The 54,833-nt window shown below is 61.4% G+C and carries 55 protein-coding genes and 4 pseudogenes (1 of these 59 cut by a window edge); 14 read left to right on the top strand and 45 right to left on the bottom strand.

What is annotated here, in order from left to right; all coding sequences use genetic code 11:
• Positions 1 to 74 precede the first annotated feature (74 nt).
• Positions 75 to 302 carry a hypothetical protein gene (locus CK224_RS30690; protein WP_141245789.1) on the top strand — a complete coding sequence of 76 codons (228 nt, stop codon included), beginning with the start codon at positions 75 to 77 and terminating at the stop codon, positions 300 to 302.
• A 339-nt stretch (positions 303 to 641) separates the two neighbouring features.
• On the opposite strand, the gene CK224_RS08440 is transcribed toward CK224_RS30690, so the two are convergent.
• The 6 genes from CK224_RS08440 to CK224_RS08415 form a co-directional block, all read right to left on the bottom strand.
• The gene (locus tag CK224_RS08440; RefSeq protein WP_095781421.1) at positions 642 to 2,297 is read right to left on the bottom strand and encodes an ABC transporter ATP-binding protein; all 1,656 of its coding nucleotides are present in this window, start codon (positions 2,295 to 2,297) and stop codon (positions 642 to 644) included.
• On the bottom strand, positions 2,287 to 3,180 hold the full coding sequence (locus CK224_RS08435; RefSeq protein ID WP_095781420.1) for an ABC transporter permease: 894 nt from the start codon (positions 3,178 to 3,180) through the stop codon (positions 2,287 to 2,289). The genes CK224_RS08440 and CK224_RS08435 overlap by 11 nt, the downstream gene beginning before the upstream one ends.
• On the bottom strand, positions 3,177 to 4,223 hold the full coding sequence (locus CK224_RS08430) for an ABC transporter permease (RefSeq protein ID WP_095781475.1): 1,047 nt from the start codon (positions 4,221 to 4,223) through the stop codon (positions 3,177 to 3,179). Before CK224_RS08430 ends, CK224_RS08435 begins: the two co-directional genes overlap by 4 nt.
• Before the next feature lie 63 nt (positions 4,224 to 4,286).
• Entirely contained in the window at positions 4,287 to 5,894 is a 1,608-nt protein-coding gene (locus tag CK224_RS08425; RefSeq protein ID WP_095781419.1) for an ABC transporter substrate-binding protein, read from the bottom strand.
• Between the two features lie 117 nt (positions 5,895 to 6,011).
• Positions 6,012 to 6,365, bottom strand: a complete 354-nt coding sequence (locus CK224_RS08420) for a Rieske (2Fe-2S) protein (RefSeq protein ID WP_095781418.1) — start codon at positions 6,363 to 6,365, stop codon at positions 6,012 to 6,014.
• 11 nt (positions 6,366 to 6,376) lie between these two features.
• On the bottom strand, positions 6,377 to 7,459 hold the full coding sequence (locus CK224_RS08415) for an amidohydrolase family protein (RefSeq protein ID WP_095781417.1): 1,083 nt from the start codon (positions 7,457 to 7,459) through the stop codon (positions 6,377 to 6,379).
• Between the two features lie 131 nt (positions 7,460 to 7,590).
• Here CK224_RS08415 and CK224_RS08410 point away from each other — a divergent pair, with 131 nt between their 5' ends.
• Both CK224_RS08410 and CK224_RS08405 read left to right on the top strand, forming a co-directional pair.
• Positions 7,591 to 8,448, top strand: a complete 858-nt coding sequence (locus tag CK224_RS08410) for a LysR family transcriptional regulator (protein ID WP_095781416.1) — start codon at positions 7,591 to 7,593, stop codon at positions 8,446 to 8,448.
• 87 nt (positions 8,449 to 8,535) lie between these two features.
• Positions 8,536 to 9,615 (top strand): hybrid-cluster NAD(P)-dependent oxidoreductase, encoded by a 1,080-nt coding sequence (locus tag CK224_RS08405; RefSeq protein WP_095781415.1) that lies wholly within the window; start codon positions 8,536 to 8,538, stop codon positions 9,613 to 9,615.
• Positions 9,616 to 10,231: 616 nt separating this feature from the next.
• On the opposite strand, the gene CK224_RS08400 is transcribed toward CK224_RS08405, so the two are convergent.
• Entirely contained in the window at positions 10,232 to 10,513 is a 282-nt protein-coding gene (locus tag CK224_RS08400) for a hypothetical protein (protein WP_245425779.1), read from the bottom strand.
• 264 nt (positions 10,514 to 10,777) lie between these two features.
• On the opposite strand from CK224_RS08400, the gene CK224_RS08390 reads away from it, so the two are divergent.
• Positions 10,778 to 10,996 (top strand): hypothetical protein, encoded by a 219-nt coding sequence (locus CK224_RS08390; RefSeq protein WP_348628377.1) that lies wholly within the window; start codon positions 10,778 to 10,780, stop codon positions 10,994 to 10,996.
• 160 nt (positions 10,997 to 11,156) lie between these two features.
• Here the strand turns inward: CK224_RS08390 and CK224_RS31900 are convergent, their stop codons facing one another.
• Positions 11,157 to 11,450, bottom strand: a complete 294-nt coding sequence (locus tag CK224_RS31900; RefSeq protein ID WP_095781412.1) for a PilZ domain-containing protein — start codon at positions 11,448 to 11,450, stop codon at positions 11,157 to 11,159.
• A 176-nt stretch (positions 11,451 to 11,626) separates the two neighbouring features.
• Positions 11,627 to 11,986: a hypothetical protein gene (locus CK224_RS08380; protein WP_141245788.1), complete on the bottom strand. Its 360-nt coding sequence runs from the start codon at positions 11,984 to 11,986 to the stop codon at positions 11,627 to 11,629.
• Between the two features lie 140 nt (positions 11,987 to 12,126).
• Here CK224_RS08380 and CK224_RS08375 point away from each other — a divergent pair, with 140 nt between their 5' ends.
• A complete protein-coding gene (locus tag CK224_RS08375; protein ID WP_095781410.1) occupies positions 12,127 to 12,393 on the top strand; it encodes a hypothetical protein in 267 nt (88 codons plus the stop codon).
• Between the two features lie 147 nt (positions 12,394 to 12,540).
• Here CK224_RS08375 and CK224_RS08370 read toward each other — a convergent pair whose 3' ends face one another.
• From CK224_RS08370 to CK224_RS30680, 5 genes are all read right to left on the bottom strand, one after another.
• On the bottom strand, positions 12,541 to 12,732 hold the full coding sequence (locus CK224_RS08370; RefSeq protein ID WP_095781409.1) for a hypothetical protein: 192 nt from the start codon (positions 12,730 to 12,732) through the stop codon (positions 12,541 to 12,543).
• Positions 12,733 to 12,918: 186 nt separating this feature from the next.
• Positions 12,919 to 13,173, bottom strand: a complete 255-nt coding sequence (locus CK224_RS08365) for a hypothetical protein (protein WP_095781408.1) — start codon at positions 13,171 to 13,173, stop codon at positions 12,919 to 12,921.
• A gap of 1,418 nt (positions 13,174 to 14,591) precedes the next feature.
• Positions 14,592 to 14,996 carry an Hsp20/alpha crystallin family protein gene (locus CK224_RS08355; protein WP_095781407.1) on the bottom strand — a complete coding sequence of 135 codons (405 nt, stop codon included), beginning with the start codon at positions 14,994 to 14,996 and terminating at the stop codon, positions 14,592 to 14,594.
• Between the two features lie 12 nt (positions 14,997 to 15,008).
• The gene (locus CK224_RS31215; protein ID WP_176477876.1) at positions 15,009 to 15,443 is read right to left on the bottom strand and encodes an Hsp20/alpha crystallin family protein; all 435 of its coding nucleotides are present in this window, start codon (positions 15,441 to 15,443) and stop codon (positions 15,009 to 15,011) included.
• A 630-nt stretch (positions 15,444 to 16,073) separates the two neighbouring features.
• Positions 16,074 to 16,292 carry a hypothetical protein gene (locus CK224_RS30680; protein WP_141245787.1) on the bottom strand — a complete coding sequence of 73 codons (219 nt, stop codon included), beginning with the start codon at positions 16,290 to 16,292 and terminating at the stop codon, positions 16,074 to 16,076.
• Between the two features lie 456 nt (positions 16,293 to 16,748).
• Between CK224_RS30680 and CK224_RS08340 the strand changes: the two genes are divergently transcribed.
• From CK224_RS08340 to CK224_RS08330, 3 genes are all read left to right on the top strand, one after another.
• Entirely contained in the window at positions 16,749 to 18,080 is a 1,332-nt protein-coding gene (locus CK224_RS08340; RefSeq protein WP_095781404.1) for a sorbosone dehydrogenase family protein, read from the top strand.
• A 260-nt stretch (positions 18,081 to 18,340) separates the two neighbouring features.
• Positions 18,341 to 19,183, top strand: a complete 843-nt coding sequence (locus tag CK224_RS08335; RefSeq protein WP_348628376.1) for an alpha/beta hydrolase — start codon at positions 18,341 to 18,343, stop codon at positions 19,181 to 19,183.
• Positions 19,184 to 19,333: 150 nt separating this feature from the next.
• The gene (locus CK224_RS08330; protein WP_095809392.1) at positions 19,334 to 19,546 is read left to right on the top strand and encodes a hypothetical protein; all 213 of its coding nucleotides are present in this window, start codon (positions 19,334 to 19,336) and stop codon (positions 19,544 to 19,546) included.
• A 240-nt stretch (positions 19,547 to 19,786) separates the two neighbouring features.
• Here the strand turns inward: CK224_RS08330 and CK224_RS32330 are convergent, their stop codons facing one another.
• Together CK224_RS32330 and CK224_RS08325 are read right to left on the bottom strand one after the other, a co-directional pair.
• A complete protein-coding gene (locus CK224_RS32330; RefSeq protein WP_280952250.1) occupies positions 19,787 to 19,909 on the bottom strand; it encodes a hypothetical protein in 123 nt (40 codons plus the stop codon).
• Between the two features lie 125 nt (positions 19,910 to 20,034).
• Positions 20,035 to 20,220, bottom strand: coding sequence for a hypothetical protein (locus CK224_RS08325; protein ID WP_245425777.1), 186 nt, complete (start codon positions 20,218 to 20,220; stop codon positions 20,035 to 20,037).
• Positions 20,221 to 20,500: 280 nt separating this feature from the next.
• Between CK224_RS08325 and CK224_RS08320 the strand changes: the two are divergent.
• A pseudogene (locus CK224_RS08320) lies at positions 20,501 to 20,686 on the top strand (MucR family transcriptional regulator); the annotation flags it as partial.
• 935 nt (positions 20,687 to 21,621) lie between these two features.
• On the opposite strand, the gene proX reads toward CK224_RS08320, so the two are convergent.
• From proX to CK224_RS08270, 9 genes are all read right to left on the bottom strand, one after another.
• The gene (gene proX / locus CK224_RS08310) at positions 21,622 to 22,869 is read right to left on the bottom strand and encodes a glycine betaine/L-proline ABC transporter substrate-binding protein ProX (protein ID WP_245425770.1); all 1,248 of its coding nucleotides are present in this window, start codon (positions 22,867 to 22,869) and stop codon (positions 21,622 to 21,624) included.
• Positions 22,817 to 23,755, bottom strand: a complete 939-nt coding sequence (locus tag CK224_RS08305) for a proline/glycine betaine ABC transporter permease (RefSeq protein WP_095781398.1) — start codon at positions 23,753 to 23,755, stop codon at positions 22,817 to 22,819. Before CK224_RS08305 ends, proX begins: the two co-directional genes overlap by 53 nt.
• Complete coding sequence (locus CK224_RS08300) at positions 23,748 to 24,890, bottom strand: betaine/proline/choline family ABC transporter ATP-binding protein (protein WP_095781397.1); 1,143 nt, start codon at positions 24,888 to 24,890, stop codon at positions 23,748 to 23,750. Before CK224_RS08300 ends, CK224_RS08305 begins: the two co-directional genes overlap by 8 nt.
• 272 nt (positions 24,891 to 25,162) lie before the next feature.
• Positions 25,163 to 25,477, bottom strand: a complete 315-nt coding sequence (locus CK224_RS08295; RefSeq protein ID WP_095781396.1) for an NIPSNAP family protein — start codon at positions 25,475 to 25,477, stop codon at positions 25,163 to 25,165.
• A complete protein-coding gene (locus tag CK224_RS08290) occupies positions 25,474 to 26,283 on the bottom strand; it encodes an alpha/beta fold hydrolase (RefSeq protein ID WP_095781395.1) in 810 nt (269 codons plus the stop codon). Before CK224_RS08290 ends, CK224_RS08295 begins: the two co-directional genes overlap by 4 nt.
• Before the next feature lies 1 nt (position 26,284).
• Positions 26,285 to 27,364 (bottom strand): LLM class flavin-dependent oxidoreductase, encoded by a 1,080-nt coding sequence (locus CK224_RS08285; RefSeq protein WP_095781394.1) that lies wholly within the window; start codon positions 27,362 to 27,364, stop codon positions 26,285 to 26,287.
• Positions 27,365 to 27,405: 41 nt separating this feature from the next.
• A complete protein-coding gene (locus CK224_RS08280; protein WP_095781393.1) occupies positions 27,406 to 28,917 on the bottom strand; it encodes an aldehyde dehydrogenase in 1,512 nt (503 codons plus the stop codon).
• Positions 28,918 to 28,937: 20 nt separating this feature from the next.
• A complete protein-coding gene (locus tag CK224_RS08275; protein ID WP_095781392.1) occupies positions 28,938 to 29,924 on the bottom strand; it encodes a flavin reductase in 987 nt (328 codons plus the stop codon).
• Between the two features lie 137 nt (positions 29,925 to 30,061).
• Positions 30,062 to 31,876: a helix-turn-helix domain-containing protein gene (locus tag CK224_RS08270; RefSeq protein ID WP_095781391.1), complete on the bottom strand. Its 1,815-nt coding sequence runs from the start codon at positions 31,874 to 31,876 to the stop codon at positions 30,062 to 30,064.
• 165 nt (positions 31,877 to 32,041) lie between these two features.
• Between CK224_RS08270 and CK224_RS08265 the strand changes: the two genes are divergently transcribed.
• Together CK224_RS08265 and CK224_RS08260 are read left to right on the top strand one after the other, a co-directional pair.
• On the top strand, positions 32,042 to 32,632 hold the full coding sequence (locus tag CK224_RS08265) for an amino acid synthesis family protein (protein ID WP_095781390.1): 591 nt from the start codon (positions 32,042 to 32,044) through the stop codon (positions 32,630 to 32,632).
• Positions 32,633 to 32,664: 32 nt separating this feature from the next.
• Positions 32,665 to 33,580 (top strand): annotated as a pseudogene (locus CK224_RS08260) (glyoxylate/hydroxypyruvate reductase A); the annotation flags it as partial.
• 554 nt (positions 33,581 to 34,134) lie between these two features.
• Here CK224_RS08260 and CK224_RS08255 read toward each other — a convergent pair.
• The 15 genes from CK224_RS08255 to CK224_RS08185 all read right to left on the bottom strand — a co-directional run bounded on the left by CK224_RS08255 (position 34,135) and on the right by CK224_RS08185 (position 48,785).
• Positions 34,135 to 34,383 carry a VOC family protein gene (locus CK224_RS08255; RefSeq protein ID WP_095781389.1) on the bottom strand — a complete coding sequence of 83 codons (249 nt, stop codon included), beginning with the start codon at positions 34,381 to 34,383 and terminating at the stop codon, positions 34,135 to 34,137.
• A 143-nt stretch (positions 34,384 to 34,526) separates the two neighbouring features.
• Positions 34,527 to 35,294 carry an SDR family NAD(P)-dependent oxidoreductase gene (locus CK224_RS08250; RefSeq protein ID WP_095781388.1) on the bottom strand — a complete coding sequence of 256 codons (768 nt, stop codon included), beginning with the start codon at positions 35,292 to 35,294 and terminating at the stop codon, positions 34,527 to 34,529.
• Positions 35,291 to 36,256, bottom strand: a complete 966-nt coding sequence (locus tag CK224_RS08245; RefSeq protein ID WP_095781387.1) for a sugar kinase — start codon at positions 36,254 to 36,256, stop codon at positions 35,291 to 35,293. Before CK224_RS08245 ends, CK224_RS08250 begins: the two co-directional genes overlap by 4 nt.
• A 21-nt stretch (positions 36,257 to 36,277) precedes the next feature.
• Positions 36,278 to 37,264: an ABC transporter permease gene (locus CK224_RS08240; protein ID WP_095781386.1), complete on the bottom strand. Its 987-nt coding sequence runs from the start codon at positions 37,262 to 37,264 to the stop codon at positions 36,278 to 36,280.
• Positions 37,261 to 38,292, bottom strand: a complete 1,032-nt coding sequence (locus tag CK224_RS08235) for an ABC transporter permease (protein WP_095781385.1) — start codon at positions 38,290 to 38,292, stop codon at positions 37,261 to 37,263. The genes CK224_RS08240 and CK224_RS08235 overlap by 4 nt, the downstream gene beginning before the upstream one ends.
• Positions 38,289 to 39,815, bottom strand: coding sequence for a sugar ABC transporter ATP-binding protein (locus tag CK224_RS08230; protein WP_176477875.1), 1,527 nt, complete (start codon positions 39,813 to 39,815; stop codon positions 38,289 to 38,291). The genes CK224_RS08235 and CK224_RS08230 overlap by 4 nt, the downstream gene beginning before the upstream one ends.
• 67 nt (positions 39,816 to 39,882) lie before the next feature.
• Positions 39,883 to 40,884, bottom strand: a complete 1,002-nt coding sequence (locus CK224_RS08225) for a sugar ABC transporter substrate-binding protein (RefSeq protein ID WP_210199647.1) — start codon at positions 40,882 to 40,884, stop codon at positions 39,883 to 39,885.
• Between the two features lie 70 nt (positions 40,885 to 40,954).
• Positions 40,955 to 41,614, bottom strand: a complete 660-nt coding sequence (locus tag CK224_RS08220) for an L-fuculose-phosphate aldolase (protein ID WP_095781472.1) — start codon at positions 41,612 to 41,614, stop codon at positions 40,955 to 40,957.
• 44 nt (positions 41,615 to 41,658) lie between these two features.
• Positions 41,659 to 42,435: an SDR family oxidoreductase gene (locus CK224_RS08215; RefSeq protein WP_095781383.1), complete on the bottom strand. Its 777-nt coding sequence runs from the start codon at positions 42,433 to 42,435 to the stop codon at positions 41,659 to 41,661.
• Positions 42,436 to 42,635: 200 nt separating this feature from the next.
• Positions 42,636 to 43,490, bottom strand: a complete 855-nt coding sequence (locus CK224_RS08210) for a GntR family transcriptional regulator (protein WP_095781382.1) — start codon at positions 43,488 to 43,490, stop codon at positions 42,636 to 42,638.
• 70 nt (positions 43,491 to 43,560) lie between these two features.
• Positions 43,561 to 44,805: an MFS transporter gene (locus tag CK224_RS08205; RefSeq protein WP_095781381.1), complete on the bottom strand. Its 1,245-nt coding sequence runs from the start codon at positions 44,803 to 44,805 to the stop codon at positions 43,561 to 43,563.
• The gene (locus CK224_RS08200; protein ID WP_095781380.1) at positions 44,802 to 45,254 is read right to left on the bottom strand and encodes a MaoC family dehydratase; all 453 of its coding nucleotides are present in this window, start codon (positions 45,252 to 45,254) and stop codon (positions 44,802 to 44,804) included. Before CK224_RS08200 ends, CK224_RS08205 begins: the two co-directional genes overlap by 4 nt.
• Positions 45,251 to 45,691: a zinc ribbon domain-containing protein gene (locus tag CK224_RS08195; protein WP_095781379.1), complete on the bottom strand. Its 441-nt coding sequence runs from the start codon at positions 45,689 to 45,691 to the stop codon at positions 45,251 to 45,253. The genes CK224_RS08200 and CK224_RS08195 overlap by 4 nt, the downstream gene beginning before the upstream one ends.
• Positions 45,691 to 46,842 (bottom strand): thiolase family protein, encoded by a 1,152-nt coding sequence (locus CK224_RS08190; RefSeq protein ID WP_095781378.1) that lies wholly within the window; start codon positions 46,840 to 46,842, stop codon positions 45,691 to 45,693. The genes CK224_RS08195 and CK224_RS08190 overlap by 1 nt, the downstream gene beginning before the upstream one ends.
• Positions 46,839 to 48,785 (bottom strand): acetoacetate--CoA ligase, encoded by a 1,947-nt coding sequence (locus CK224_RS08185; protein ID WP_095781377.1) that lies wholly within the window; start codon positions 48,783 to 48,785, stop codon positions 46,839 to 46,841. Before CK224_RS08185 ends, CK224_RS08190 begins: the two co-directional genes overlap by 4 nt.
• 131 nt (positions 48,786 to 48,916) lie before the next feature.
• On the opposite strand from CK224_RS08185, the gene CK224_RS08180 reads away from it, so the two are divergent.
• The 3 genes and pseudogenes from CK224_RS08180 to CK224_RS31895 all read left to right on the top strand — a co-directional run.
• Positions 48,917 to 50,107 (top strand): acetyl-CoA C-acetyltransferase, encoded by a 1,191-nt coding sequence (locus CK224_RS08180; RefSeq protein WP_095781376.1) that lies wholly within the window; start codon positions 48,917 to 48,919, stop codon positions 50,105 to 50,107.
• A gap of 21 nt (positions 50,108 to 50,128) precedes the next feature.
• Positions 50,129 to 50,377 (top strand): annotated as a pseudogene (locus CK224_RS08175) (substrate-binding domain-containing protein); the annotation flags it as partial.
• Between the two features lie 552 nt (positions 50,378 to 50,929).
• A pseudogene (locus CK224_RS31895) lies at positions 50,930 to 51,109 on the top strand (ABC transporter permease); the annotation flags it as partial.
• 16 nt (positions 51,110 to 51,125) lie between these two features.
• On the opposite strand, the gene CK224_RS08165 reads toward CK224_RS31895, so the two are convergent.
• From CK224_RS08165 to CK224_RS08145, 5 genes are all read right to left on the bottom strand, one after another.
• Positions 51,126 to 51,884, bottom strand: coding sequence for an ABC transporter ATP-binding protein (locus CK224_RS08165; protein ID WP_095781374.1), 759 nt, complete (start codon positions 51,882 to 51,884; stop codon positions 51,126 to 51,128).
• Positions 51,881 to 52,609, bottom strand: coding sequence for an ABC transporter ATP-binding protein (locus CK224_RS08160; protein ID WP_095781373.1), 729 nt, complete (start codon positions 52,607 to 52,609; stop codon positions 51,881 to 51,883). The genes CK224_RS08165 and CK224_RS08160 overlap by 4 nt, the downstream gene beginning before the upstream one ends.
• Entirely contained in the window at positions 52,596 to 53,681 is a 1,086-nt protein-coding gene (locus CK224_RS08155; RefSeq protein WP_176477874.1) for a branched-chain amino acid ABC transporter permease, read from the bottom strand. The genes CK224_RS08160 and CK224_RS08155 overlap by 14 nt, the downstream gene beginning before the upstream one ends.
• 7 nt (positions 53,682 to 53,688) lie before the next feature.
• Positions 53,689 to 54,558 (bottom strand): branched-chain amino acid ABC transporter permease, encoded by an 870-nt coding sequence (locus CK224_RS08150; RefSeq protein ID WP_095781471.1) that lies wholly within the window; start codon positions 54,556 to 54,558, stop codon positions 53,689 to 53,691.
• Between the two features lie 86 nt (positions 54,559 to 54,644).
• Positions 54,645 to 54,833, bottom strand: the final stretch of a protein-coding gene (locus CK224_RS08145; protein ID WP_095781371.1) for an ABC transporter substrate-binding protein. Its footprint extends 1,044 nt past the window's final position; the window shows 189 of its 1,233 coding nt (coding positions 1,045-1,233); its start codon lies beyond the right edge, outside the window — the gene reads right to left on this strand; it ends in the stop codon at positions 54,645 to 54,647.

Raw genomic sequence — 54,833 nt, 5'->3', positions numbered from 1 at the left:
GAGCCGAAAAACTGCAATTCCCAGCCAACCGAGGTGAGGGTTCAGGAATTCGGGTGACGAGTGGGAGAGTAACAATGGCAACTGTCGAATTGATAACAGTTGATGAGCGGCCCGGTGGCCAGCTTTTATTTAATGTTCGCGCGACCTCACCCGCCGGCAAAATAGAACTGCCGATCGCTATCGAGGGCCAAGGATCTGTTGCTTCGAATGAAACGACGGTTCTTCAGTTCGCGCTTGGTTTTGCCAAAGACCTAGAGGCTTCGGTCCGGCTTCGCCTTGGAGTGCAACATAGCGGTCTCTAGCAGCGACGAATCACTGTGCCAATGCATCATCGGCGAGACCTTGGCCGTCCAGTAACGTCGCCAGTCGCTTTTCTGTCCCCAGCAGCGGCTTCCACGATTAACGCCGACCGAAGCCTTGATCCTGCTTTGATTCCCACTTCCCTCGCTGCGCCCTTAACTTCGTCTCTGTGCATCGTTCTCGCCTTTTGAGCAGCGAAGTCTGCTTACGGCCGCCGGGCAAGCTAGCTCCAATGGCCGGACGGAGGCGCAGAGCTGCCGTCGCGGCATTTTCGCGTTGGAGACGCCATCAATCTTGGGCAATAAGAATTCGAGAAGTGCTGATCCGGTGCGCAGGGCTGTTTAGCCAGCCGCATCCAGAGTGCCTTGGCGCTTCCGTTTTGCTAGAAGTCCCGTCAGCCAATCCGGATCCATTGCCGGGACGGAGGAGAGTAGCAGTTCGGTGTAGGCAGCGTGGGGTGACGTCAGTATCTCGGTTTTTGGACCCTGCTCCACAACCTTCCCTTGGTGCATGACGACGACTTCGTCCGCGATTGCTCTTACTGTCGCGATATCATGGGTGATAAAGATGTAGCTGACGCCGAGTTCGCGCTGTAGGCGTATTAGAAGCTTCAAGATTTCTTCTTGCACAATTTGATCCAGAGCCGAAGTGACCTCGTCACAGATGATGAGCTCGGGATTCGCGGCGAGCGCGCGCGCAATGCAGATCCGCTGTTTCTGGCCTCCGGACAATTCACCGGGCAGCCTGTCGAGGAAACTTTCGTCCATCTCGATCATATGCATGAGTTCGCCGATCCGGCGGTCGCGCTGCTCCCCTTTTAAGCCTAAATAGAACTCGAGCGGACGCGCGATTACCTCCTCGACAGTCTGGCGAGGGTTAAGCGCGCTGTCCGGCGATTGATAGATCATTTGTATACGCCGCAGCAGGTCTTTCGAGCGCTGCTTTAAAGACAAGGGAAGCGGCTGGGCGTCAAATGAGATCGACCCGGACATAGCAGGCAGCAAACCGGTCACGACACGGGCGAGTGTCGATTTCCCGGACCCTGATTCACCCACCAACGCGACTGTCCGGCCACGCGGAACCCTGATGGACACGTCGGACAGCACCTTGACCCCTCCGGCATATGCGGCGGTGACATTGTCGATGGTAAGTATGTGGTCCCGGGCCTCAATCTCCGGCTTGGCAAGTTTGCGCACAGCCCAGAGCGTCCGAGTGTATTCCTGAGCAGGGGCCGTGAGCATCTGCCGTGTACCCGCTTCCTCGACAGTTTGTCCGTGGCGTAGAACCATGATCCGGTCCGCCATCTGCGCCACTACCGCCAGATCGTGTGTCACGTATATCGCTGCAGTGTTAAAATCTTCAACGACCCTGCGGATCGACGCCAAGACCTCGACTTGCGTTGTCACATCGAGCGCAGTTGTCGGCTCATCGAACACAATCAGGTCGGGTCGGCAAGCCATGGCCATGGCGGTCATGGCTCGCTGCAACTGGCCGCCGGATACCTGATGCGGATAGCGGAAGCCTATGGTCTCTGGCTGTGGAAGTTGGAGGCGTTTATAAAGCTCCACAGCATCACGGTTGGCCTCGCCTCGGCTGGCGATCCCGTGCGCAACCGCCGTTTCCACGGTCTGATCAAGGAGCCGGTGAGCCGGGTTGAACCAGGCAGCCGCGCTTTGCGCCACATAAGCAATGCGGGAGCCTCGGAGCCGCCGACGGCGTGCTTCGCTCATCGACAAAAGATCGACCCCATCGAACAGCACCGAGCCGCGGGTAATGCGGCATCCTGGCTTGGCATATCCCATTGCAGCAAGGCCGATAGTGGACTTGCCGGCTCCGGATTCCCCAATCAGGCCCAACACTTCTCCGCGCTTGAGCGAGAAATCCACACCGCGTACGATCGGGTGCCAGCGCTCGTCGGAGAATCCTTCAACGTGAAGGTCGCGGACCGTGAGAAGATCTGTCCCCCTTTCGCGCGCGATGACACTGCTAGTTTTCATCACGCAGCCCGCTCGTTGAATGCAGAAACCAGTCCACGACGAAGTTCACCGCTACTGTGAGAAGGGCAATGGCGCCCGCGGGCAAAAGCGGCGTGACATCGCCATAGGTAATCAGCGTCGCGTTTTCCCGCACCATCGATCCCCAATCGGCGGATGGCGGCTGTATGCCGACGCCCAGGAACGACAATGCTGCAATGGTCAAAAAAACAAAACAGAATCGCAGACCAAACTCTGCGATGAGCGGCAGCAGAATGTTGGGCAAGATTTCCTTGCGGAGAATCCATGCGGGGCCTTCGCCCCGCAGCTGTGCGACCTCGACATATTCCATCACCACTACGTTCAGGCCAACTGCCCGGGCCAGACGGAACACGCGCGTCGAATCGAGCAGCGCTATCACCAAGATCAGGCTGGTTATCGAAGAGCCGAATATCGAAAGCAACATCAGCGCGAAAATCAGGCTCGGGATCGACATCAACACGTCCACGGCGCGTGACAATAGTTGGTCTAGCCAGCCCCGGTACATTGCAGCGAGAAGGCCGAGCGTCACACCCGCTGCAAAGGACAAGATAGTTGTGATGAAGGCGATGCCGATCGTGTTGCGGGCGCCGTAGATCAGTCGCGTAAGCATGTCGCGACCGAGTTGGTCAGTCCCGAACGCAAACTCGTGGCTCCAGGGCGCGAATGCCTCGCTAAAGACCTGTGTTTCTCGATATGGAGCGATCAGAGGCGCAAACAAGGCGACAACAGCGTAGCAGAGGATCACGCCCATACCGAACCAGGCGCTGAGCGGGGCCTTCTTCAGGGCTATTCTGATGCGAGATCGGCGCGTCCGCCTTACCCTTGGCGCCCTGGTGGTCTGGATCACGGGCTCTGCACTTGTCATCGTGGGTGCAAAAGTCTCGGGTTGGTTGCGATCGAAATGATGTCGGCGATCAGGTTGAGCAGGACGTAGGTAGCGGCGAACACCAGCGCGCAGGCTTGAACAACCGGTACGTCTCTCGATCTCACGGCATCGACCATCAGTTGGCCGACGCCGGGGTAGACGAACACCACCTCGACAACCACGACGCCGACGATGAGATACGCAAGATTGAAGGCCACAACCGTCACAATCGGGGCCCAGGCGTTTGGCAACGCGTGCCGAAGCACGACCACCATTGGCCTCATTCCCTTCAACCGGGCCATGTCGATATAGGGGCTCGAAAGCATGTTGAGAATCGCTGCGCGCGTCATCCGCATCATGTGAGCAACGATGACAAGCGTGAGCGTGGCGGACGGCAGAGCGGCGCGCCAGACATGGTCCCAAAAAGGGGTCTGGTCGTTGATATTGGCCAGCGTCGGGAACTTCGGCACGACGTTCAGGGTCCAGTTTATCGAAATCGCCAGCCAGACGGGTAAAGACTGTGCGAATTCGGTGCCCGCAAAGGTATCGCGCGAGATAATCAGGAAGGCGAGCATGTAGGCTACGAAGAATTCCGGGAACGAAATGGTCGTAAGTGTTACCGTGTTTACAACCCGATCGAACCAGCTGTTGCGATACAGGGCCGCGACAATGCCCAGCCCCAGCGCCAGCGGCACCGCGATGAGAGCGGTCATGACCGCCAGGAACATGGTGTTGTAAAGGCGAGGTGCGATGATCTCGGCGACCGTCCGCCGGTAGCCGGTTCGACTGGCAAAAGAGGATCCAAAGTCACCCTTTGCCATCTTACCGATCCAGCTGAAGTAACGCTCAACTGGGGGGCGATCGAGGCCGATCTCGTGTTGAAGGGCCGCGACCGTTTCCGGGGTGGCAGATTGACCGAGTGTCGCCTTGGCGAAGTCGCCGGGGAGCATTGCAATCGCCGAAAAAATGATGATCGAGACGACGAACAGGGTAATTAGGCCGAGGCCTAACCGTTGTAGAACCGTCTTTGCCACCGGATTCAAACGCATGCGCGCATTCCCAGGATTGCGCCGTCCGCAGGGCGAGCGACGCAGCTGGCAAACACCCTACGCCTCCGCCATCCACCAGCGCTCTGCCATCTTCAGTCCGTCATTTTCCCAATTCGGCGCCACATCGCCATGGCCTAGTTTCTTGGATTGGGCGCTGACGAAGTTGTTAAACACCAGCACGATGCTACCGCTATCGTCGTGGGCCAGCTGTTGCATCTCGCCATACATAGCGGCGCGCTTGGCTTCATCCGTCTCGGCTCGTGCTTGGACAAGCAATTCGTTGAAACGAGGATTTTTCCAGAATGACTCGTTCCAGCTGGATTCCGCTGCGAAGGCTTGTGTGAACATCCAGTCGGCTGTCGCGCGACCGCTCCAATAGGAAGCGCACCACGGTTTCTTGAGCCAGACATTGTCCCAATAGGCGTCCTCCGCCTCGCGCACCACATTGACGTCGATGCCGCACTGTGCGGCAGTCTCGCGAATGAGCGCCCCCGCGTCCACCGCACCTGCGAAAGCGGCATCGGCAACCGAGAGATCAACCTTTAGCTTTTCCATTCCCGCCTTCTTCAAATAATGGCGGGCTTTTTCAGGATCGAAACGGTGTTGCGGCTCCGGGTTCTTGTAAAACTTGATCGCCGGCGCGATCGGACTGTCATTGGCAACGGTGGCATGTCCGAGGAAGATTTTGTCAGCGATCTCTTGACGGTCGATCGCCCACTTCATTGCCATGCGGACGTCCGGATTGTCGAAGGGTGCGATAGTGACGTTCATCGGCAAGGTATAGTGGCCGTAGCCGGTGACTTCGATGATCTCGATTTTTGGATTGCGTTTCAGCATGCCGAGTGTCTTCAGATCGGCGCGGCCAATGTAATCCACTTCCCCGGTGGAGAGGGCAGCCATGCGTGCCGCCAAATCAGTAATGGCGATGAACTCCACCTCGTCCAAGTAAGGCTTGCCGTTCTTGAAATAGTTCGGATTGCGCTTGAGCTTGGCCGAAACCCCAGGCTGGAAATTCTCGAGCACGAATGCGCCGGTTCGTGTTCCTGATGCCCAATCCGCCTTCCCGTCCACGCTCGGCATGATGACGAAATGATAGTCGCTCATGATATAAGGGAAATCGGCGTTGCCGCTGTTGAGGGTGAAGACCACCGTTTCCGGGCCATCCGCCTTGATGTCGGAAACGGATTCAAGGAGAGACTTCGCCGCCGATTTGGTATCGACACCCATGTGATACCGCATCGAGGACACGACATCTTCGGCCGTCACTTTCTTGCCGTTGTGGAAGGTCACGCCCTTGCGCAGCTTGAAAACCCAAGTCTTCGCCCCGTTGGAAGATTCGAAGCTCTCGGCCAAGTCCGGCTGTATGCCACCCTTGGCGTCGACCTCCGTGAGGCCGTTGGACATAGCGCCTGAAAAGGCCGTCTGCGTGAAAGTGTCCGGATAGCCGGCCGGATCTATGGAATCTGTTGTCGCGCCATGCGCCATGCCAAGTTTGGCGAAGCCGCCTTGCTGCGGTTGTGCCCGTGCTACGGTGACGAAGATCTGATCCGAGGCAGCGACGGTTAGGCCCGCCGCTAGTCCTAAATGGATGAAGTCGCGGCGGGAAACCTTGCCGCGCCCGATCAGACTTTGCGCGACGCGAAATTTGTACTCAGATTCAGACATTTCCGTTCTCCCATTTGCGGATTTTCCGCTATTTTTTTGAACCCATTCAAGTCAGCCGGTCAGGCCTTTTTCCGTTGGTTCCGTCTCCCTGCACCGGGCTGCTGATCGTTTTGACCCTCACGCCGTCACATAAATGTTGCCGTCCTCAACTGTGACCGGGAATGTTCGCGCACGCACAGTTGGGTCGACGAGTGCGGAACCCGTCTTGATGTCGAACTCCCAGCCGTGCCAGGCGCAGCGCACGATCTCGTTTTCTCGATGATAGATGAACCGCGCATCCTCGACCGGCGCGGTCGTCCCGCATTGCGGCCCCTCACAGAGGGGCGCACCGCGATGCGGACAGATGTTGAGCAGCGCATGGAAGCTCTCTCCGATCCGGAACACACCCACCGAAAGGCTCCGGACTTTGGCAATGACAGGTGTCCCGGCTTCGATCTCGTCAACGCGGCAGATGAAGGTTTTCTCGCCCATATTCTGCTCCGTCAGGCAGCGTTCGCGGTCAGGATGGCAGGAATGCGCTTGTAGACCTCGAGCGCATTCTGCCCCATCACCTTCGCTTTCCAGGAAGGCGGAATGTGGAGCGTATTGGCGTCGTCATAGTCCCAGTGCGGATAGTCTGACGCAAACATCAGCGTGTTCTCGCCATCCATCGCTTCCAGAATGGACCACAGATGCTGCACGTTGGCTGGCTGCTCCAGCGGCTGTGTTGAGAAGCGGATATTACGGCGGCAATATTCCGATGGCAGCATCTTGAGCCATGGCGTTTCTTTACGCAGCGCCTTGTAGTCCGCGTCGAGGCGCCACAGCACCGTCGGCACCCATGCGACGCCGCATTCGATCACGACGAAATAGAGTTCTGGCCATTTCTCAAAGACGCCGTGAGCGATCATGCTGGCGACATGGCTGATCGCCGACATGTGCAGGATGGCGTGCGTTTCCCAGAAGAAAGTAGTGGGGGCAGGCGCGACAGCGTTCCAGTTGACACCTCCGTGCCCGCCGAGGTGAATCGCGAACGGCAATCCCATTTCCGCGCAGGCTTCATAGATCGGGTGGTAGAAGGGATCACCATACGGCTTCACTGAGCCTTGGGAGGCTAGAACCTGGACCATGCGAGGATGATTGCCCAGCCGACGGATTTCAGCGGCCGCCAGCTTTGGATCCTGGGGCGCAATGACGATCGAACCCATGAAGCGATTGTCCTTCGGCAACCACTCCGCGATCTGATAGTCATTGTAGGCACTGACCAGGGCACTAGCGTAATACGGGTTGGCCAACGTCGAGGCTTCAATGGGCTCGTCGCCGGTCAGGACTGCCACCCCGACATTATACTTGTCGAGATGTTTTTCCTTCATGATCCGGTAGTTGTCCGCCTCGGTCTCGGGCCGCACATCTTTTCGGGAGAAATCCTGCGGATGAAACCAGGGGCGATGGCCGTGTGGGAAAGATCCTTTGGGGCCAGTCTTCTCGCCCTCGATGAACATGTCCTTCCAGATGCCCGAAAGATACGGCTCCAAAACCGTGGCGCTTGACCAGTAGTTGTGACAATCGCAGTCGACGATAAACACTTTAGCTTTCGCTCCCTGTCTGGCTTAGCCGCGCCTAGCCGGTTACTGCCTCCACCTTCGGCCTTGACAATTGCCAGATCAAGCCAATGATCTCTGGCTAATGATCGGCTTTTTCGATTAAGGTATGATGCATGCAGCTGGACCACATCGAGACCTTCCTCGACATTATCGAATCGCGCAACTTCAACCGGACTGCGGACCGGCTGAACATTACTCAGTCTACGGTGAGTTCTCGGATCAAGGGTCTGGAAAGTGCGGTGGGGTCAGAGCTTTTCCATCGTGGTCGTGCTGGCGCTGAGCCGACCGCGGCGGGGCGACGTTTCGAAGCCTACGCGCGAGCGATGCTTTCGACCTGGTCGCAAGCGCGCCATGACGTGCGCGCATTCAACCGGTTCGAAGGGACGCTACGTGTGGCCGCACAGGTTGGCATGACACGCTCGGTGCTCCCTGGGTGGGTGGAGGCGCTCTGCCAGGTTCTTCCAAAGGCCTCGATTCATGTAGAGTCCGACTATTCCAATCAGATGGTGACCGATCTCAGCATGGGAAATCTCGACATAGCCGTGCTCTATGCACCCCGCTATCTTCCCGAAATTACTTATGAGCACCTCATGGTCGAGGAATATGTGATGGTCTCCACCGTTGCGAGGACGCTATCGGAGGTGAATCCTGACAGCTACATTCGCCCGGGGTACACCGTCGTACTCGAGAAAACCCATTCGGAACTGATCCCTGCCCTGGCAATTTCCAGGCTATCCATGGGATCCGAAAGCTTGGCCGAGGCAATGCTGCGACGAACCGGGGGGAGTTGTTACATGCGCAACGACGATGCCCGCAGGTTCACGGCCGAGGTCCCATCGTTCCTGGTCGAGGGCGCCCCGACGCTTTACCAGCCCGTCCATACGGCCATGCTCGCCCGGCGCAAGCATGAGCCGATCATCCGCAAGGGGCTTCGTGCGCTCCAGCTCGCGGTGATGTCGCTCGAAACATAGATCGAAATACCCGATCAAAAAGTAAGGCTCAACTCGCTGTTCCGCGAAGGCTTCGCCTGGCATGTTGGCGCGACACTGAGAGCCCAAATGAACGCACACACCTCGTTTCCGGCTTCCGAATTTGTTGCTGCGATGCGGCAGCGGCAATGGGCCGACTCATCGCCGCAGGCAATGGTCTGCCGTCGGGTGATCGACGAGACGCACGACGTGAAAACGTTTGTCTTTTCCGCGGCGTCAGACCGCATGTTCTGCTTCAATGCGGGACAATATGTGCTTCTTCGCCTCAGCATTGACGGGCTCAATGTGACGCGAGCCTACTCCGTCTCCTCTCCACCGACTCGGCCACTTGATTTGCACATCACGGTAAAGCGGACACCTGGCGGGCTGGTTTCCAATTGGCTCCACGACAATCTGCGGTCCGGCGATGAAATCAAGATTGAAGGCCCCCTGGGTTCGTTCAAACTCGATGGCGCTGCCAGCGAAAAGCCTCTCTTTCTTGCGGGCGGCAGCGGGATCACGCCTCTTATGTCGATGCTGCGAATGTTGACGGATCGAGCATCCGATCTGGACCTTCGGCTCATCTACAGCGTGCGGTCGCCGCGCGATATCATCTATAAATCGGAACTCAATGCACTCGCTGCCCGATTTCCCAACGTCGAGGTGACATTCCTTTGTTCCAAGGGAGATTCCTCGTGGGCAGAACCGAGTGGCCGGTTAAATGGCCCCCTGCTCCTGCGCCTTGTTCCCGATCTTGCCAACCGTACAGTCTACACTTGCGGCCCCGAACTCTACATGAAGGCAATACAAGCCAGTTTTGATGAAGTTGGTATTGAACCGCTGGCCTATTACGAGGAGAGCTTCGGAGGCTACGCTGGCGGTGCTGCTCCGGATGAAGCCTCTGCCATTTCGTCTTTTGTCCACTTCACCAAGTCTGGAATAGAGCATTGCTGCGCGCCCGGAGAGACCCTGCTGGATGCAGCGCGCAAATGTGGCGTCTATGTCCCCACCGCGTGCCAGCAAGGAGTTTGCGGCACTTGCCGAATAGCCAAGCTCTCTGGTGAAGTGTCGATGTGTGATCTTGGCGGGCTCACTTCCGAAGATAAGTCTGCGGGTTATGTGCTGGCCTGTTGCAGCCGGGCGCAAGGCAATGTTTCAATCGATCTTTGACGGCCCCGGCGTGTGCCCCCCTGTGCAGTGTCGGGGTAAAGCGCAGCTCTACGTCAAAGTCCGTCCTTCTGAACGGAGGCGCGGCAAAGACCTTCCGGCCGTCGCGTCCGTGCGAACTTCACTCGACTGCTGAAACCGGGCTGATTGCGACCGCTCGAGCACATCATCGCCTCACCATTAGGCACAGTTTCAGCCGGCCAAGCCGCCCTCGGGGTGCTGCATCGCCTCGAAGACGACTTCGAACACGCTATCGACCTCGTCGTGGAACCCTTCGGGCGAGATGCCTTCGCGCACTGCAGCCACCATCCGTGGCCGCCTGCGAACGTCCCCGATGCCAGCATTCTCGAAAGGGCGCACAGTCTCTCAAGGCATGCTTGTGAACGACCTTGCCGGCTTGTGATTCCGGCTCGGATGAAAAACCAACAAATGTTAATGTGGATCAGGGTGACTGACGCCACAATGAGTCAGGCCTATCGCAACGCAGTTTGCTGACCATATTGGGCCCCTTGTTTTCCGACGACCGTCGACACACGCCAGGTCCCCCGCTCCGCTCGGCGGTCGTCTTCTTGTTTCCAGAGCAATCCAACAAATGTGAGCGACGACGCGCCAGCGCTGCTCATGGCCGGAACCGCTCGGTGTGCCAGACGATTTTCCCGTCGGCCTTCATGGGTTTGTGGATCACAAGCTTCCTCGGCAGATGTTCGGGGTGAACCTCGACGAGCGTCACCTTGATCTCCGGCTTACACCGGCTGCAGTCGAACCTCAGGCGGAAGGGATTGGCGCCCCCGCAGTAAACTATCATCAGGTCGGCCGACCGGCAGTAGCGCACGTTCCCGCAGGCGCACTCCACCTTCAAAAGCATGTTGTGCCGGGTCGCCTTGCCCAGCGTGTCGATCATCTCATGCGCCATGAGAACAGAAAAAGAACAAAACGCTTGAGTCAAGCCGGCCCATGGAATCCTTTTTTTGGCATGAGCGACGAACCGACACGCCCCGGCGAGCCTTTGCAAACGCGCGAGCGCGGGCCTCTCGCTCACGCCTGCGAGCACGAGGGATGCGGGAAAGATGCGGGCTGGGGCTTTGCTCGCCCGAGGCAGCCATCCCACTGGTTTTGCTTTGAGCACCGTGGGGAGAGGGAACTCTACCTGTAGCGGAGGCAAATCATGACACGTGAGACGATAGCAACCGACCTGGAAGTTGCAGCCGACCAGATTGCAGAGATCTCAAGAGCCGACCTTCAGGTGATGCTCCGCAGAGCCGCCCTGATGCTGAGTCGTGACGGGCTCGTGCTCGATCCGAAAGTCGAGGAAGCGCTGTCGGGCCTGGCCGCGGAAATGGGACTGTCCAAGCCGGAGCTGGTCAGAACGATCGTCGGTGAATGACTGATGGCCAACGCCCACCTGCCGGTGCCCTACGCGCTGGACGACGAGAGCGCGGTCGAAGGTAACGCCTGACCCGCCGTCCAATCATTACCTCGGACGTTCACTTCTATCCGACGGTTGCCCGCTCTAAGTCTCTTATCCACAGGTGCTGCCTTCGCATTCAACCGTAATGGAACTTCGGCTTTGGCTCGGTACCCTCAAATTCGACGCCGACGCGGCCATTCTTGCGCCAACGAACGACAGCCCTGTAAGCGATCCCGTCGAGGGGGACGTAGAGCAGAAAGCGTGCTGGAATCTGAATGTCTGCGGCCAACCTCAGTTCGGCTCCTTGGGAGTGCTGATTGCGCAGAGAGCAGCTGATTTCCGAGTTTTGGAATCCCGTGATGATGGTACCGCCCTTCAACACGCGCGGGCGATGTTCTCGACGGGGACCGTCTGGAGGCGGGGGTTCCATAGGCCTATAACGTGACCGCGCTTCCAGCGCTCCGTCCAGTCACAAATATCGGCAGATAGCAAAAACAAAAGGCCCGGAGGCCGAAGCCTCCGGGCCGGACCCATGGAGTAATTTAGGTGACGCAGGTCACTCTAACCCGCAATCCGGTTCAAATGCACATCACACATTCGCGATTGCTAAAAAGCCGGGCCACGGCGCGATTTGCGAGGAACAATATTGCCTGACAGCGCATTTAGCGTTCGTGTCAATTTCCTCTCGCACGGTTTTTGACATCTGTGAACGGCGATCAGTGGCGGCGCCATGCTGTGGTCGCCGTTCTCTTCGAGCCACACATCACGCGAGGCATCATGGGCTGCCCTGCTGTTCTTGTGCGCCTGGAAGTAAGCGCGGACTTCAGGGGGATCGTCCTTCGGCTTGTTGAGGTGGGCGATGATATACTCCGTGACATTGGCCGGCATCTCCAGATCCGTCCAGTCCCCAGGGTGAGGCGGATGTAGCTCTGCGCACTTAGCGTAGGTCTCGTTCTCGACCTTCAAGGCCGCCTCCTTCCTCATATGGGCTTCCGCCATTTCCAAATCGAGCCGGAAGAGTTCCGCGTCGGGATGACGATGCCCCTGCAGCGCCCGCTATTAGCCGATTCTCCCGAACCAATTTCCCGCGCCGGAGTTGTAGGCGCATGGCAAACGGCTCTTTGAAAGTCGGGGATGAGGTGGTGATAACAGCAACCGTGCGAAAGCGCGTGACGGAGGATCGCGTGGCCGTCCTCATTCCGTCCTACCATCAGCCGCATTCGATCGTGGATACCACTCCGAGCATTAGCAGCGGCCAGAAGATCGAGCTGATCGGCGAGGTGACGCGGGTTGACGAAAACACCGTCACCGTTAGCGGACAGGATCTCGGGATAACGGTCAGCCGGGACGCTGTCAGAAAGCGTTCTAGCTGATGATGCCGGCCCGTTCCGCCGGCAGGGTCGCATTGCTGCAATCGGCCTTGCGATGCTCTGGCGCTACAGGCAGCGAGATATGGTCGGCATGGCGGCAAGCCTCGTAATGGCTGCGCTGGCCGGCCTTCGTTCTCTTGCGGTGAAGGTCTATTTGAAGGCAAATTTGTAGACCGTTCGATTGGTGTCATCGGTGACGCGAATCCATTCGGACTCGTCTCGCCGGTCCTGTACGTGGCGGCCGGTCACCCATTCGGCGGCTGCTTTCGGTGAGGTCGTTTTCGCGTAGGCAACAGAGACCGCGTCCATCCCCGACATCGTTTCAACGGTATAGCTGTTCATTGGAAAGCTCTTCCATAAGCGCGGTCAGTACATTGAAAGAGCCTGCCCGTGTGAAGGACGGGCTCTTTGCCGGGGGCCTGCGCTGGAGTCGTCGGCCATCTCCCACCCGCCGACATGCCTTCCGACGCGTCGCTGCAAAGCGCCGCCTAGCTGCCGAACTTCGACAAGGGGCAAAGGTTCCGGGAGTCAGTTCCACCCCGCTTGTCGCTTATTGAGGTCTTTCGGGCGGGTCTCGGGCGAATGGGTCAGGGTGATGCGCCTGCCGCCGCAGACCGCGCATTTCATCTTCGGCCGAAGATCCCACTCCATCGCCGGAGCGTCACGGCCGAACCGATCGCGGAGGGCTGCCAGATCAAGCTTCTGATGGCGATGGCAATCGAGGCAGCCGCCCGTAACAGACATGCCCGCGTCGATCAGCTCTTGGAAGGTCCAGCCAGTCATGCGGGGCGATATAGGAGGCTTGCCAAGGGGTTGGAACAAACTAGGCCTAACGCTTTACTAGCCCAGCGTCATGTTCCGCTACTGTGTCCGTTCCATAGCTCGTCGCCAATTCCTACCGGCGGCGGGCTTTGGTATTGCCTCTGGAGGCTTCATGTCCAAGACAATCGAACTTTGGAAAGACACGTACGATCCAAAGACACTCGCTGAGAAGTACGGTTTGACCGTCGCGCAAGCCAAGGTCGTCATCAGCTCGAACGGCCCGTCCAAGCACGGTTGCGACGTGGGCGCGATTGCGTTCCGGCGCGCACTTGAAATGAGATCGAATACGCCGCCGCGCAACGACTCAAGGCGGCCTCGATTGCAAGAGCCCTGCGCCATGCTATGGGGGGAACAGCAACGGGCTGGGAGGCCCCAGTTGACACCGAGAGCGTCCGTTCCGTTCACTCGAACCGTGGAGTCCTCACACGTTTAGAAAGACCAAGAGCCCGCTCGCTGAGGGGACAAGCGGCGCTCCAGGGGTCTCTGCTACCCAACGGCACGACCTCTGCTGGCATCGCACCGCGAGCCCCAACTCGCAAGCTGCTAGAATGTTCCCCGATGCAATCGAAGTCAGGTGAAGCTGAGGCAACCCGGCCTGCGAGCGGGGAAGTCGGGGGACGACTAGAGCGGGACAGGCCGGGCCGCTTACCCCGTGTTGCGAGCCGGGGCAGATGCGCATTATGCGTTGTCTTTGCAGCGACTGACATTAACATTTTCTAAGGCTTAGCTAATAAAGAGCCCGCCGCAGCTTTGTATTGCCGAAGGCCAGCTACGCTTGTCGGCGCTTAGAAAGCGCTCGCAGTAGGTCTGCTTCGTCGGTGGTGCCGTCATCGAAAGCTTGGAAGACTTCCCTAGCAAGATATTCCCGCTGTTCGCGATCCTTCTTGGCTAGGCGTCGCTCGTCGCACAACCGGTCAAACACCCGCTGGAGCAATTCCAGATCAGCCGGCCTATATACGCCACTGCAACGCGACGATGACATGAACGTCGCCCCTTGTACGCGGCATGTGCAGATTATCTCATGAAACGGCTTGAAGGCGAACTGCGACCCGCTTTTCAATTGGCGAGGTCCGCATGAAGAGCCCGCCGCACCTCCTCCGCGCCCGGGCTCTTCTCAAAGCCGCTTTGCCCATTTTTGTGGGCACCGCCGATACGCGACAAGCGGTCGAATGTCCGTTGAGTCACTACCCAGAAGTGCTATCGGTCGACGGTTCGGGCCAGACGGGGAACCCGAACTCTCGCTACAGAGTTTGATGGGGCCCCTGGTCGGTAGCAGCTAGATGGATGCCCGCCATTCCCTGCCTGGAGTGACGGGCATCTGCTGCTTCAAGGAATCAGGCCTCTGGTCCGCATCGTCAACCTCCTCTAGCCTCCAACGGCTAAGCCATCTTGAGTTGGATTTTGCGGGCCTTGGCCGGCGCCGCCTTGGGCAGCACCAGACGCAGGACGCCGTTCTTCTGCGACGCCTCGATGCCATCGCGGTCGATGTCCTCGGATAGCGTCAAGACGCGCTCATAATCGCCGGCGCTATATTCGGCATAGACCTGACGATAATTCTCATGCTGTTGATCGGCCGCGTAGCCGCGGATCGCCAGTGTCCGTTTCTCAAGCGTGATATCCACTCCATCCGAGGCGACACCGGGCATGTCGACGAGAAGGACGACATTGTCCTGCGTCTCATAGATATCGGCGCGCGGCACGAATACGGGCCGCGAGCGGGTCCGTTCGCCGGCGTCAGGCTTGCTGATGACCTGGCGATCGGTGGTCTTTAGTTCCTGAGCCATGGTTCCCTCCTCTCATCCCTTGATCTGGATCTTCCTCGGCCGATCCGCCTCCGGTCGATGCAGTTCGACCTCGAGCACCCCGTTGCCGAAACGCGCCTCGACCTGTTCCGGATCGACGCGGAACGGCAGTTGCACCGTCCGAGAGAAGCTTCCAAAGGGGCGCTCGCGACGATGCCAGACGGATTTCTCGTCCTCTGCCCGAGATTCGCATTCGCCCTTCAATGTTAGTGTATTGTCGCGCACCGTAAGTTCGACCTCGTCGGGCGCGATCCCAGGCAGTTCGGCGGTCAGCGCTACGCTATCGTTGCCGACCCAAAGATTGACCGGGGGAAACTCCTGGGCGGCACTGGCCGTCAGGCCGGCCAGACGCTGATTCACTTCCTGTTGCATGCGCCGCATTTCCAGAAACGGATCGACTCCGACGCGGCCCAAATCCGATAACAGCATAGGTATCCTCCTTCGATTGACGACCAGACGCCGCAACGCGCGAAGCACGCGTGCACCGGAAGCGAACTGGATCGAAGGCAATCGGGCGGCGATCAGGCAGAGACCGAGACGGCCAGGAGCCAGCTCGCAACCGCGAGGAGGGAAGTTCGAGCAACCGCCGGAACATATCCTCCATGCGAGCGACATGAACCGAACTCGATCCCTGATAGGACCGTTGTTCCCGTGCCAGGACCCGATAGCGGCATCCGGCAAAAATGAGTTAGGGAGGGCCAAATTGCGTTTCAAGAGGTGGTCTTTGAGACGCTCTGCGATCGCCGACCGGGCCGCTTCGGCCGTGATCGTGAGCCTCACGGCGCCTTAGTAACGGAGCGCCAACCCAAAGCTCGACGGCCCTGCATCGATTGCAGAGAGGCGGTCGGGAACCGTCAAACCGGCAAAGAGCAAGCCGGCATAGGGCTATCGAGTTCTAGGCCCGCTCGGCGCGGAAGGCATGGCGGCCTATTTCGGGCGTGATCAACTTTCGGATCTATGCCCCGCCTACCGTCGGTCACCGGCAGGGCAGCGCCTGGCTTCGCGGCGAGCACAGGATCGCCAATTGCATAAGTGGTGCTGGGGCGAGATTTCGCGGTGCTAGCGATTGTCATGCAAGACGGCCAACTGTCTGGTGCCGGCGCTTTCTACAATCAGTTCTTCCAGCCATAGCTCGCTGGCACGAGTAGCGGGCGCGCGACGTCTGACGACACGTATCGCGTCTGATATGGAAACTGCTGTGGTCTTCGCATGATCATCCAGGTATCGGCCCACTTCAATCACGACATCCGCATCGACGTTGGGCGGCAATTCTCGCATGGCACCCTCCTGGAAGCACGAGCCCCAAGTATCGCGCTGAGGAGTCGGAGAGTCGACACGACCAAAGGCCGTAACGAGACGAGATGTTTTATCGATACTCGGCTTCACTGATTTTTAGCTCTTGCGGTGTGCCCACGCTTGCCCACCTTCCCAACGAAGGCGCCGGGCTGATCTGGGCGAGATAGATCATGCCGGCGAGCGTATGGCATGCGACAGGCCAACCAGGCGAGGCGTCATCCCACCAGGCTTATCTTGGTTCGCTCGAGTTTGGGCCGCCGGCGTTGCCGGAATCTCCTCGCGGCATATCTATGGCAGAGAGCAGAGCGTCGCGAACTCCTGGCTCTCAAGCGGATCGGCAACGGATCACGAGCTGCTGTTTTGACTTAATTGGAATACCAGGCCGCTGACTTGCGTTTAACCAAAGAGCACGAGGCGAATCCGAACGGAGGACGTTCGATGCATGCCGGCTTCCCACAAAACTTGATCATAGCTGGATTGGGAGCCCTCATAGTCAGCTGCGCTAGCGTTCCAGCTCAGAAAATCGTGGCAATAACCGACTATGGCCCCAACCCCACCCTGCCGAAACCGACACCTACGCTGATCCCGACGGTCAACATCGCGGAGGCAAGAGGCTGGCAGAAAGGTGGTATGCCGACCCCGGCGAAGGGGCTGAGGGTGACGGCGTTCGCCGCCGGCCTCGACCATCCGCGCTGGCTGCATGTGCTGCCGAACGGCGACGTGCTTGTGGCCGAAACCAATGCCCCTGCCAAGCATGACGATGGCTTCAGCCTCAGAAAGCTCGTCATGAACCAGGCCATGAAGCGGGCCGGCGCAGCGACCATCAGCGCTAACCGCATCACGCTCCTGCGCGACACCAATGGCGACGGCGTTGCGGATGTGCGCAGAATTTTCGTGGAAGGCCTCAATTCGCCCTTCGGCATGACGCTTTCCAAAGGCAAGCTCTTTGTCGCCAACACCGACGCGCTTGTCGCTTTCCCCTACTCAAACGGCCAGACCCGAGTAACCGCGCCGCCGGAAAAGATCGTCGACTTGCCGGCCGGAGACATCAACCATCATTGGACTAAGGACGTGATCGCAAGTCCGGACGGACGCAAACTCTATGTCACGGTTGGCTCCAACAGCAACGCTGGAGAAAATGGCATCGCTGCAGAGAAAAACCGCGCCGCCGTCCTTGAGGTGGATCGGTCGAGCCGCAGCACCCGGGTTTTCGCATCCGGGCTGCGCAACCCAAACGGGCTCTCCTGGAATCCTGAAACCGGCGAGCTTTGGGTCGCCGTAAACGAGCGTGACGAGCTTGGCGACGATCTCGTGCCTGATTACATCACTTCAGTTCGCAACGGCGCCTTCTATGGCTGGCCCTACAGCTATTATGGGCAGAACGTCGACGAGCGCGTCAAGCCACAGCGTCCTGATCTTGTGGCGGAGGCGATCAAGCCCGACTATGCGCTCGGCTCCCATACCGCCTCTCTGGGACTGACCTTCTCCAGCCGCGCGTCGCTCGGCACGGCCTATGGCAACGGCGCATTCGTTGGCCAGCACGGCTCATGGAATAGAAGCGTGCACAGCGGTTATAAGGTGATCTTCGTGCCTTTCCGCGGTGGTAGACCGAGCGGGCCCCCGAAGGATGTGCTCACCGGCTTCCTCGGACATGATGGCAAGGCGATGGGCCGTCCGGTCGGCGTTGCTGTCGATCGGGCCGGCGCGCTGCTCGTCGCCGACGATGTTGGTAATGTCATCTGGCGGGTCAGCCGAGCGAAGGTGCGTTAGCGTCAGTGCCTTTCTGGCCGCTTTTTCCGCAACCGCGATCTCCAGCGCCGAGTATGGCCTTGCCGCCTATATCTACGCACGCGTCTTGCAAGGCACCCGCATGGCATCGAAGATCGAGTCCGTTATGCGCTCAATCGCGATCTGATGTCCGACCCTGCCGACCCTCCGCAAGCGTCAAGCAGAGCGGGCTTGGGCGCGAGGGCGGCCAGAAGCATTACAAGCCGAGTTCATGGAGGCGAAATACTCGCCGTGATGATCTGATGAGAGAGATGGCGAAAGACCCATTCCGCACGCGCGATCACGTCCCCGAGTTCGACGACATCGTCGCCGAGATCCGCCGCAGAAGTGCGAAGACCAGGGCGAAAATCCCCATGATCGCCGATGTCGCTTATGGAGCCGGCCACGCTGAAACGCTGGACCTCTTTTTCCCGGAAGGCAGACGCGATCGAGTGCCGGTGCATATCTTCATTCATGGCGGCTACTGGCGCATGTTCTCCAAGACAGATTTCTCCTACGTCGCGGGGCGTGTAACCAAAGCAGGAGCGATCGCGGTCATCCTGGGCTATGCGCTAATGCCGGCGGTGAGGATGGCCACGATCGTCGACCAGATACGCCGCGCCAAGCGGTGGGTGGATGAACACATCGAAAGCCACGGCGGCGACCCCGGCAAGTTGACCGTCAGCGGCCATTCCGCCGGCGCGCACCTCGCGACGATGCTTTTCGACGACGACAGCCGACCATCGGGTATCAAAGGAGCGCTCCTGCTCGGCGGCATCTACGATTTAAGACCGTTGCAAGAGTCGTTCCTCGCTCCTGAAATAGCCATCACCGATGAAGAGGTTGAGCGGTTTTCGCCGATCGACCATCGTTTCGATCCGTCGGTGACAGTCCACATCTCGGTCGGGGCGGATGAAACCCCGCCTTTTCATAGCCAGGCTGCCGCTTTTGCGGAGCATCTGAAAAACCAAGGACTGGGTGTTTCACGAACGAGCCTGGCGAGGATGAACCATATGAGCAGCGTCCGCGATCTGGGCGTACCCGACACAGATGCTGCCCGGTCTTTGGTGCATCTGCTGGCATCTGTTTCGGGAGTGTCGCAATAATCGCGCGGGCTGTGCAGTGTCATGCAACCACGATGGAGGTCCTGCCAGCCTCCGCTTGCGTTACTCCCTTCCGACGAAAGAAGGTGAGCGCTCGAGAAGGAACAAGCTGATCGAGTGCAAGTTGGGACGCTCCTTTGTTGGAGTGAGCCTATGAGGCTTTACAGGGTGGAAGAGATGGTCGGCGACATGCCGATATCCCATCGCGTAGCCAGCGCAGACACCCCTTGGGAGGCCGCCAGAAAGGCCACCGGCAAGGACGTCACGGCCCGGACAGATGAACGCTTTTGGGTGCGGGTGACCGATGAAGGAAACCGCACGGTTTACAAATATGCCTTCAAGTCTGGTGCCTCGGGCCGCCTTTAGGGTTCTGGCCGGCTTGGCCACAAGACGGACTTAGCTGGGTCCGCAGAAGAGCCCGCCGCACCTCCTCCGCGCGCGGGCTCTTTGCGTCGGGACCGACCCGACAGGGCGCGCTCGACCGTTTCCCGGGAGCCGCGACCAGGAACCGAACTGCAGCGGCCCCGAAGTGGCCCAAGACAACAAAAGCCCGCCGACCGGAGCCGACGGGCTTTGATCTGGCGACTCGAAGGGCCGAACTGGCATTCACTGCATTCCCGTAGCTGCGACTATGATGAGTCCCATCACAGCCGCAACCATGACAGCGATCATAGCGATCTCAAAGCCGCTTCCGCCATCGACAATTTTTTTGCCGGCCATGCGTTTCATACTTTCCGCCTATGCCCGTCTATGGGCGACAAGCCATCAACCCCCCTTGCTGAAGTCTGGCGTAGCGAGAAGGGCGCCGTCATTTAAAAATGATTGTAGGTCGGGCGGGCATGCCGGTCGCCATCTCAGCCGGCCAAGCCGCCCCCACGATGCTGCATCGCTTCGCTCAGAAGACGAAACACGCTGTCGATCTCCTCATATATCTCCTTGGGCCCGATGCCTTGACGCCCGGCAGTAGCCAGGAGTTCGACGACAAGATCGGCAATGACCCCTGGGTCTTCGGTGTTCACGTTTGGCAGATGTTCTGCCATCCATCGGTCCAGAAATTTCAAAGCCCGCGCGCTCATACTGAGGATAATCTGGCCGCTACCTTCGGGTCCTTCCTCGAAATCCGACGCATGCAAGCGGCGTCGCTGCCTAGCCTACCCTTTCAAGCTCTACCGCCAGTTGGACGGGGTCCTCTAAGCCCTGTTTGAAAAGGCAGAAGAGCTTGACCGCAATTTCTTCCCGCTCCTCCCTGCGCGTGATGTGATGCTTCTCGCAGTATTCGTTCAGGAGTTTGGTCAGGATGTCGAGCTGGGCGGAATCTGCCTCAAGCGGCACCTAATGACCGATCACGACCTCACGCCCGAGCAGTATCGCGCGAAATGGAACCTGCCGGCAGACTACCCGATGGTGGCGCCGAACTATGCGGAGCGGCGATCGGCGTTGGCGAAGGCGTTGGGCTTTCAGCATAAGGCTGCAGCTAAGCCGGCGAAGAAGGCAAGCGGAGCGTGAGGTGAAGGCCCTCTGCGCGGCGGGTGCAAGAGCCCGCGCGTGAGAGAAGGATTGCGAGCGGGCTCCATGCTCTGCCTTTCAGGCGGCCCGGATAGAATGCCGGAACTACCCCGTGCCGCCGAAGCCATATTCGCATCCCGCTGGGACGTTCCCTATTCAGACACAAGGCGTAGAGAATGACGCTTTGGTCCCTCCGCTGAAACTTTCGCCGCGGTACATCATTTGATAGAGCCGGCGAGCCGTGATGCCCTATCGTCGGCGGCAGAAGGAGTGATAGATGCCCTTGCCTGGAGTGGCCGGCATCGTCCTTTATCGGGACGCCGCGCCGTGCCATGTTGACCATAAGGGTGCGAGCGCGGCTGTCTTGGGCCAGAAGCGGATTGGCAGCTTCGAGGCTCGCGCTCGGCTGCGAGGTCCTGAAGGGTTTCTCACGACGCGACCATCAGACGCCTTCAAAGGCGGCGTCGACGGTCTTCGCCGGGAGCAGCACGCGCCACGATTCGACGAGACGGCGTGGCCGGGTTTCGCGCCAAGCGTGTAGTGCTTCGATCGTGGGAGCCGTGCCTTCAGGCGCTCCAGGACATCGTCGGTGACGCCGAGCGCGGCGCGTCGTTTCGCGAGCCACCAGCCGGAAACGGAGGCAAGCGACCGGTTGTCCAGCAGTTCGAAACCTTCGCCGACCTGTTCGGGCTGCTCCGCATTGTAGGGCTTGCGGTAGGCTTGATCACCATGAAGGCGAGACGGTACTCGTCCGAATGCGGTGCAAACCTGTTGAGGCTCCACGGCTACTTAGCTTGGCTCAAGGGACTCAGTAGCGAAAGCACCGCAGTAATGGCAAATCGAATTGCCCCGGCGGCTTGCGCCACCGGAGCTTCTTTGCGTCGTCAAACCCCGGCGTCGGGTCGGCCTGGCGCGGCTACTTCAGCGAATTGTAATCAGCTTGCAATTTTGGCACGGTCAACCCAGGCATTGAACTGTTCCTGATGGGTTTCGATCCATTCATGCGCCAGCTTTTTGATGTTGTTGTCGCTGCCACCCTTTTCGCTGATCGTTTGTTCCCAGGTCGACCAGTCGGCCAGCGGGAACGACATCTGCTCCACGAGCTTCTTGACTGCCGGATTGGCTGCAATGAACTTCCGGTTGGCGACGGCGTTCCAGTTCCATGCCGCCATGGCCATGCGGCATGGATCAGCACCGCCAGCGCAACCGCTGACGCCTGGCACCAGGGCAGACCCCTTGTTAGGGACCGCTTCCGGCAAGGCATCGAAGGGCGTCGGCAACCAGACGACATCCTTGCCGGGCACCAGAGCCTTGTTCATCCACGAAGGGCTCCAGGCATAAAAGAATACCGGCTCGCCGCGCTTGACGCGGGCGACGGCCTCGACCATCAGCGCCTCGTATTTGCCGCGGACCGAATTGACGCTGCCCTTGAGTCCGAATTTCTCAAGCTGGAAGTCGACGACGTCGCCGCAACTCCAGCCTGGATCGCAATTGATGAGGTCGGCTTTGCCGGTCGTGCCGAAAAGAGCAGCGATCTTCGCATCCTTCATCTGATCGAGCGTGGTGATGTTGTTTGCGTCGGCGGTTTTCTTGTCGATCAGATAGCCATTAATGCCGCCGCCTTGAATTAGGCCACCGCCGACGATCTCCGCCTCCGCCTCGACCTTCTTGTAACCCGGCTCGCGCTGCGGGAAGTTTATATCGGTCGCGATATCGAGATCGCCCTGGGCCGCCGCCTGGAGGAACAAGGTGGTGTTGAGCGTGCTAAGCTTGACGTCGTAACCGAGTTCCTTCATCGCCGCCATGCCGATCTGGGCAACGACATAATTGGCGCCTAGGCTGTCGGACTGGGCGTACCGCACCGTCTTGCCGCTCCCAGGCAGGTCTTCGGCGAAAGCAGTTTGGCCTAGAGAGGCCGCCAGCACCATGCCGGTGACAAAAAGGGAAAAGGCTTTCAGGCTGTGCTTCATCGATGTTCTCCTTCTGGATTTTTCTTTGGACTTCACTGAGTTCGAGGTTCGGCTGTAACGCGGGCGCTGCAAGGCATAGGCAAGTGAATTCCTGGCCGGCGGAACGAGCCGCCGGTGTCTGTTGTCATTCCGGTGGTGGTTGCCGCCGGAGCGATTCCGCTCAATGCGTGCGATTAGCTGCGGATGTTGCGATGGCCTCCTGCGATCGCTCACCCTTGAAAAGATTGAAAAGGTAGCGCAGCACCGACCTGCGCTTGCGGTCGGTCGGCTGGGCAAGCTGCTGGGTGATCCGATCAAGCATCATGGCGAGCAGGACGATGGCGATGCCACCGACGGCGGCGCGACCGACATCGAGACGTCCGAGACCTTGGAGAACCACGAGGCCAAGGCCTTCCGCGCCGATCATGGCGACGACTACGGACATCACCATCGCAGTCAGCACGGTCTGGTTCAGTCCTCCGAGAATGGTGGGGATAGCCAACGGCAGCTGTATTTCCCACAGAAGCTGCCGCTTATCGGCGCCGAAGGCGAGACCTGCTTCGACCATTTCCTGCTCTACCATGCGAATACCCAGATTGGTGAAGCGGATTAGCGGCGGTGCAGCTGCTGTTACGACCGCCACTTCGCCCGGCACTGTGCCCACGCCGAACAGCATGACGACCGGCACGAGGTAAACGAACGTCGGTGTGGTCTGCATAATGTCGAGCACCGGCCGCACCACGCTCCAGACCTTGTCGTTACGAGCACACCAGATGCCGGTCGGCACGCCGATGGCGGTGCAAAACACGATGGCCGTGGTAATCAGCGAAAGCGTTGTCATGGCCTCGGTCCAGACGCCGATGGCTGCGATCACGACAAGTGAGATGGCGCTGAACACCGCGATGCCGATGCTGGCAAGCCGATAGGCGGTCAAGAACACCAGAACGACGAAGATCGGAAACGGAATTTCGTGCAGTATGTAATCGTTGAACGACAACAGGTTTTCGACCGGCCACTTGATTGCAAGAAACAGTGGACGGAGGTGGAGCGCGACCCATTGGACGGCGTCTGCAATCCACTGGTCCACCGGAAAGATGGCTAGATCATCGGCATCAAGCATTGTGGCCTCCCATCGAAGCAGGCGCTGGCGATCTCGCCGCCGAGGCGATCCGTCCAAGGATATGTTCGGGTTCAAGCATGCCGAGGAAGCGGCCGTCCTCGTCAATGACGGCCATTGCCTTGCCGCTCTGATACAAGCCAGCGACATCCACGAGCTTGGTGGCGCCGCTCACCGCGACGAAATCACGCGTCAAAAGGTCACCGACCGGCTTGCCAGCCTTTACCTGCTGCAGGGCTGCAGCATCGAGACAGCCGACGATGCGGTTCGACGCGTCGATGGCAAAACTCATAGCCTCGGGATGCTCGGCGTCACCGACGATCCGCGCCGAACCATCGCCCGACACCGTCGAACCGGTGCGCATCACCGACCGTGCGTCAAACAATCGCGACCGGTCGACTTCGCGCGTGAAGGCGGCGACATAATCGCTGCCTGGTTCGAGCACGATCGATTGCGGTGTTCCCTCGCGCACCAATTCGCCTTCGGACATAATGGCGATGCGCGTTCCGAGTTTCAGCGCCTCCTGGAAGTCATGAGTGATGAAGAGGATGGTCTTCTTCAGCGTGTGCTGCAGCCGCAGCAACTCATCCTGCATCTCGGTCCTGATCAGCGGGTCAAGGGCGCTGAAGGCTTCGTCCATTATGAGGACGTCGGCATCGGTCGCCAGGGCCCGCGCCAAGCCGACACGCTGGCGCATGCCGCCGGAGAGTTCATGCGGGCGATGATAGGCCCATTTGGCGAGACCGACGATCGCCAGCACCTCTTCAGCGCGCCTGCGTCGCCGCGCGGCGGAAACGCCACGCAACTTCAGGCCGAATTCGGCATTTTCGATCACCGATTTGTTTGGCAACAAGGCAAAATGCTGGAAGACCATGGAGATGCGCGTGCGCCGCAATTCGCGAAGCGCGTCCTCTCGTAGCGGCACGATGTCGATATCGTCGAGCAGGATCTTGCCTGCCGTTGGTTCGTTCAGCCTGTTGATGCAACGCGCCAGCGTCGATTTGCCGGACCCGGAAAGGCCCATGACCATGTAGATCGCGCCCGAGGGAACGGAAAGCGAGACGTTGTTCAGACCGACGACGGCGTCGGTCTCCGCAAGGACACGAGCCTTATCCGCGCCGGTGGCGAGCAGCGTCATGGCTCTGGTGGGTGAAGGGGCGAAAATCTTATACAGATTCTCTACTCTCAATCGCTCTGTCACCAATGGCTCCCATGTTTCAACGATACGGATGTTCCCGATCCGCAATTTTTTTGACGAGGATCAAATAAGGGGCATGTCAGCGAGATCGTCTTCCGCGAACACGGAGGATTTTTGCCCCTCCCCTTCCTCCGATCCGAGGTGCGTTAATGGCAGTTCAACTCCACCGTGCGCGGTTGGATTCAGGGTTTTGCCTTACCCTCCCCTTGGTCCTATTGGAGTGGCGAAAAATCGGTCGGCAGAAGGATACGGTTTTCCGCGCTTTCGATCAGCGCCGTCAGTTTCGGAATGAAGACCCGCCAGCGCGCATCTTCCGACAACGTGCGCCGGCGCGCCACGCGATCGGCGAAATCGGCATATCGCCAAAGATGGACCACCTGGTTCAGCTGCCCGACCTCGGTGACGAAATAGCCGATCAGTCCACCGAGAATCGGTTCCTGGATTGCCAGCCCCTCCTCGCGCACAAGCTTAAGATATTCGGAGGTTTTGCCCGATCTTATGCGATAGATACGCTCTTCAACGATCATTTCACGGTCTCCGGCACGGTCAAAAAATCCGCCATCATCGATGCGACGAGATCGGGGGCTTCCGTCAGGATCGAATGCCGCAGCCCCGGAAGGACGCGGAGCTCGGAGCCTGGGATGCGCTCATGCATATATCTTGCCATGCGCGGATTGGAGCCTGCATCCTCCTCACCGGTTGCAATCAACGTCGGGCAGCGAATTTGGTCGAGAAAACCGCCGAAGTCGGTCTCGGCGAGAACCCGGTAGGCAGAAGCGTAACAGTCCGGATCGTTCTGAGAATTTCGCTGCCTAAGCGTTGCGATCAGATCGGGATTCTTCTTCTGGAAATCCTCAGTCAGCCAACGCGACAGGGATGCGTCATAGTGCGATCCCGCCTCGCCGCTGCGAAGAGCGGCGAGGCGGGCGAGAACGCGCTCCCGCTCCTCGGGCGTGCGTCCCGCGACCGTCGAGAGGAGAATCAGGCGCTGAATGCGCGGAAGATGCGTCAGTGCCAACCGCTGTGCGATCAACCCGCCAAGCGAAAAACCGGCCAGATGGAAACGGTCGAAGCCGACACTGTCCGCCAACGCAAGTGTTTCGGCAACGAAATTGTCGATCTCGTAGCGGCCTTTGACGCGCGACGAGTTTCCGTGACCCCGTAGGTCGAACGTCAGGATGGTGAACCGATGCTTCAGCCGCTCGACGACCCCGCTCCAGGCTTCAAGGTAGGAACCGACACCGTGGATGAGCACCAGCGGCTCTGCCCCATTGCCGTCAACCCTATAGTTCAGGACCACATCTCCGACCGTATGACGCTGCGTATCAGTCATCCTAATACCCTGCCGCGGCCAGTTGCTGGGTTTCGCGCTCGCGTTGCGCAAAGAAGGGCATGACCTCGTCTGTGAACAGGCGAAGCGTCTTCTTCTGCAGTTCGAAGGGCAGGTTGAAGCTGAGGCCGAGACAATATTGATCGACGCCAGCTGCTTCGTAGTCGAGCAGCTTCTCGATCACTTCGTCGGGCGTTCCAAACATCAGGTTCTTGCGGATATTTTCCGGGTTGTAGTTGTCGCGGCCCTTAACGCTTTCGAAGGGCACGGCCTCTGGGAAACCGTTCTTCACGGTGCCAATGTTCTGCATGAGGTTTTCGAAAAAGCGACCATAGTTCATGCTGTGCTCGACGGCGAGATGCCAGTCGTCCGCCCTGTCATAGACACAAGTGCGCCGCTGCATCATGAATTTTGGGCGTTTCACCTCGGGATGATCGGCGACCGCCTTGTTGAACTTGCTGGCGAGCACGTCGATTTCCGCCGCCGGAAGCGAGAGCGGCGTGGAGAGGATGTTGGCGCCGATGCCGATCGCCCAGTCGAAGGTGCCAGGATCGCGGGCGGCGACCCAGATGCGAGGACCTCCCTTCTGTAGCGGCTTCGGCACCGAGGTCGCTCGCGGAAAATTCCAGTACTGGCCCTCATGCGCATAGTCACCGGCCCAAAGCTTCTGGACCGCTGGCACCAGTTCCTTCATGTAGCCGACGCCCTCCTGCTGCTGGACGCCCGGCGCCATACGGTCGAACTCGTACTGATAGGCGCCGCGGGCGATGCCGAATTCCAGGCGCCCGTTCGTAAGGTGATCGCACAGTGCGGCTTCGCCAGCGAGACGGATTGGATTCCAATAGGCGGCGGCAAGCGTTGCCGTTCCCAGGCGGATACGGCTCGTATGCTGGGATAGCCACGTGAGGATCTGAAACGGATTGGGTGATATCGTGCACTCGATTGTGTGGTGCTCCGGCGTCCAGATCGTCTCAAACCCGCCGGCGTCCGCGATTTTGGCAAGTTGCAGCAGATTGTCCATTACGGCCGTCATCGAGGTTTCTGGCGAAAAACGCTCCATGCCCAATGAGACGGCAAATTTCATTTCAATCTCCCTTGGATGGTTGGTCCCAGCGTTTCTGACGGTCAGCGCAGTCGAATGACAAAGGGATCCTGCATGGCGCCGGAATAGTCGATGACGACATTTTTTGCCCTGGAGAACTCGCGCATGACGTCGAAACCTCCACGCCTGCCGTAACCACTTTCCTTGAAGCCGCCATTTGCGGACATGTAGGCTGCTGACCGGTAGGTGTTGATCCAAACGGTACCCGCATCGATCCGGTTGGCGAAGCGCATCGCCCGGTCGATATTCTGGGTCCAGATCCCGGATGCGAGGCCGTAGCGTGTGTCGTTGGCGAGTTCGATCATGTCTTCTTCAGAGGAAAAGGGCATGACACCAACGACCGGTCCGAAAAGCTCATCGCGCATGAAGGACATATCGTTCTTGGCGTCGATCATGACGGTCGGCTCGAAATACCAGCCGCGGGCGAGTTCTTCCGCCTGAGGACGGTTGCCGCCTGACGCGATCCGTGCCCCTTCCTTGACGCCCGAAGCAACGTAGGACTCAACTTTCGTCAGCTGCGCCGACAGCGCCAGCGGGCCGATATCCGTCTTGTCCTCCAATGGGTGGCCGACGGTGATGCGGTTGGTGCGTTCCACCAACGCTTCGATGAACCGGTCGTAGACGCTGGCCTCCACGAAGCAGCGCGAGCCGGCGACGCAGGTCTGGCCCGCAGCTGCGAAGACGCCCGAAACGACCCCATTAACGGCCTTTTCGATATCAACGTCGGAAAAGATCACGTGGGGAGATTTGCCGCCGAGTTCCATTTGGCACTGCGCAAGGTTGGCCGCCGCGTTAGCGGCAATCTTACGGCCGGTATCGGTGCTGCCGGTGAAGACGTATTTTGCGATGCCCTTTTGCCGCGTCAGCGCGTCGCCGGTTACCGCACCCGTTCCCGAGACGACGTTGACAACGCCGGCCGGAAACCCCGCTTCCATGATTAGCTCGGCCAAGGCCAGCGTCGAGGCCGTCGCGTGCTCGGAAGGCTTGATGACGATGGTGTTGCCAATCGCCAAACAGGGAGCGAGCGTTCCTGTCAACATCATCAGCGGCGAGTTCCAGGGTGTGATCATGCCGACGACGCCGATCGGCTCGCGCATGTTGAAGTTGAGCTGGTCCAGCTTGTTGACCGGGATCGTATCGCCCTGCAGTTTGTCAGCCATGCCGGCAAAGTAAGTGTAAGAGTCCGGAATCGAGCGCATCTGCGCCCGCATTTCCTTGATCAGCTTTCCATTGTCGCGTGTTTCGATCAGCGCCAGGTCGTCGGCATTGGCGAGAACCAGATCGGCCAGCTTGCGCACCAGCTTTCCGCGATCGGTCTGCGTCATACGTCGCCAAGCAGGATTGACGAATGCCTTTTGCGCCGCCTCAACCGCCAGTCGTACATCGTTGGCGTCGGCTTCCGCAAACTGATACCAGGCCTCCGCGGTGGTCGGGTCGAAACTGTCCAGGTAGCGACCGGATGTCGGTTCGACAAACCGGCCGTCGACAAAGAGGTTGAGGCGCATTCCCTCGAGCGATTTCACCGTCGTCTTCATCGTCGCTTCCTGATCTCGGGTTAGTCTTGAATGGCCTGATGCCACGAGCGGGCCTCGCCCTCGATCATTGCGAGCCGCCCGCCGTCGCCGGAATCCATGTAGATGCCAAAGCGTTCCTGCTTGCGCTCGCGGACATAGCGGCGGAGCATCGCCCGCAATTCCCGGGTCGGGATGAGGTCATAAGGCAGCTTGTCAATGGCAAAGAACCGCAGGTCTTCCGGCAGGTCGCGCCCTTGTCCGCCATCGGCAAGTCGGGCGCGATAGATCAAATAACCGGGGTCGCAGTCGGCAACGTCGAAGATCGAGTAAAGAAAGGTGTTGTCTGACAGCAGCTTGAGGGATTTGCCGTCGTCGAGCGGCAGTTCGCTGCCGGCCTTACGGCGTTTGGCCGTTGGCAGAGCCCAGCCACCGCTTCCATCCGCTCGCAGCAGGATCTCGCCGCTGGCTTCGATCAGATAACCGATGATCATGTTGTGCGAGGCCAGCCAGCCGGACGGCAGCGGATCCTTGACGCTGGCGTATCGGCCACGGCAAAAGCCGAGCGGCGCCGAAGGGCTCGTGCCGAAAGCCTGCACCTGGCCGATCAGGACGACATGATCGCCTGCATCGACCCTGTTGTAGATCGTGCAGTCGAACCAGGTAAGGCTGTCCGTCAGGATTGGAGCGCCGGTATGAACTCGGTCGTGATTGACGGAGTGGAACTTATTGGGGGATTTCGAGGCGAAGGTCGCCGAGATGTCGACCTGTCCCTCATGTAGCAGGTTGACGGCAAAGGAATCCGCGGTCGTAAAAGCAGCGAAGCTTGACGCCGATTTTGCGACGCAGACCAGCAGCAGCGGCGGATCGAGCGAAACCGAGGTGAAGGAATTGGCCGTCATGCCGCGCGGATCGCCGCCCGTGTCCCGCGTCGTGATGACGGTGACGCCGGTGACAAAGGTTCCGAAAGCCCGACGCAACGCGATTGGGTCGATAGGCGTCGGATTCTTTGCGGTTCCCGTGGTCAACATGGGATCAGCGCCTCCTGTTGGTTGTCAGTTGAAGGCTAACCGCAAGAGGAGCGACCTTCTTCCTTCACTCAGCTGGAAGAGCGCGGGAAATATTGCTGCTGTTTGCGGTAAGAGACGGGGGGGGCCGATCCGAAAGGTCAGGTCGATTGATCTTCCGCCGAAGAACGACCTTCCGTGACACCATGCAGGTGAATGGCCAATTCGATGGCAAAGCGTCGCTCTGGCGTCTCGACATCAATGCCGAACATTTCCTGGATTCGCGACAGGCGATAGCGCAGCGTGGTTACGTGCAGGCCCATCGCATCGGCGCAGGCGCCACTGCGGCAGCCCTCCCTCAGATAAGTCGACAGCGTTTTCAGATAGGGCGTGCCATGCTGGCGGTCATGGGCGGCGATGGCGCCGACGCTTTCCTGAACGAAAGCGCGTACGTCGTCGACGCCCGCGGCCGCTACGAGCATCGGCAACGGCCCAAAATCCTGCCCGGACAGCGCACCGGTGCGACCGAACGAACGGGCGATGGCAATCATGCGGCTGCAGCGATCCCAAGCCAACGGATAATCCGTCAGGGTGGCACAGGCGTTGCTGGCGATGACGATCGGTTCTTCGTCAAAATATTGGCCAAGATCCGCTGCGATGCGCCGCATCAGTTTCGATGTCCGCTCCTGTTTCCAGACCTCGTCATAGGGAATGAGGCACACCAGCCCGCCATCGATGGCCACGACGCACGCGGGAACGGAAGCTTGCTGCATGATACGAGCGAGACTGTGATGCAGATCGACGGACGTTCCGCCAAGATTCTTCGCGCTCTCGGGAAAGTCGACGACGACGATTTGCTGAGTCGTCATGAAATTGATGCCGAGCCGCTGGGCTCGCTGCTGGACATCTGCCGCGTCGCGCCAACGCCGCTCCACCACCTCGAAGAAAAGCTCGGTCTGTGTGCGGGTTTCGAAACGGAATCGGATGAAACTGCGCATCATTTGGACGCTGAGCGCGAACTTGGCGCTGTCAAGCAGCAACTGGTCCAGATCGCTGAAGGCACGCGACGTGGAAAAGATGATCAATGCCCCGACAAGTTGGCGGTCGACCGTCAAGGGCTCGATGCGGGCGGCGAGATTGAGCCGGGAGCTGCCGTCATCGAGAAAAAGCGTCGCCCCGCTGTTGCCGCCCCGCTCAATTGTATCGCGTGCTGCCTTTCCCAGTTGTCGGCTCAGCGGACCGGCCGCTGCTGATTGCCAAGCGGCATCATCGAACTGCACCTCGTTTGGCGAGCGCCCGGCGATAATCTGGTTCGCAGTAAAATCGACGACGACGACCGGATTGGGCAGCAGGCTGCCGACCATCGCCGACAGTGAAGAAACTGAGCCGTCTGCAAGCACGTGTTCAAGTAGGGAGGTGTGCGCCTTGAGCGCCTTTTGCAACCGGTCTCCGGCCTGCCGTTCGGCTTCCAGCCGCTGCTCCCTCTCGATCGCGATGGCGCCGAGATGGACGATCATACCCAGAAACGCCAAATCCTCTTCCGGGACCTCCATGATATCTCGCGACACAACGCTCAGCACCATCGGCCGGCCCTCGAAATCGCTGCAGTTCATAGGCATGACGAGGACGGTACGGTAATCTCGCTCGAAAGCTTCGCGGCGATAACCTGGAAACTCCTCGGATTCGCGCACGTCGCGGATGTAGACTGGCTCGTTCCGCTTCAAGGCGATCAGCGAGGGGCTCGTCGCCAGTTCCCAACGGTCAGGGAGCGTTCGCTCGATCAACGTCGGATCATAGCGAACCATCACATGGGCATAACCATGAGCGGCGTCGATCGACATGATCGAACCGAGCGTCCAGTTTGCATGGCGGCAGGCGGCGAAAACCAAGTGCTTCAGGATCATGACAAGATCGCCGCCGGAGTTGATCTCACTCGCGACATCTTTGAGAACCGAGATTTGCGCCTTTTTGTCCACGATCGCTCCCTGCGCCACGACCCGCTGAGTTAGGCATGCGCGGGAGCTGAATTCTACATCGTTTCGAAGTGCCGGCCTTTCTGTTTTTCCTCCTTAATGGAGGAAGACAGTCACCGTCGTTGCTCATTAGGTTGCGCCACAATCCAGCGAACAGATGAGGAATCCATGGATCTCGGAGTGAGAAAGTTCTGCACATTCATCGAGGAAGTATTCGTCGAGGGTGGCAAGAAAGCCGACCAACCGATCTCCATGGTGGTGGTCGCAGCCGTATTGAAGAACCCGTGGGCCGGTCAAGAGTTCGTTGAAAATTTGCGCCCTGAGATTCTCCGGTTGGCGCCGGGTCTTGGCGCCGAAATGACCAAACGGTTGGTGGCGCTCTTGTCGGCGGATAAGGTTGAGGCTTACGGCAAGGCGGCTTCGGTCGGCGTCAATGGCGAGATCGAACATGCATCGGCGCTGATCCATACCTTGCGGTTCGGCAATATGTTCCGCACGGCGGTAAACGGCACGACCTATCTGAGCTTCACGAATACCCGCAACGGGCCCGGGGCCCTTATCTCCCTGCCGATGACCCACAAGAGCGAAACCGGCAAACGCTCCCACTTCCTGACGGCCAACTTCCAGGTTCCGGACGCACCCGGTGCGGATGAGGTGCTGATCGCCATTGGCGCCTGTGATGGCGGGCGGGCGCATCCACGTATCGCCGACAGGTTCCAGGACATGGCGGAAATGGAAGCTGAGGGGCAGGCACGCTGAGCTTCGTCTTTCGCAGCCCCCGGGGCGCCGAAATGACCTTCCTCTATGATGCCGATGCCGAACGCGGCGCCGAGTGGGCAGCGCTCTTTGCCGAACGTGCTCCCGAAATCGCCTTCCACTATTGCGGGGACGCGATCGACCCGCGTTCGGTCAAGTATCTTCGTCTGGCATCCGCCCACAGACATAAGCGCGAAGTACCCGAACCTTTAGGTACTGTTTTCGCTGGGAGCTGGGGGCGACCAGTTCGATTTCGACGCCTTGCCGGCCGGGTTGCCCGTCGTGCGGATGATCGAGCCGGGCATTTCCGACGCGATGGCAGAATACGTCACGCTGGCCGTACTGGCATTGCATCGTGATTTCCTCGCCTATCGTGTGCAGCAGGCGGGCGGCGATTGGCAGCCCTTGCGTTTCCGGCCGCCAGGTGCGTTGCGCATGGGCGTGCTCGGAACCGGCGTGCTCGCGAACACTTCACTTTCGGCGCTTCAGCCCTTCGGCTTTCGGTTGAACGCCTGGAGCCGTTCTCGCCAGTCGATTGGAGGCGTCGAATGTTTCGCCGGTAAAGCCGAGATGGATAAGTTCTCAGTCAGCGCGATATCCTCGTTTGCCTGCTGCCGCTGACATCCAAGACGGCTCGAATTCTGAATGGTGCGTTGTTCGCAAAACTCCCGCCCGGCGCGGCGATCGTCAACTGCGGTCGTGGTGGCCATTTGGTGCAGCCGATCTTCTCGTCGCGCTCGACAGTGGCAGCCTTTCCGGCGCAGTTCTCGACGTCACCGATCCGGAACCCCTGCCGGCCGATCATCCTTTGCGTCTGCATGAAAGAGTGCTACTCACCCCGCGCGTAGCCAGCATGACCCAGCCGAAAACGGCTGTCGAGGTGGTGATAACAATATCCGCCGGCATCAGGCCGGACAGCCACTAATCGGTCTCGTAGACCGCCACCGTGGACAAGCGCAAAAAAAGGGAGGCGCACCGGCGCCAGCTAGTTGGGCTGCGCGCCAGACGGACAGGGTTCTTGCCCGCTTGCATTGTGGCTGCTGCGAAAGGCTTGAATTCCGCCGCGGCGCTAAGTACGGCACAAGTCCATGGTTCCGCCGGGAGTATGCGAGGTGCCCGTCAACCCAAGCGCTTCGTTTTAGAGTAGGCCGGCGTCTTGCAATGGCCGGGGTAATAAATGCCAGGATCAAAGATCGTCGAGGAGCGTACGATCCTCACTTGAGGATAATGCCGCCACCGACAAAGCCCGACACCCTCCCCGCGATGAGCGAGTGTCCGCGCGATGCAGCAAGGGCCTCGCGAGGAGGGTCGCTGCCCGCAATAAATCGCTTAGCCGGTATGTGAGACCGCCGAAAGAGCGTCAACAACGCGTCGGAAGCGCGCAGAGTTCGGGCCACCCCGTCTTTGAGGGTCGTATTTGAAATGCATGAGCCTAAATTGCTAGCCGATGGAGCGAGGCAGCGGCCATCCTCAACAGGCGCCTCTCGGCTTGGGACCACAACCGGTTACTTTGGCGGCTGATGCAGTTCGATCGGGTTCCCGTCCGGATCGTCGATGATAATTTGGCTGCCGCCTGGCCCGGTTTCGACCGCGTTGCGGAGTGGTAGGCCGGCGGCTTTGAGCGCTTGGACCCGTCCTTCCATATCCTCGACATAGATAAGGATTCTGTTCCAGCCGCCCGGTTGCTGTTTCGCCCATCCGGCATCGGTCGCGCGCCAAGCGCGCTCGAGAAGTTCTTGCTTAGATGCTGCCATAGGAACAGTCCCCAGTCGCCCGCAACGCGATTGGGCCGAGTTTGGTTCCCATGAAAAGCTCGCCGTTGCTGAGCTAAGTAGCGGCATTCTCGACGCTTCGCAACGAAGCGGATGTGGCGACTGCGCGCCAGCTCAGCGAGTCGTCAGTGGTAGTAGATGCCGCCATCAACGTTGAGCGCCTGCCCGGTGATGAAAGCCGAAAGGTCCGATGCGAAAAACAGCACCGGTCCGACGACATCTTCAGGCGCGCCGAGGCGCTTCAGCGCCGCGACCTCCTCCCATTTGCGAATCGCGGCTTCACTGCCCAGATTGTTCTTGCCCATCTCGGTCAGGATGATGCCGGGGCAGATCGCATTGACGGTGACGCCGTCCATGCCGACCTCCTGCGCCAGCACGCGGGTGAGCGTTATCACCACCGCCTTGGTCGCCGCGTAGTGGCCCTGCGTCGGCACGCCCTGGCGGCCGGCGATCGAGGCGATGTTGATCACCCTGCCCGATTTTTTCGCGCGCATATGCGGCAGCACCGCCTGGCACATCATCAGCACGCTCTTGGCGTTGACGTCGAAATGGGCGTCCCAGTTCGCCTCGTCGAGATCCTGCAGCAGGCTGGGCTTGAGGATGCCGGCATTGTTGACCAGAACGTCGATGCTGCCCGCCTCCTTGAGCAGAGCCTGCGCGGTCGCCTCGACGTCCTTCTTCTTGCTGACGTCCATCATATAGACATAGGCCTTGCGGCCGGCCGCCTCGATCTCGCCCTTCGTCGAGTCGAGCTCCGCCGCCTGCGACGGCAGATCAGTGATGGCGACATCGAAGCCCGCTTCGGCAAGCCCGTTCGCGAGCGCCCTGCCGATGCCGCGGCCGGCGCCGGTGACGAGAGCTGTCTTGCCTTTGGCCTCAGGAAGAATGGTCATGCTGCTTCCACCTTTGATGTCTTGATCGGCAGTGCATTCATCGCCACGACCGTGTCGTCGAACGAAACGAGTTTGCCGTCGGAGCCGAGCCCCATCGCCACCTTGGCGGCGACCGCGCTGGCAAAGCGCGCTGACTGTTTCAGGTCCCAGCCCTTGACGATGCCAACTATGATGCCGGCGGTGAAGGAGTCGCCGCAGCCCGTGGTGTCGAAGACCTCGACCTCGAAGGCCGGCAGATGAAAATCCTCGGCATGCTCGGGCGAGACATATACGCCTTCGGCCCCAAGCGTGAGGATGCAGTTCTTCACACCCCTCGCCCGGAAGAAAGCGGCGACGCGGGCCGGATCGCGGTCATGCGCCATCTCGCCGGCCTCGTCGATGCTCGGCACGAAATAGTCGATATAGGGAAGGCACGGCTCGACCAGCTTCCACGTTTCGGGCGTCGCCTGGATGAGGTCGAAAGTGGTGACGCGGCCAAGCTCCTTGGCGCGCCTCAGCAGCCTGACGGTCGGTTCGCCGTCGAAACGCTTCAGCAGGCCGGTGCCGCCGACATGGACGACGGTCGCGTCAAGCGCCGCATCGAGATCGGCATCGGCGACTTCGAACAGGGTGGCCGTGCCCGGCACGTGCAACGCGGGACGTTCGCCGTTCGGCCGCACCGGCAGGATGGTGGATGAGGTCTGGACGCTGCCGTCGCAGCGGACAAGACTCGTCTCCAGGCCGTATTTCTTGAGCTTGGCGAGAAACCAGTCGCCCATGTCGTCGGTGCCGAGCGTGGTGACGGCGCGCGTCTTCAGGCCGAGGATGGCGCAGTCCATGCCGGTTGCGCCGGCTGTGCCGGCGACCGTCATGCGAATCTCCTCGATATAATCGGCGCGGCCGCCTTCGGGGATGCGCGAGACCGGCCGTCCTAATATGTCGAGGACGTAGAAGCCGATCGAGCTGACGTCGAATTGTGGCATGGCTGACTTGACCTCTCGAACTCAATGGGCGACGCGGCGCAGGCCGAAGCTCGCGGCCAGCACCAGGAAGACCAGCACGCCGATGCCGACCTGCTGCCAGTAGAAATTCCAGCCGACCAAAAGCAGCCCGTTCTTGACGATGGCGAGCAGCAGCACGCCGAGCAGCGTGCCGATGACCGAAGGCTTGCGTTCGCGGCTGAGCGTCGTGCCGATGAAGGTGGCGCCGATGGCGTCGAGCAGGAAGGCATTGCCGGAGAGCGGCACGTAGGACTTCACCGTCGCTGAGAGAAGGATACCGGTGACGCCGGCGAGCAGCGCGCACAGAACATGCACCATCGACAATTCGCGCGGCACGCGGATGCCGGAATACCAGGCCACGCCCGGCTGCGCGCCCATCGCCTGGACATAGCGGCCGAAGACCGAGCGATGCAGCAGGACATGAACCGCGACGACAAGGACGATCAGTACGATGACCGGCGTCGGCATCCCGAACAGAGCGGTGCGGGCGATGGCGTTGAACTGGTCGGCGGCATAGCCGCTCGTGAGATAGATCGGCTGGCCACCGCTGGTGGCGAGCTGCTGCGTGCTCTGGCCAATGAAGAGCACGCCGAGCGTCGCCAGGAAGGGGCTGATGTTGAGCCTGGTGATCATGATCGCGTTGAGGATGCCGACGATCAGCGCGGCGCCGAGCCCGCCCGCGACGCCGACCACGCCGCTGTAGCCGACGGCCAGAAGCATGACGAAGATCATGCTTGCCATGTCGACCGAGACGCCGACGGAGAGGTCGATGCCGCCCGACGAGATGACGATGGTCAGCCCCAGCGCCACGATCGCCAGCATGACGACATTGTTGACCAGCACGTTGAAGAGGTTGGCCGGTGTCAGGAAGGTCGGGCTCGCGATCGCGAAGAAGATGACGATGGCCGCGAAGGCGATGAGCACGCTGTATTTGGCGAGCACGCCGCGCACACTCACCTTGGCTGCGTTGTCATTGGCCGAGACGCTCATCGCGACCCCTCCGAACCGCGGGCAAAGGATGTGATGGCCACCACCAGCAGGATCAGCGCGCCCTGCACGCCGTTGACCCAGTAGCTGGAGACGTTGAGCAGTTGGAAGCCGTTGGCGAGCAGGCCGATGAACAGCACGCTGAGCAGCGTCCCGCCCATGGTCGGCACGAAGCGGCGCGAGAAGACGGTGCCGAGCAGCGCCGCCGCCAAAACCGACAGAAGCAGCTCGCCGGAGCCGGGCGTGCTGGCCGACAGGCGCGAGACGGTCAGGATGCTCGCCACCGCCGCGCAGAAGCCGCTCAGCACATAAGTGAAGGACACGTAGAAGGGCACGCTGATGCCTGCCGCGCGCGCCGCTTCCGGGTGTCCGCCGACGGCATAGAGCCTGAGACCGAACGACGTGCGGTGAACGACCACGATCATGATCGCGGAGAAGACGATCAGCGCCCAGGCAAGCGCGGAGATGCCGAGGAAGCTGCCCGACACCAGCACGCCGAGCAGCGGGGAGGATGCGCCGACGACCGTGTTCTGGGTGAGGGTGAGTTCCATGCCGGCCGCGACGTTGAGTACCGCCAGCGTGGCTAGCAGCGGCAGGATGCCGAGCCCGACCACGGCAAGAGCGTTCAGCGCGCCGACCGCCATACCGACGGCAATGGCCGCAAGCACCGAGAGGAAGTCTCCGTAGCCCATCGACAGAAGAGTCGCATAGACCGCGGCGCAGAGCCCCATATTGGCGGCGATGGAGAGATCGATGCCGCCTTCGGTGACGTCGGAGCCGCCGCCGATGATCACAGACGTCATGCCATAGGCAAGCACGCCCAGTATCGCCGACTGCTCGACGACGTTGATCAGGTTGAAGGTCGAGGTGAAGCCCGGCGCGAAGATGACGAAATAGGCCATGATCGCGGCGAAAGCGGCGATCGCGCCAAGCCGCACGACGAGCGCGCCAAAGCGACGGCCGGCGCTCTTGGCCGCGGCCTGCTTCTCGTCGGACACCGCGACTTCGGTGTGGAGAACGCTCGCGCTCATGCGGCCACTCCATCGGCGTTCGAGCGGGCGCCGGACGTAGCCGCCAGCAGCGCGTCGCTGTTCATCGCAGAGCCGGAGAAGCTGCCGGCAAGCCTGCCGCGATAGACGACCAGCACGCGGTCGCAGACGCCGACAAGCTCAAGCAGGTCCGAGGACAGAAGCAGGATCGCCGCGCCCTCGCCCGCCAGGCGGTTCAACAGATTGTAGATCTCGACCTTGGCGCCGACATCGACGGCAACGGTCGGCTCGTCCAGCACATAGACGCGCGACTGGCAGCTCAGCCATTTGGCGATCGCCACCTTCTGCTGGTTGCCGCCGGAGAGTTCGCGCACCAGCGCGTCGCGATGCGGTGTCTTGATCGACAGCTCCCTGATCAGACTGTCCACCGCCTGGTTTTCGGCACCACGGCTGACCATGCCAGTCCGCGAATAGCGGCGCAGGCTGGCCAAGGAAATGTTCTCGCGCACCGACAGTCCGAGCGCCACGCCATGGGCGCGGCGGTCTTCCGGCAGCATGGCGATGCCGTCGCGCACCGCCCTAACCGGCGTCGACAGCGACAGCTCCCTGCCCTCGACCTTGACCTGGCCGCCATCGGCGGTCTTGAGGCCGAACAGGCATTGCACGATTTCCTTGGCGCCCGAACCGAGCAGGCCGGTGAGGCCGACGATCTCGCCGGCTCGGACGTTGAAGCCGATATTCTCGAAACTGCCGTCGAGGCGCAGATTGGAAACCTCCAGCACCGGCGCGCCGAGCGTAACCGAGCGTTTCGGAAACATCTCGCCGACATCACGGGCGATCATCATCGCGATGATCTCGCCGATCGGGGTGTGGCGCGGATCGACCGTGCCGACATTAGTGCCGTTGCGCATCACGGTGACGCGGTCGCAGAGTTTTTCGATCTCCTGCATGTAATGGGAAATGAAGACCACGGCGATGCCGTCGTCGCGCAGCCGCCGCAGCACGTCGAACAGGCTGTCGACCTCGCGCTTGACCAGCGCCGCCGTCGGCTCGTCCAGCACCAGCACCGACGCCTTTTGCGCCAGAGCGCGCGTGATCTGGACGACCTTCTGCTGCGCCGTTGTGAGGTCCTTCACCAGCGTTCCGGCCGGCAGTTCCATGCCGAAGAAGCGCTTCAGCAAATCGGCCGCGCGGCGCTCCATGGCGCGGCGGCTGGCGAACGGGCCGAGGCCAATCTCGTGGCCGAGGAAGACGGCTTCGCCGACGGTCGCGGTCGGCACCAGCAGCCTGTCCTGGTGGATGAAATGCACGCCGAGCTTTTCGACCGAAGCCGGCGTCAGCGAACTGACGGTCTCGCAATTGATGACGATCGAGCCGCTGTCCGGCTTGATGATGCCGGCCAGCACCTTGATGATGGTCGACTTGCCGGCGCCGTTCTGCCCGACAAGGCCGAGGATCGAACCGCGCGCGATCTCGAGGTTCGCGTTTTCCAGTGCGCGCACCGGACCGAACCGCTTCGAAATGCCTGTCATCGATACAGCAATGTCACGCTTTGCTGTCTGCATGGCCGTCAATCCTGGTTGGATGTGACGGGCAGCCGATAGGTTTGGCTGCCCGCCGTTTCGTTCCGCCTTATTTAACGCCAGCCTTCTCGGCGGCGTCGAGGAACGGCTTTCCTTTTTCGGCGGCATTTTCCTTGTTGATCAGCACCGAAGGCACGAAAGTGAACGGCGGCACCTTCTGGCCGGCCAGATATTTGGCGGCGTTGTCGACCGAGGTCTTGCCGATCTCATAAGGCTGCTGCGCCGCGACGGCGCCGGCCGACGACTTCGGATCCGTCACCATCTTGATGACTTCCGGGCTGCCGTCGATGCCGTAGGTCTTGACCTCGTTGCGGCCGGCGGCTTCGACCGCCTGCGTGGCGCCGATCTGCGGCACGTCCCAGCAGGCCCAGACCGCGCCGATCGACCCCTTTTCGGGCGATTTGGTCAGCATGTCGGTGACGTTGGAATAGGCGCTCTGCACCGTGTTCGGGATGACGTCGCGCAGTTCGGGCTCGACGATCTTCACATCCGGGAAGGAGGTCAGCACATATTTCAGCTGGTCGTAGCGGATCTTGCAGACCGGCACGCTGTAGAAGCCGTTGAAGACCAGCACATTGCCCTTGCCGCCCATGTCGGCAACCATCTGCAATGCGATCTCGGCGCCGATATTGTAGTTGTTGGAGGTGGTGTTGTTGATGGCGTGCGGCGTCGCCGTATCGACCGTGAACAGCGGGATGCCGGCGTCGCGGATCTTCTGCAGCCACGGGTTCAACACTTCGAGGTTGCCGAGCTGCTCGATGATGGCGTCCGGCTTCTGCGCGATCAGCGTCTGCAGCTGCGCGATCTGCTGCTGGTCCTTGCGGCCGGCATCGAGCGCGATGACTTCGCCGCCGAGTTCCTTGACACGGTCCTGGATGCCGCGGAAGGCCATCAGGTCCCAATAATGGTCGGTGCCGATAGCGGAGACGCCGATGCGCTTGCCCTTCAGCGACAATTCCTCGGCGGTCGCGCCGGAGATCGCGGCCAGGCTGCAAGCCGTCGCCAACCCCAGAGCGAGCGCCTTGACGAGGCCTTTCATTGAATCGGTCATTTTCATTTCCTCCCTTGTTGATCGCTCCGGGCCTTCCCGGAGGATATGCGAAACACTGGATTGCTGCTCCTCAGGCAGCGGCGTCGTTGTCGCGCAGGCCGTAGCTCGCCATGCGCTTGATGACGTTTTCGATCTCCTCGTCGGACAGCACCGGCGGCTCGCCAATCTGCAGGGCGCCGTGATACTGGCGCGCCAGCGTCTCGACCTCGACGGCGAGCCACATCGCCTGGGCGAGGCTCGAGCCGACGGCGATCATGCCGTGCTGGGCAAGCAGGCAGGCCTTGCGGCCCTGCAGCGCCTCCACTGCATGCGCCGAAAGCTCAGCCGTGCCGAAGGTGGCGTAGGGCGCGCAACGAATGTTGCTGCCGCCGGCGACCGCCACCATGTAGTGGATCGCCGGTATCTTCCGGCCCATGATCGCGATCGTCGTGCAATAGGTCGGATGCGCATGGACGACCGCGTTGACCTCGGGCCTGGCCTTCATGATATCGAGATGGAAACGCCATTCGCTCGATGGCGGCAGGCGACCGTCGACCTCGCCGTCCCACCCCATGAACACGATGTCTTCCGGCTGCAGCGTGTCATAGGGCGTGCTGGTCGGCGAGATCAGCATGCCCTCGCCACGGCGGCAGCTGATGTTGCCTGATGTGCCCTGGTTGATGCCGAGCGCGTTCATCTCGATGCAGGCGTCGATGATGGCCTGGCGCATATCTCGGTCCGAAAAGGTCATGCGATATTCCAATCCTTGTCCGGCCCGTTTCCCGGCCAAAATCGTCACCCGGCCGTGTAGCCGCCATCGATCGACAGGATCGCGCCCGTCACGTAGCTCGAAGCCGGCGACGCCAGGAACAGAATCGCTGAGGCGATCTCCTGCGGTGTGCCCAGCCGACCCATCGGCGTCATGTCGATCCAGGTGTTGAAGAGTTCGGGACGCTCACGCATCTTCAGCGTCATCTCGGTGCCGACATAGCCCGGCGCCAGCGCGTTGACGCGCACGCCCGATTTCGCCCATTCGACCGCGAGCGCCTTGGTCATCATGTGCACGGCGCCCTTGCTCACCATGTAGGATGGCGCCGTCTGCGGGCGGTTGATGATCAAGCCCGACATCGAGCCGAGATTGACGATGGAACCCTTCTTGTGGGCGACCATCGAACGGCCGAAGGCGCGCGAGGCCCAGTAGACGCCGTTGACGTTGACGTCCATCACCAGGCGCCATTCCTCGTCCGGTGTGTCGAGCGCGGTGTTGAGGCGCGCGATGCCGGCGCTGTTGACCAGTATATCGACCTTGCCGAAATCACTGGTGATCTGAGCGGCCATCGCCTCGACGGCTTGCGGATCGGTAACGTTCAACACGCGGCCATCGACGCTCGCGACGCCCGCGGCCCTGAGCGCTTCGGCTGCGGCTTTCAGCCCATCCGCATTCATGTCGAGCAGGACGATCCTCGCGCCGCAAGTCCCCAGCGCCTTGGCGGCCTCAAGTCCGATCCCGCTGGCGCCGCCGGTGACGACGGCAACCTCGCCCGTCAGGTCGAATTGCGACCGGTAATCCATGCACGTCCTCCATCAGGACGGACTTGAGAGCGGGCAAAACTCCGCCCTCGCCGCCGAAGCAGCGCCGCAAGCCCACCTGTCCTGATAATGCCTCCGGGTCAGGCTCCTCCCGACCCCATGACAGGGACGTTACAGAAGCTTCCCGAGCCCGTCAATCTGGTTATAACCAGAAAACGGAAACTTTTTTGGAGGAGCGCAACTCAGGTTCGATCGACGCCGTTCACCGTCGTCGATGGCTGCTCGACCGCCATGTGGATGCGGGCGACAGAGGAGTTGTAGAAGGCCTCGTAATATTCGAGCGCCGCGCCGTCGGCGTCATAGGCGATCGACTCGATCTCGATCAGCGGCGTGTTGGCGGCGACGCCCATCTGCTCGGCCTCTTCCTTGGTGGGAAGGGCGGCGCGCAGCCAGCGGTCGGCGCGCTTCACCGTCAGACCGAACAAAGCGCGGATGGTGCCGAACACCGACTGGTTCTCCGATAGGATATTTTCCAGCCCCGGCACACGGTGCCCAGGCAGGCTGATGCGCGTCATGGTGATCGGCGTGCCGTCGGTCATGTAGACGCGGCTGATGCGGACGACGCTGCCGCTGGCCGGAATGCCGAAAACCTTGGACTCCTTTTCGCTCGGCGGGCAGCGGTAGACCTCCAGCGTGCGGGTCGAGACCTTGTGGCCCTTGGCGGTCAAGTCGTCGAACACGCCGAGATTGGCGGTCATGAAGTCGACATGCTCGCGCGGTGCCGCGACGAACATACCCTTGCGCGGCATCTTGATGATACGGCCTTCGTTGGAGAGCGAGCCGATCGCCGCGCGCACGACGGGGCGCGAAACGCCGAAGAAATCGCAGAGCGCCTGTTCCGAGGGAATGCGCGAATTGGCGGCCAGCAGGCCGGTGTTGATCGCCTCCTCGACCTGGTTGCGCAACTGCACCCAGAGCGGCGCAGCCTCATCCCGGTTGAGCTGGACTTTGGAGCCGATCGAGCGGAAGGCCTCGGCCGCTTCGGCGTCTTCCTGGTCGTAACGAGGACGCCCGCGCGTTCTGGTTGCTTGTTCCATCACCGGTCTTCAGGCTGCGGGCAAATGCCCGGATCATCATTTGCCGCGACTCAAGTAGCGGCAGCGGCTCCTAGCGGAGCCCGCCTGCCATTTTCTCGCTCTCCGGCAAGTTTCGCAACCATAGCATGGCGATCGCCCCCAGAAGCGGCCCGGGAACCAGCAGCAGGAAGGCCCAGCGCCAGCCGCCGATGAAGTCGGCGAAGCGCGGCGTCAGCCAGATGGCGAGCACAGTCAGCGCGAAACCCAGTCCCAGTTGCACCGACAATGCGGTGCCGACGAAGCGGCGGTCGGCAAGCTCGGTGACGGCGGCGGAGAACTGCGCCGAATCGCCCACAACCGAAACGCCCCAGACGATCGCCACCAACATGAACAGCCATAGCGGGCCGGTGAAGAGAAAGCCCATCAGCAGCGCGCAGCCGCCCGAGACGAGCATCATGCCGGCGGTGGTGGCAGTGCGGCCGATGCGGTCCGACAGATAGCCGCCGAGCAGGCAGCCGAGGATGCCGGACGCCACGACAAGGAAGGTCGAGAGCGAAGCAGTTGCGGCAGTCCCGATCGCCTGCGCTTCGAAAGCGGCGCGCGTGTAGGCAAGCAACCAGGCCCACATGGCGTAGAGTTCCCACATGTGGCCGAGGTAACCGAGATTGGAGAGGAGCAGCGGCTTTTCACGGAACACCCGGCCGATGCGCGAGGGTTCGAAGATAGCCTTGCCAAAGGGATAGGGTCCTTCCCTGGCAAAGAGCAGGAAAAGCAGCGCGCCCGCCGCCGTTGCGACGCTGGCGGCCGCGACCACCGGCCGCCAGTCGAGCGCGGTCAGGACAGCGCGAAAGAGATGCGGCAGCGCCGAGCCGATGGTGAGCGCGCCGATGACTGCGCCGAGCGCCAGCCCCCGGTCGCGCGTGAACCAGGTGGCGACCAGCTTAAGCGCCGGCGGATAGACGCCGGCAAGCGCTGCGCCGGTGACAATACGCGCGGCGATCACGCCGCCCGGCCCGAGATGAAACAGCAGGCTCGCATTGGCGAGCGCGGCGACAAAAGCGGCGGCCGCCATCAGGCGGCTGAGCCGGACAAGATCGGGAAGGTTGACCAGGCTCGCCGCTAGTGCTCCGATGACGAAACCGACCTGGACGCCATTGGTCAGCCACGCCTCAGCGCTCGCGCTCAGCGCCAATTCCTGCTTCAGTTCGGGAAGTATCGCAGTCGCCGAAAACCAGGTTGTCAGCGACAAGACGACCGCGAGGCAAAGCAGCGACAGCACGCGCCAACGCTCGCTGTCGGCCGCCATATCAAGCCGGCCGCCACCGATCGTGCTCATGCGCCTTGGAGCGGAACGGTGAACACCGTGGCGGTGCCGACGAGGCAAAGCTCGCCCTGGCGGTTGCGCACGCTGGTCTCGATCTTGCAGATCGGCTTGTCGGGACGCACTTCCTTGACCTCCACGCGACCGGTGATCTCCTCGTCAACGCCGACCGCCTTGACGAACTTCCAGGCCACTTCGAGGAACACAGTTCCGGGGCCGGGCAAGTCCTCGGCGACCAGCGCGTTGAGGATGCCGGAGGTGACGCCGCCCTGGACGATCAGCTTGCCGAATACCGACTTCTCGGCCAGCGCGCGGTCGTAATGCAGCGGGTTGCGATCGCCGGTGATGTCGGTGAAGGCCTCGATGTCGCTCATCCGCGTGCGCCGCGTGCGCTCGGCGAAGGACCCGACCTGCGGACGACCTTTCACGACCCCCATCCAACCGTCTTTCGTCTCGGTGCTCATTTAGGCTTCTCCTCTTGTCCGGGTTCGACTGGTTTGAAGGCCGGCAGGACACGGCCGCCGATGGCGGTCGGCGCAAACAGCAGCATGGCCCCGATCTGTAGCGGCCGTGTGCCGGCCAGGATGAAGCTCAGCATCGTCGAGCCTTCGACCAATTCGACCAGGCCGACCACATAAGGTGCGGCAGGCAGCCAGCCGGGATGGCCCGGCTTATGCACCTCCGAAAAGGATTTGAGCCGCCCCCTGCCCGATGCGTCTTTCCAGAGCAGCCGCTTGCTCCAGCAATGCGGGCAGATCGGGCGCGGATAGAAGATGGCCTTGCCGCAGTCCTCGCAGTGCTGGATGGTCAGCCGTCCTTCGGCGGAGGCATCCCAGAATGGCTTGGTCTGCGCGGTGATCGTTGGACCGGGGATTTTCAGCGTGTTGAGATCGATGGCCATCAAGCGGCTCCCAATACGAGCGCGGTGGCTTCGCTCATCGTCGCGCCATTGCCGGTGACCAGCGCGAGCCCCGCCTTGCCGATCTGGCGCTCGCCCGCCTCGCCCCGCAATTGACGCACCGCCTCGACGACATGGGTCATGCCGCCGGCAAGGTCGGGTTGGCCGAAGCCGAGCTGGCCGCCATGGGTGTTGAGCGGCTTGTCGCCCTTGTGGGAAAGGTCGTGATCGCAGAGCCACGCGCCGAACTGGCCCGGCGCGCAGAGGCCGGCATCCTCGACCGTGGTCGCGACCATGATCGTGTAGCAATCGTAGAGCGACAGAAGGTCCATCGCATCGGCATCTGTGCCGGACTGATGGAAGGCCCGCGCCATGGCGCTCTTCAGCGGACCGGAGGTGAGGCTCGGCGCCTGGCTGACGGCGCGGTGCGTGACTTTCTCGCCGGCGCCGAGCAGATGGACAGGCGGCTTGCGCAGCGAGCGCGCGCGATCGGCCGAGGTGACAACGACCGCTTCGCCGCCGGCGACCGGCATGACGATTTCGAGCAGATGCAGCGGCGAGGCGATCATCGGCGAGGCAAGGACCGCATCGACATCAGCAACCTTGCCGTAGAAGATGGCGTCGGGATTGAGCTGGGCGTTGGCGAGGGCCGCCGCGGCGATCGCGGCGAAATCAGGTGCAGTCGAGCCGTATTCCGCCATATGCGCCTGCATCAGCAGCGCGTAGGAAATGTTGGCGCCCGAGGCGCCGAAGGGCACGTCGAACTCGCGGATCGGATTGCGGTTGGGAGAACGGGGCGCCGTCTCCTCGCGGTTGTTGGCGAGCACGCACAGCACCGTCTCGCACATGCCGGCCTCGATCGCGGCCGCGGCGCGCCAGACCATGCCGGCGCCGGAAGCGCCGCCAAGGTCGACGACATTGGCCATGGTCGGCGCGAGGCCGAGATATTCGGCGATCGTCGCCGGAACATGCTGCGGCGTCTCGCCGACCTGCGGCCCGACGAGCAGCCCGTCGATCGCCGCCGGCTCCAGCCCGGCGTCGAGCACCGCCAGGCGCGATACCTCGGCGATCATTTGCAGCGTCGTCACGCCTTGCGTCAGTCGCTGCGGCTTCAATTCGCCGATGCCCACGATCGATCCCTTCGACCGGCTCATGCCGCCTTGCTCCGGTCGAGCACACGGTATTCATCCAGGCAGGCGGGATTTGCGAGTGAGGCCATGTTCTTAACCGGCTTGCCCTCGAGTGTGGTGCGCGCGGCACCCTCCACCCTTTTGCCGTTCAGCGTATAGGGCACGGCTTGCACTGCATGGATGCGATGCGGCACGTGGCGCGGCGAAGCGCCTTCGCGGATCGCTTTGCGGATTTTCGCGGCAAGTTCGGGAGTCAGCATAAAACCGCCGTTGAGCTTGACGCAGAGCACGATCTCTTCGTCGCCCTCGAAGGGCGCGCCAAAGACCAGGCAATCCTCGATCTCGGGAAAGTTCTCGCACGCCGCGTAGATCTCGGCCGTGCCGATGCGGACGCCGCCGGGCTTCAGCGTCGTGTCCGAGCGGCCGTGGATGACTCCAGAGCCGTAAGCCGTCATCTCGGCGACGTCGCCATGCGTCCAGATTTCGCGGCGCGCGGCGAAATAGGTGGCGTGATAACGCGCGTCGCCGTCCTTGCCCCAGAAGGTCAGCGGCATGGACGGGAACGGCTCGGTGCAGACGAGATCGCCCTGGCGGCCGATGACCGGCGCATTGCGCTCGTCCATAACAGCCACCGCGAGACCAAGCCCCTTCACGGTCAGCTCGCCGCGCCGCACGGGATGGAGCGGCGAGCCCAGCAGGAAGCAGCCGATGATCTCGGTGCCGCCCGAGATCGACGCGAAGATCATGTCGCGCTTCACATGCTCGTAGACCCAGTCGAACTGGCCGGGAGAGACCGGCGCGCCAGCCGACAGCAGCGAGCGCAGCGACGACAGATCGTGCAAGCGTCCCGGCGTGTAGTTTTCAGCAGCAAGCGTGGCCAGATATTTGGGGCTGGTGCCGAAATGCGTGACCTTGGCGCGCTCCGCCATCGTCCAGAGCGGGCTGGGGTCGCGGCCCCCAGCCGTCTTCAGGATCGGCGCGCCGTCATAGAGCACCACGGTGGCGCCGCAGGCGAAGCCCGAGATTAGCCAGTGATACATCATCCAGGCGGTGTTGGTGTACCAGCTCATGACGTCGCCCGGGCGAACATCGCCATGCAGCAGGTGTTCCTTGAGATGCTGGAGCAGCACGCCGCCGGCGCGGTGGACGATCGCCTTCGGCGCGCCTGTCGTGCCGGAGGTGTAGAGCACATACGCCGGATGGTCGAAGGACACGCGCTCGAAGGCGAGCGGGGCGTCGCTACCGAAATCGCCGAACGAAATGCAATCCGCCGCGCAGTCGGGCCTAGCGCCAGCTTCGCCGGTCAGCACCAGCGTCGTCACACCCGGCATCGCGGCGATGATCTCGGCCAGCCTGCCTGAGATGTCATGCTCCTTGCCCGCATAGCGGTAGCGCGACGCTGCGAACAGCACTTTGACGCCGATCTGTCCGAGGCGGTCGACGATCGCGGCGGCGCCGAAATCCGGCGAGCAGGACGACCAGACAGCGCCGACCGACAGCGCCGCCAGCAACGCCACGAGCCCTTCGACACGATTGGGCATGATGCCGCCGACGCAGTCGCCCTTGCCAACGCCGGCCGAGCGCAGGCCATGCGCCGTCCTGGCGACGAGCCGGCGCAGTTCGCCCCGTGTTATGGTGCGGAAATGGCCGCTCTCGTCGGCCTCCATGAGAGCCACCCTCTTCTCATCGCCGCGCAGCAGGTTTTCCGCGAGATTGAGTGTCGCTTCCGGCAGGAAACGGCTCCCGGTCATCGGCGCATTGTCATCGCGCAGGAACGAGATCGCGCCAGCTTCGCCGATCACCCCGGCGAAATCCCACACCGCGCGCCAGAACGCGCCGGGGTCGCCGATCGACCAGCGATGCAGCGTCTCGTAGTCGTGCGGGTCGAAGCCGTTGGCCAACGAAAAGCGCGCAAGATTGGACGATTGGAACGCGGCCGGCGCCGGCGTCCAAAGCACGGATGACATGGATTTCCTCCCGCAATGCAGGTCGACTCGATGCCGCGACCTTGCCTGCCGATGCGTTTCAGATTATTGGTTATAACCAGAATGTCAAGCCGCGATCGCAGGCTGGCAATCGGCATTTGGGGAGGACTGGAATGGACGCCGTTTATATTGTTGCCGCCAAACGGACGCCTATCGGCAAGCTGAACGGCGCGTTTGCCAGCCTGTCGGCGGCGGAGCTGGGGGCGCAGCTTATCCAGGCAATGCTCGCCGAAGCGCAGCTTGCGCCCGATGCCGTCGGCGAGGTGATCATGGGGCAGGTGCTGACCGGCGGCGCCGGGCAGAATCCGGCGCGGCAGGCCGCGCTCAAGGCTGGCCTGCCGGTCAGCGTGCCCGCCATGACCGTCAACAAAGTGTGCGGCGCCGGCCAGAAGTCGATCCATCTCGCTGCCCAGGCCATACGTTGCGGCGACGCCGATTGCGTGATCGCCGGCGGGCAGGATTCGATGACCTCGGCGCCGCATGTCATTTCTGGCGTCCGCGGCGGCATCCGCATGGGCGACCGCACCGTCAAGGATTCCATGATCACCGACGGGCTATGGGATGCCTTCCATCAGGTGCATATGGGCGTAACCGCGGAAGCGCTGGCACAGCGCTACCAGATCACCCGCGAGGAACAGGACAGGTTCGCACTTCGCTCGCAGGAGAAGGCCGACGCCGCCATCCAGGCTGGCAGGTTCGACGACGAGATCGTCCCCGTATCGATCGAGGCCAAGCAATGCGATGTCGTCATCGAGCGTGACGAGCACCCCAATCCTTCCACCACCATGGAAGGCCTCGGCCGACTCAAGCCGGTCTTCGATACGGCTGGAACGATCACGGCCGGCAACTCCTCCGGCCTCAATGACGGCGCCGCGGCGGTGCTTGTGATGTCGGAAGCGCAGATGACCGAGCTCGGCCTGACGCCCCTCGCCCGCATCGCATCCTACGCTTCCGCAGGCGTCGAGCCGATGGATATGGGCCTCGGCCCCGTCGCGGCCTCGCAGCGCGCGCTCGACAAGGCTGGCTGGCACCATGCCGATCTCGACGTGATGGAGATCAACGAAGCGTTCGCCGCGCAGGCCATCGCCGTCAACCGCGAGATGGGCTGGAACGAGGACATCATCAACATGAGCGGCGGCGCCATCGCCCTCGGCCACCCGCTGGCCGGTTCCGGCTGCCGCATCGTGGTGACGCTGCTGCATGAGATGGTTCGCCGCGATGCACGGAAGGGCCTGGCTTCGCTCTGCATCGGCGGGGGACAGGGAGTGGCGATCTGCCTGGAGCGGTCAGGCGCGACTGGGTGATGACAGCTCCTTGCAGCCGGCGCCATCAAATACTGTCATGCCGCCGGGATCGCGGTCCCCGGACAAGTTTCGATCGTTGGCTTCGACAATCTGGAAATCGCGGAACTCACCTCACCGGAATTGACCACGCTGGAGGTGCCGGCGCGAGACATGGGCCGCATCGCTGCGGACTACATCCTGGCATCGCCGTCGCAGCGGCTGCATTTGAGGCAACGCGAGCTGGCAATCCGCTTGATTGTCAGGGAAAGCACGGCTCCGGTGAGGCGCTAGGGACTTTGACGTCTAGGTACCACGGCATGTGCCCTCTGTTGCCGAAGACTGATCCGTGTGTGTGCTTCCAGCGTCTTCGGCTCGCTGTATTCGCGAATGAGGGATTGGCGTCGCGGGACCACACACTGCACCCGCATTCTTGCTCGATTGAGCCTTCCCTGTCGCAATCACCGGCGAAAATCCCTAGCATGTCGAGGAGCCTGGATACTGATTCGTATCCAATGGGAAGCGCCGGGCTGCCGCTTCCCGCTCCGTTTGAAGCCGGGGGAAAGATGACTCCAAACGCTTGCCCGTTCTGCACCAGCACAGAAGGTAGGCCTCATGTCACGCGGGAGATGCGAGTGGTCATCCTCTGCGACGAATGCGGAGCGTCAGGACCGATATGCATTGATGAGGCCGCCGCTATCGAAAGCTGGAATAGTCGTCCCTGGAAAGGCAATCAGAGGCCTGCATCAGCCAGCCATCGGTAGGTTGGAAAACATCCACTTGCTTACGTTAGGCTATACCAACCAGGCCTATCAGGTATGGGGATCCTTATCTCATGCCGGTCATCTCGGCCGTGGTCGAGGCAACTATATCGGCACCTTCGCCGGAGCAATCTTCATCACGCTTCTATCGTCGATCCTTTCCGTGATGCAGATGCCCCCAGCCGCACGCCAGATCATCTTCGGCGCGATCATCCTGGTCGTGCTGCTGATCCATGGTCTCACCAGCAAGGGGCGGGACATCTGAGCGCTGGTGGAGGACCTTACGAACCGGCGTTGAGCGGCTTTCCGCCGTGGTTCTGCTGTGCCCTCTTGCCGAGATAGAGTTCCTGCATGACCGATGACTGTTGCAACTCTTCGATGCTGCCTGAGGCCACGATGCGTCCGGAATTCATCAGATAGCCTTGCTCGGCCACCGAGAGCGCCAGTCCGGCGTTCTGCTCGACGAGGAGCACCGCGGCACGGAACTTCTCGCGCACATCCAGGATGATGCCCTGCAGATCCGACACCAGCAATGGCGACAGTCCGAGCGACGGCTCGTCAAGCAGAAGGATGCGTGGTCTCGCCATCAGGCCACGCGCGATCGCCAGCATCTGCTGCTGGCCGCCGCTGAGCGTGCCGGCCTTGGCGCCTCGCTTCTTGGCGAGAATGGTGAAATAACTCTCCATCAAGGCGATGTCGGCCTCGATCGCATCCCTGTCCTTGCGGCAGTAGGCGCCGAGCAAAAGGTTCTCGCGCACGCTCATGTCGGCGAACACGTGGCGGCCCTCCGGCACCATCACGACGCCGAGCGTTGCCTTTTCGTCGGCATGAAGCGCGGTAACGTCGCGACCGTCGAAGGTCACCGCGCCGCGCCGCGGCTTCACCAGACCGGCGATGGAACGCAGCAGCGTCGTCTTGCCGGCGCCGTTGGGGCCGAGGATGGTGACGATCTCATTTTGGCCGACCGCGAGCGAGACGTCGCGATTGACCGCGACTGGCCCATAGCCGGTATCGACATGTTCGACCGCAAGCAGGCTCATGGCGCGGCCGCCTTCTTGTCCGGGCCGAGATAGACCTCGCGCACCTTGGGGTCGGCGAGCACCTGGGACGGCGGGCCTTCCGCGATCTTGGTGCCGAAATCGAGCACGACGAGGCGGTCGCAGAGGTCGGACATCATGTCCATGTCATGGTCGATGAGGCAGACGCCGATGCCTTGCGGCGGCAGTTGCGCGATGACCGAAGCGAAGGCCTGGGCTTCGCTGTCGTTCAGCCCGGCGCCGGGCTCGTCCAACAGCAGGAGTTCGGGAGAAACGCCGAGCGCGACGGCCAGCCCAAGGCGCCTGAGGCTGCCGAACGGCAGCGACCCGGCGATCGTCCTGCCGAGCGGCGCCAGGCCGACGAAGTCGAGGATCATGCCGGGTGAGGTCCAGCGACCGCCGCCCCTCCTGCCCTGCTCCCAGGCGATTCGGACATTCTCGTCGACGGTCAGACCCGGAAACGACATCGCCTGCTGAAACGTCCGCACCAGCCGCTTTCGCGCTATGCGATGGGCGCCGATATTGGTGATGTCCTGCCCCTGCCAGAACACCGTGCCGCCAGTGGCCGGATGAACGCCGCTGACGACGTTGAACAAGGTGGTCTTGCCGGATCCGTTGGGGCCGACGATGCCGACGACGCGGTCGGTGTCGATGTCGAGATCGATGCCGTTGAGCGCGACGACGCCGCCGAACTGCTTGCGCAGGCCCCTCACCTCAAGCGCGGCCATTCGAGCCTCCGACTTGCGTCTCGGACCCGCCACGGATCGCGCAGCAGATGTTCTTGATGCCGGCGCCGACTCCGCCCGGCAGCAAAAGGATCACCAGAAGCAGGCAGACGCCGTAGGCGATGCGGGAATCGACCGGATCGAGGTTGAGCACCTCGGGCAGGAAATTGACGACGACCGCGCCAATCAGCGGCCCGTAGAGATAGCGGGCGCCGCCCAGCATGACCATCAGCGCCAGGTAAAGGCTGGGGAAAGCGCCGAACAGGGTCGGCGAGATGTGGCGCAGGTAGTAGAGCTGCAGCACGCCGGCGAGGCCGGCAAACAGGCCTGAAACCATCAGCACGCCAAGCTTGTGCAGGTCGACATTGATGCCGACCGAACGCGCCAGCTGCTCGTTCTCGCGGATGGCCCGCAACGTCCGGCCGTAGCGCGAAATGCCGATGAGATAGGTCGCGGCGAGCGCCAGGAAGAGCGCCGCCAGAACCAGATAGTAATTGTTGGAGAGCTTGTCGAAATTGATGCCGGGCAAGGGAGTGACCGACCCGACATCGAGGCCGGTGGCGGATCCGGTGAAGGTGCCGCCATTGGTGAGCACGATGACGAACAGGGCGCAGAAGCAGAAGGTGATGATGATGTAATGCTGTCCGCCCACCCTCAGCGTCGGCAGACCGATGACGCCGCCGACGATCGCCGACAAGGCCATGGCGAAGGGCAGCGAGGTCCAGAAGCCCAAGCCGAGCTGCACGGAAAGGATGGCCGAGGCATAGGCGCCGACCCCCATCAGCGCCGCATGGCCGACCGACATGATGCCGGCCTGGCCGAACTGCAGACCGAGGCCGTAGAGGCCGATCGCCGTATAGAGCGTCGTGATGGCGATCGACAGGAAGCGGTAGCCGAGGCCGAGCCAGGGCAAGGCGATGAGCAGCACCGCCAGCAGGATTGCCGTGATCGCCTGGACGCCGGCCGGCAGCGGAACGGCGGCATTGTCGGCCGTCAGAAGCGCGAGCCGATCCCGTGCCCTGACGCCTTCTGGCGTGGCGCCTGTCTTTCCGGCGCTGTTGTCGGTCATTGGCATCGACATCTCACGATGCCTTCCGGCCGAGCGTGCCGCCAAGCAGTCCCTGGGGCCGCAGCACCAGGATCAGGATCATCACGACCAGCGAATAGGCGTCGGTCCATTCCGGATATCCGTAACCGGCGCTGAGGCCATCGACGAGGCCGAGCACCAGGCCGCCGACGACGGCGCCACCGACATTGCCGAGACCGCCGATTAGCGAGACCGCGAAGCCGCGAATGATGATGACGCTGCCGGTGAAGGGCGTGATCGGAAACAGCGAGATCATCAGCGCGCCGCCGATGCCGGCAAGCAGGCTGCCATAGATGAAGACGCCGGTGACGTAGCGGCGAACCGGAATGCCCATCAGCTCAGCGGTGTCGCGGTCCGAAACGCTCGCCCGCAACGCCATCCCATAGCGGCTGCGCGAGATGCCGAAATAGGTTATCGCCACGATCACGGCCGTTACCGCGACGACGATCGCGCGCATCGCGATGATATCCACGCCGCCGATCGTCCAGACTAGGCCGACCGGGTCGGTGATGCTTTTCTGGAACTCGTTGAAGACGCGGATGACGGCGTGCTGCAGGATCACGCTGAGGCCGATCGACATGATGAAGCCGTTCATCGGCCGGTTGAGCGTGAAGCGGAACAGGCATCGTTCGGCGGCAAAGCCGAGCGCCCCGACCAGCAGGCCGGCCAACACCAGCGCCACAAAGAAGTTCATCCCGGCGCCGACCATGAACCAGGTCGCCATGCCGCCGACCATCAGGAACTCGCCATGCGCGAAATTGACGATGCCGGCCAGGCCGAAGATCAGCGTGATGCCGATGCCGATGAGAATGGTGACGCTGGCAACCGATAGGCTGTTCACCAGTTGCTGCACAAAAATGTCCATCATCAAATCCGGGTGGAGAACCTGCAGGGAAGGATGGGCGGAACATAGCCGCCCATCCCGATGTCGGATTTTCGTTGCGGACCGGCTCAGCCGCCGTTGTCGCCGGGCGGTGGAGCGGCCGGCGGCTGCTCGACCGCGCATTTGAACTTGTCGGATGTGTTGGGTTCGACCATGCAGACCTCGGTCGCGAAGGTGACCTGATGATGCTTGTTGAAGACAAGCGGCACAGGCGACACGACGCCCTTGTAGTCCGACTTCAAGAGCTCCGCGACCAC

The organism is Mesorhizobium sp. WSM3862 (assembly GCF_002294985.1).
GTDB lineage: Bacteria > Pseudomonadota > Alphaproteobacteria > Rhizobiales > Rhizobiaceae > Mesorhizobium.
The sequence above is the reverse complement of the archived record's forward strand: the minus strand, read 5'-3'. Positions and strand labels throughout refer to the sequence as shown.

Bases quoted from the DNA above. Each gene is read 5' to 3' on its own strand.
- CK224_RS31215 (WP_176477876.1), bottom strand. From the start codon at position 15,443: ATGCTGTTATCGGATTTGGGCCGCGTCGGAGTCGATCCGTTTCTGGAA.
- CK224_RS08190 (WP_095781378.1), bottom strand. From the start codon at position 46,842: ATGAGCCGGTCGAAGGGATCGATCGTGGGCATCGGCGAATTGAAGCCG.
- CK224_RS08150 (WP_095781471.1), bottom strand. From the start codon at position 54,558: ATGGACATTTTTGTGCAGCAACTGGTGAACAGCCTATCGGTTGCCAGC.
- CK224_RS08185 (WP_095781377.1), bottom strand. From the start codon at position 48,785: ATGTCATCCGTGCTTTGGACGCCGGCGCCGGCCGCGTTCCAATCGTCC.
- CK224_RS08420 (WP_095781418.1), bottom strand. From the start codon at position 6,365: ATGGGCGAGAAAACCTTCATCTGCCGCGTTGACGAGATCGAAGCCGGG.
- CK224_RS08335 (WP_348628376.1), top strand. From the start codon at position 18,341: ATGAGAGAGATGGCGAAAGACCCATTCCGCACGCGCGATCACGTCCCC.
- CK224_RS32330 (WP_280952250.1), bottom strand. From the start codon at position 19,909: ATGAAACGCATGGCCGGCAAAAAAATTGTCGATGGCGGAAGCGGCTTT.
- CK224_RS08290 (WP_095781395.1), bottom strand. From the start codon at position 26,283: ATGACTGATACGCAGCGTCATACGGTCGGAGATGTGGTCCTGAACTAT.
- CK224_RS08410 (WP_095781416.1), top strand. From the start codon at position 7,591: ATGCAGCTGGACCACATCGAGACCTTCCTCGACATTATCGAATCGCGC.
- CK224_RS08200 (WP_095781380.1), bottom strand. From the start codon at position 45,254: ATGAGCACCGAGACGAAAGACGGTTGGATGGGGGTCGTGAAAGGTCGT.
- CK224_RS08435 (WP_095781420.1), bottom strand. From the start codon at position 3,180: ATGACAAGTGCAGAGCCCGTGATCCAGACCACCAGGGCGCCAAGGGTA.
- CK224_RS08235 (WP_095781385.1), bottom strand. From the start codon at position 38,292: ATGAGCGCGAGCGTTCTCCACACCGAAGTCGCGGTGTCCGACGAGAAG.
- CK224_RS08440 (WP_095781421.1), bottom strand. From the start codon at position 2,297: ATGAAAACTAGCAGTGTCATCGCGCGCGAAAGGGGGACAGATCTTCTC.
- CK224_RS08355 (WP_095781407.1), bottom strand. From the start codon at position 14,996: ATGGCTCAGGAACTAAAGACCACCGATCGCCAGGTCATCAGCAAGCCT.
- CK224_RS30680 (WP_141245787.1), bottom strand. From the start codon at position 16,292: ATGCGAGAATTGCCGCCCAACGTCGATGCGGATGTCGTGATTGAAGTG.
- CK224_RS08305 (WP_095781398.1), bottom strand. From the start codon at position 23,755: ATGCTTGATGCCGATGATCTAGCCATCTTTCCGGTGGACCAGTGGATT.
- CK224_RS31900 (WP_095781412.1), bottom strand. From the start codon at position 11,450: ATGGAACCCCCGCCTCCAGACGGTCCCCGTCGAGAACATCGCCCGCGC.
- CK224_RS08205 (WP_095781381.1), bottom strand. From the start codon at position 44,805: ATGAGCACGATCGGTGGCGGCCGGCTTGATATGGCGGCCGACAGCGAG.
- CK224_RS08295 (WP_095781396.1), bottom strand. From the start codon at position 25,477: ATGATCGTTGAAGAGCGTATCTATCGCATAAGATCGGGCAAAACCTCC.
- CK224_RS08325 (WP_245425777.1), bottom strand. From the start codon at position 20,220: ATGGCAGAACATCTGCCAAACGTGAACACCGAAGACCCAGGGGTCATT.
- CK224_RS08245 (WP_095781387.1), bottom strand. From the start codon at position 36,256: ATGCCACAATTCGACGTCAGCTCGATCGGCTTCTACGTCCTCGACATA.
- CK224_RS08215 (WP_095781383.1), bottom strand. From the start codon at position 42,435: ATGGATTACCGGTCGCAATTCGACCTGACGGGCGAGGTTGCCGTCGTC.
- CK224_RS08230 (WP_176477875.1), bottom strand. From the start codon at position 39,815: ATGCAGACAGCAAAGCGTGACATTGCTGTATCGATGACAGGCATTTCG.
- CK224_RS08370 (WP_095781409.1), bottom strand. From the start codon at position 12,732: ATGAACAGCTATACCGTTGAAACGATGTCGGGGATGGACGCGGTCTCT.
- CK224_RS08165 (WP_095781374.1), bottom strand. From the start codon at position 51,884: ATGAGCCTGCTTGCGGTCGAACATGTCGATACCGGCTATGGGCCAGTC.
- CK224_RS08330 (WP_095809392.1), top strand. From the start codon at position 19,334: ATGAGGCTTTACAGGGTGGAAGAGATGGTCGGCGACATGCCGATATCC.
- CK224_RS08300 (WP_095781397.1), bottom strand. From the start codon at position 24,890: ATGACGCTGCTCGCCACCGGCGCGGATAAGGCTCGTGTCCTTGCGGAG.
- CK224_RS08400 (WP_245425779.1), bottom strand. From the start codon at position 10,513: ATGATCGACACGCTGGGCAAGGCGACCCGGCACAACATGCTTTTGAAG.
- CK224_RS08255 (WP_095781389.1), bottom strand. From the start codon at position 34,383: ATGGCAGCATCTAAGCAAGAACTTCTCGAGCGCGCTTGGCGCGCGACC.
- CK224_RS08180 (WP_095781376.1), top strand. From the start codon at position 48,917: ATGGACGCCGTTTATATTGTTGCCGCCAAACGGACGCCTATCGGCAAG.
- CK224_RS08405 (WP_095781415.1), top strand. From the start codon at position 8,536: ATGAACGCACACACCTCGTTTCCGGCTTCCGAATTTGTTGCTGCGATG.
- CK224_RS08220 (WP_095781472.1), bottom strand. From the start codon at position 41,614: ATGACCTTTTCGGACCGAGATATGCGCCAGGCCATCATCGACGCCTGC.
- CK224_RS08160 (WP_095781373.1), bottom strand. From the start codon at position 52,609: ATGGCCGCGCTTGAGGTGAGGGGCCTGCGCAAGCAGTTCGGCGGCGTC.
- CK224_RS08225 (WP_210199647.1), bottom strand. From the start codon at position 40,884: ATGACCGATTCAATGAAAGGCCTCGTCAAGGCGCTCGCTCTGGGGTTG.
- CK224_RS08280 (WP_095781393.1), bottom strand. From the start codon at position 28,917: ATGAAGACGACGGTGAAATCGCTCGAGGGAATGCGCCTCAACCTCTTT.
- CK224_RS08390 (WP_348628377.1), top strand. From the start codon at position 10,778: ATGACACGTGAGACGATAGCAACCGACCTGGAAGTTGCAGCCGACCAG.
- CK224_RS30690 (WP_141245789.1), top strand. From the start codon at position 75: ATGGCAACTGTCGAATTGATAACAGTTGATGAGCGGCCCGGTGGCCAG.
- CK224_RS08275 (WP_095781392.1), bottom strand. From the start codon at position 29,924: ATGTTGACCACGGGAACCGCAAAGAATCCGACGCCTATCGACCCAATC.
- CK224_RS08155 (WP_176477874.1), bottom strand. From the start codon at position 53,681: ATGCCAATGACCGACAACAGCGCCGGAAAGACAGGCGCCACGCCAGAA.
- CK224_RS08250 (WP_095781388.1), bottom strand. From the start codon at position 35,294: ATGACCATTCTTCCTGAGGCCAAAGGCAAGACAGCTCTCGTCACCGGC.
- CK224_RS08210 (WP_095781382.1), bottom strand. From the start codon at position 43,490: ATGGAACAAGCAACCAGAACGCGCGGGCGTCCTCGTTACGACCAGGAA.
- CK224_RS08285 (WP_095781394.1), bottom strand. From the start codon at position 27,364: ATGAAATTTGCCGTCTCATTGGGCATGGAGCGTTTTTCGCCAGAAACC.
- CK224_RS08340 (WP_095781404.1), top strand. From the start codon at position 16,749: ATGCATGCCGGCTTCCCACAAAACTTGATCATAGCTGGATTGGGAGCC.
- CK224_RS08375 (WP_095781410.1), top strand. From the start codon at position 12,127: ATGGCAAACGGCTCTTTGAAAGTCGGGGATGAGGTGGTGATAACAGCA.
- CK224_RS08265 (WP_095781390.1), top strand. From the start codon at position 32,042: ATGGATCTCGGAGTGAGAAAGTTCTGCACATTCATCGAGGAAGTATTC.
- CK224_RS08240 (WP_095781386.1), bottom strand. From the start codon at position 37,264: ATGAGCGTCTCGGCCAATGACAACGCAGCCAAGGTGAGTGTGCGCGGC.
- CK224_RS08425 (WP_095781419.1), bottom strand. From the start codon at position 5,894: ATGTCTGAATCTGAGTACAAATTTCGCGTCGCGCAAAGTCTGATCGGG.
- CK224_RS08195 (WP_095781379.1), bottom strand. From the start codon at position 45,691: ATGGCCATCGATCTCAACACGCTGAAAATCCCCGGTCCAACGATCACC.
- CK224_RS08365 (WP_095781408.1), bottom strand. From the start codon at position 13,173: ATGACTGGCTGGACCTTCCAAGAGCTGATCGACGCGGGCATGTCTGTT.